Source organism: Streptococcus pasteurianus (genome assembly GCF_004843545.1).
GTDB lineage: Bacteria > Bacillota > Bacilli > Lactobacillales > Streptococcaceae > Streptococcus > Streptococcus pasteurianus.
Genome location: NZ_CP039457.1, coordinates 1,269,903 through 1,327,573, shown reverse-complemented (window position 1 = coordinate 1,327,573; position 57,671 = coordinate 1,269,903). Strand labels below are relative to the sequence as shown.

General features: G+C 37.4%; 57 protein-coding genes, 2 tRNA genes and 2 other annotated features (1 of these 61 only partly in view). Of the genes, 55 read left to right on the top strand and 4 right to left on the bottom strand.

Features of this window, described 5'->3' with window-relative positions:
- From E8M05_RS07005 to E8M05_RS06975, 7 genes are all read left to right on the top strand, one after another.
- Positions 1-369, top strand: partial view of a glycosyltransferase family 2 protein gene (locus E8M05_RS07005; RefSeq protein ID WP_003065433.1) — the final stretch only. 558 nt of this gene lie to the left of the window's left edge; only the last 369 of its 927 coding nucleotides appear in the window; the start codon falls outside the window, past its left edge; the stop codon is at positions 367-369.
- 57 nt (positions 370-426) lie between these two features.
- Positions 427-2,016, top strand: a complete 1,590-nt coding sequence (locus E8M05_RS07000; protein ID WP_003065432.1) for a beta-carotene 15,15'-monooxygenase — start codon at positions 427-429, stop codon at positions 2,014-2,016.
- A gap of 82 nt (positions 2,017-2,098) precedes the next feature.
- The gene (locus tag E8M05_RS06995; protein ID WP_003065431.1) at positions 2,099-3,439 is read left to right on the top strand and encodes a GBS Bsp-like repeat-containing protein; all 1,341 of its coding nucleotides are present in this window, start codon (positions 2,099-2,101) and stop codon (positions 3,437-3,439) included.
- Between the two features lie 115 nt (positions 3,440-3,554).
- Entirely contained in the window at positions 3,555-6,533 is a 2,979-nt protein-coding gene (locus E8M05_RS06990) for a GBS Bsp-like repeat-containing protein (protein ID WP_003065430.1), read from the top strand.
- A 12-nt stretch (positions 6,534-6,545) separates the two neighbouring features.
- Entirely contained in the window at positions 6,546-7,127 is a 582-nt protein-coding gene (locus E8M05_RS06985; RefSeq protein ID WP_003065429.1) for a DUF6287 domain-containing protein, read from the top strand.
- 161 nt (positions 7,128-7,288) lie between these two features.
- Positions 7,289-8,506, top strand: coding sequence for a peptidase T (gene pepT / locus E8M05_RS06980; RefSeq protein ID WP_003065428.1), 1,218 nt, complete (start codon positions 7,289-7,291; stop codon positions 8,504-8,506).
- A 53-nt stretch (positions 8,507-8,559) separates the two neighbouring features.
- Entirely contained in the window at positions 8,560-9,051 is a 492-nt protein-coding gene (locus E8M05_RS06975; protein ID WP_003065427.1) for an EbsA family protein, read from the top strand.
- On the opposite strand, the gene E8M05_RS06970 is transcribed toward E8M05_RS06975, so the two are convergent.
- Complete coding sequence (locus tag E8M05_RS06970) at positions 9,038-9,235, bottom strand: ferredoxin (protein WP_003065426.1); 198 nt, start codon at positions 9,233-9,235, stop codon at positions 9,038-9,040. The genes E8M05_RS06975 and E8M05_RS06970 overlap by 14 nt on opposite strands.
- Before the next feature lie 44 nt (positions 9,236-9,279).
- Here E8M05_RS06970 and E8M05_RS06965 point away from each other — a divergent pair, with 44 nt between their 5' ends.
- The 5 genes from E8M05_RS06965 (at position 9,280) to rplT (ending at position 11,803) form a co-directional block, all read left to right on the top strand.
- The gene (locus E8M05_RS06965; protein WP_003065425.1) at positions 9,280-9,762 is read left to right on the top strand and encodes an SAG1386/EF1546 family surface-associated protein; all 483 of its coding nucleotides are present in this window, start codon (positions 9,280-9,282) and stop codon (positions 9,760-9,762) included.
- 15 nt (positions 9,763-9,777) lie between these two features.
- Positions 9,778-10,458 (top strand): (d)CMP kinase, encoded by a 681-nt coding sequence (gene cmk / locus E8M05_RS06960; RefSeq protein ID WP_003065424.1) that lies wholly within the window; start codon positions 9,778-9,780, stop codon positions 10,456-10,458.
- A gap of 23 nt (positions 10,459-10,481) precedes the next feature.
- Positions 10,482-10,609, top strand: a sequence feature (ribosomal protein L20 leader region).
- Between the two features lie 14 nt (positions 10,610-10,623).
- Positions 10,624-11,154 carry a translation initiation factor IF-3 gene (infC, locus tag E8M05_RS06955; RefSeq protein ID WP_003065423.1) on the top strand — a complete coding sequence of 177 codons (531 nt, stop codon included), beginning with the start codon at positions 10,624-10,626 and terminating at the stop codon, positions 11,152-11,154.
- Positions 11,155-11,191: 37 nt separating this feature from the next.
- Positions 11,192-11,392, top strand: a complete 201-nt coding sequence (gene rpmI / locus E8M05_RS06950) for a 50S ribosomal protein L35 (protein ID WP_003065422.1) — start codon at positions 11,192-11,194, stop codon at positions 11,390-11,392.
- Between the two features lie 51 nt (positions 11,393-11,443).
- Positions 11,444-11,803, top strand: coding sequence for a 50S ribosomal protein L20 (gene rplT / locus E8M05_RS06945; protein ID WP_000124839.1), 360 nt, complete (start codon positions 11,444-11,446; stop codon positions 11,801-11,803).
- Positions 11,804-12,171: 368 nt separating this feature from the next.
- On the opposite strand, the gene E8M05_RS06935 is transcribed toward rplT, so the two are convergent.
- Complete coding sequence (locus tag E8M05_RS06935; protein ID WP_041973134.1) at positions 12,172-14,316, bottom strand: LTA synthase family protein; 2,145 nt, start codon at positions 14,314-14,316, stop codon at positions 12,172-12,174.
- 134 nt (positions 14,317-14,450) lie between these two features.
- Here E8M05_RS06935 and E8M05_RS06930 point away from each other — a divergent pair, with 134 nt between their 5' ends.
- The 8 genes from E8M05_RS06930 to E8M05_RS06895 all read left to right on the top strand — a co-directional run bounded on the left by E8M05_RS06930 (position 14,451) and on the right by E8M05_RS06895 (position 21,957).
- Positions 14,451-15,614, top strand: coding sequence for a class I SAM-dependent rRNA methyltransferase (locus E8M05_RS06930; RefSeq protein ID WP_003065403.1), 1,164 nt, complete (start codon positions 14,451-14,453; stop codon positions 15,612-15,614).
- Entirely contained in the window at positions 15,611-16,288 is a 678-nt protein-coding gene (gene aroD, locus E8M05_RS06925; protein WP_003065401.1) for a type I 3-dehydroquinate dehydratase, read from the top strand. The genes E8M05_RS06930 and aroD overlap by 4 nt, the downstream gene beginning before the upstream one ends.
- A complete protein-coding gene (locus tag E8M05_RS06920) occupies positions 16,278-17,147 on the top strand; it encodes a shikimate dehydrogenase (protein ID WP_003065398.1) in 870 nt (289 codons plus the stop codon). Before aroD ends, E8M05_RS06920 begins: the two co-directional genes overlap by 11 nt.
- 22 nt (positions 17,148-17,169) lie before the next feature.
- Positions 17,170-18,237: a 3-dehydroquinate synthase gene (gene aroB / locus E8M05_RS06915; protein ID WP_003065397.1), complete on the top strand. Its 1,068-nt coding sequence runs from the start codon at positions 17,170-17,172 to the stop codon at positions 18,235-18,237.
- A 1-nt stretch (position 18,238) separates the two neighbouring features.
- Complete coding sequence (gene aroC / locus E8M05_RS06910) at positions 18,239-19,405, top strand: chorismate synthase (RefSeq protein WP_003065395.1); 1,167 nt, start codon at positions 18,239-18,241, stop codon at positions 19,403-19,405.
- Positions 19,406-19,485: 80 nt separating this feature from the next.
- Entirely contained in the window at positions 19,486-20,592 is a 1,107-nt protein-coding gene (locus tag E8M05_RS06905; RefSeq protein WP_003065393.1) for a prephenate dehydrogenase, read from the top strand.
- 11 nt (positions 20,593-20,603) lie between these two features.
- Positions 20,604-20,942 carry a YlbF/YmcA family competence regulator gene (locus E8M05_RS06900; RefSeq protein WP_003065391.1) on the top strand — a complete coding sequence of 113 codons (339 nt, stop codon included), beginning with the start codon at positions 20,604-20,606 and terminating at the stop codon, positions 20,940-20,942.
- Positions 20,943-21,039: 97 nt separating this feature from the next.
- Positions 21,040-21,957 carry an L-lactate dehydrogenase gene (locus E8M05_RS06895; RefSeq protein ID WP_003065389.1) on the top strand — a complete coding sequence of 306 codons (918 nt, stop codon included), beginning with the start codon at positions 21,040-21,042 and terminating at the stop codon, positions 21,955-21,957.
- 37 nt (positions 21,958-21,994) lie between these two features.
- Here E8M05_RS06895 and E8M05_RS06890 read toward each other — a convergent pair whose 3' ends face one another.
- Positions 21,995-23,239 (bottom strand): bifunctional folylpolyglutamate synthase/dihydrofolate synthase, encoded by a 1,245-nt coding sequence (locus tag E8M05_RS06890; RefSeq protein ID WP_003065388.1) that lies wholly within the window; start codon positions 23,237-23,239, stop codon positions 21,995-21,997.
- Between the two features lie 132 nt (positions 23,240-23,371).
- Entirely contained in the window at positions 23,372-23,839 is a 468-nt protein-coding gene (locus tag E8M05_RS06885) for a DUF6556 family protein (protein WP_003065386.1), read from the bottom strand.
- Between the two features lie 196 nt (positions 23,840-24,035).
- Between E8M05_RS06885 and E8M05_RS06880 the strand changes: the two genes are divergently transcribed.
- The 35 genes from E8M05_RS06880 to E8M05_RS06710 all read left to right on the top strand — a co-directional run bounded on the left by E8M05_RS06880 (position 24,036) and on the right by E8M05_RS06710 (position 57,516).
- The gene (locus tag E8M05_RS06880) at positions 24,036-25,181 is read left to right on the top strand and encodes a cysteine desulfurase family protein (RefSeq protein WP_041973141.1); all 1,146 of its coding nucleotides are present in this window, start codon (positions 24,036-24,038) and stop codon (positions 25,179-25,181) included.
- Positions 25,182-25,218: 37 nt separating this feature from the next.
- Positions 25,219-26,433, top strand: coding sequence for a tRNA uracil 4-sulfurtransferase ThiI (gene thiI / locus E8M05_RS06875; protein WP_041973144.1), 1,215 nt, complete (start codon positions 25,219-25,221; stop codon positions 26,431-26,433).
- Between the two features lie 92 nt (positions 26,434-26,525).
- Positions 26,526-27,740: a CapA family protein gene (locus E8M05_RS06870; RefSeq protein WP_003065378.1), complete on the top strand. Its 1,215-nt coding sequence runs from the start codon at positions 26,526-26,528 to the stop codon at positions 27,738-27,740.
- Complete coding sequence (locus tag E8M05_RS06865; protein WP_003065374.1) at positions 27,731-28,276, top strand: GNAT family N-acetyltransferase; 546 nt, start codon at positions 27,731-27,733, stop codon at positions 28,274-28,276. Before E8M05_RS06870 ends, E8M05_RS06865 begins: the two co-directional genes overlap by 10 nt.
- Before the next feature lie 84 nt (positions 28,277-28,360).
- Positions 28,361-28,436, top strand: a sequence feature (ribosomal protein L21 leader region).
- A 34-nt stretch (positions 28,437-28,470) separates the two neighbouring features.
- Positions 28,471-28,785 carry a 50S ribosomal protein L21 gene (rplU, locus tag E8M05_RS06860; protein WP_003065371.1) on the top strand — a complete coding sequence of 105 codons (315 nt, stop codon included), beginning with the start codon at positions 28,471-28,473 and terminating at the stop codon, positions 28,783-28,785.
- A 12-nt stretch (positions 28,786-28,797) separates the two neighbouring features.
- A complete protein-coding gene (locus tag E8M05_RS06855) occupies positions 28,798-29,133 on the top strand; it encodes a ribosomal-processing cysteine protease Prp (protein WP_003065368.1) in 336 nt (111 codons plus the stop codon).
- Between the two features lie 21 nt (positions 29,134-29,154).
- Positions 29,155-29,448: a 50S ribosomal protein L27 gene (gene rpmA, locus E8M05_RS06850; RefSeq protein WP_003065365.1), complete on the top strand. Its 294-nt coding sequence runs from the start codon at positions 29,155-29,157 to the stop codon at positions 29,446-29,448.
- A gap of 220 nt (positions 29,449-29,668) precedes the next feature.
- The gene (locus E8M05_RS06845; protein WP_041973148.1) at positions 29,669-30,586 is read left to right on the top strand and encodes a LysR family transcriptional regulator; all 918 of its coding nucleotides are present in this window, start codon (positions 29,669-29,671) and stop codon (positions 30,584-30,586) included.
- Positions 30,583-31,056: a signal peptidase II gene (gene lspA / locus E8M05_RS06840; RefSeq protein WP_003065359.1), complete on the top strand. Its 474-nt coding sequence runs from the start codon at positions 30,583-30,585 to the stop codon at positions 31,054-31,056. The genes E8M05_RS06845 and lspA overlap by 4 nt, the downstream gene beginning before the upstream one ends.
- Entirely contained in the window at positions 31,040-31,936 is an 897-nt protein-coding gene (locus tag E8M05_RS06835) for an RluA family pseudouridine synthase (RefSeq protein ID WP_003065357.1), read from the top strand. The genes lspA and E8M05_RS06835 overlap by 17 nt, the downstream gene beginning before the upstream one ends.
- A gap of 254 nt (positions 31,937-32,190) precedes the next feature.
- On the top strand, positions 32,191-32,712 hold the full coding sequence (gene pyrR / locus E8M05_RS06830; protein ID WP_003065355.1) for a bifunctional pyr operon transcriptional regulator/uracil phosphoribosyltransferase PyrR: 522 nt from the start codon (positions 32,191-32,193) through the stop codon (positions 32,710-32,712).
- 31 nt (positions 32,713-32,743) lie between these two features.
- Positions 32,744-34,006 (top strand): uracil-xanthine permease family protein, encoded by a 1,263-nt coding sequence (locus tag E8M05_RS06825; RefSeq protein WP_003065353.1) that lies wholly within the window; start codon positions 32,744-32,746, stop codon positions 34,004-34,006.
- A 4-nt stretch (positions 34,007-34,010) separates the two neighbouring features.
- Entirely contained in the window at positions 34,011-34,937 is a 927-nt protein-coding gene (locus tag E8M05_RS06820) for an aspartate carbamoyltransferase catalytic subunit (protein WP_003065351.1), read from the top strand.
- A gap of 80 nt (positions 34,938-35,017) precedes the next feature.
- Positions 35,018-36,106: a carbamoyl phosphate synthase small subunit gene (locus E8M05_RS06815; RefSeq protein WP_003065349.1), complete on the top strand. Its 1,089-nt coding sequence runs from the start codon at positions 35,018-35,020 to the stop codon at positions 36,104-36,106.
- Positions 36,107-36,274: 168 nt separating this feature from the next.
- Positions 36,275-39,454 carry a carbamoyl-phosphate synthase large subunit gene (gene carB, locus E8M05_RS06810; RefSeq protein WP_003065347.1) on the top strand — a complete coding sequence of 1,060 codons (3,180 nt, stop codon included), beginning with the start codon at positions 36,275-36,277 and terminating at the stop codon, positions 39,452-39,454.
- Positions 39,455-39,701: 247 nt separating this feature from the next.
- Positions 39,702-40,931 (top strand): efflux RND transporter periplasmic adaptor subunit, encoded by a 1,230-nt coding sequence (locus tag E8M05_RS06805; RefSeq protein ID WP_003065344.1) that lies wholly within the window; start codon positions 39,702-39,704, stop codon positions 40,929-40,931.
- Positions 40,931-41,641, top strand: coding sequence for an ABC transporter ATP-binding protein (locus E8M05_RS06800; RefSeq protein WP_003065341.1), 711 nt, complete (start codon positions 40,931-40,933; stop codon positions 41,639-41,641). The genes E8M05_RS06805 and E8M05_RS06800 overlap by 1 nt, the downstream gene beginning before the upstream one ends.
- A gap of 11 nt (positions 41,642-41,652) precedes the next feature.
- Positions 41,653-42,885, top strand: coding sequence for an ABC transporter permease (locus tag E8M05_RS06795; protein WP_003065338.1), 1,233 nt, complete (start codon positions 41,653-41,655; stop codon positions 42,883-42,885).
- Between the two features lie 84 nt (positions 42,886-42,969).
- Positions 42,970-43,560, top strand: coding sequence for a TVP38/TMEM64 family protein (locus E8M05_RS06790; protein ID WP_003065335.1), 591 nt, complete (start codon positions 42,970-42,972; stop codon positions 43,558-43,560).
- A gap of 18 nt (positions 43,561-43,578) precedes the next feature.
- Positions 43,579-44,328, top strand: coding sequence for a class I SAM-dependent methyltransferase (locus E8M05_RS06785; protein ID WP_003065331.1), 750 nt, complete (start codon positions 43,579-43,581; stop codon positions 44,326-44,328).
- Between the two features lie 176 nt (positions 44,329-44,504).
- Positions 44,505-44,912 (top strand): hypothetical protein, encoded by a 408-nt coding sequence (locus E8M05_RS06780; protein WP_003065328.1) that lies wholly within the window; start codon positions 44,505-44,507, stop codon positions 44,910-44,912.
- A 28-nt stretch (positions 44,913-44,940) separates the two neighbouring features.
- Positions 44,941-45,198, top strand: coding sequence for a hypothetical protein (locus E8M05_RS06775; protein ID WP_003065325.1), 258 nt, complete (start codon positions 44,941-44,943; stop codon positions 45,196-45,198).
- A gap of 266 nt (positions 45,199-45,464) precedes the next feature.
- A complete protein-coding gene (gene rpsP / locus E8M05_RS06770) occupies positions 45,465-45,737 on the top strand; it encodes a 30S ribosomal protein S16 (protein WP_003065322.1) in 273 nt (90 codons plus the stop codon).
- A gap of 24 nt (positions 45,738-45,761) precedes the next feature.
- On the top strand, positions 45,762-46,010 hold the full coding sequence (locus E8M05_RS06765; RefSeq protein ID WP_003065320.1) for a KH domain-containing protein: 249 nt from the start codon (positions 45,762-45,764) through the stop codon (positions 46,008-46,010).
- 234 nt (positions 46,011-46,244) lie between these two features.
- Positions 46,245-46,316 (top strand) — tRNA-Gln (locus E8M05_RS06760).
- A 30-nt stretch (positions 46,317-46,346) separates the two neighbouring features.
- Positions 46,347-46,418 (top strand) — tRNA-Glu (locus tag E8M05_RS06755).
- Positions 46,419-46,499: 81 nt separating this feature from the next.
- Positions 46,500-47,018 (top strand): ribosome maturation factor RimM, encoded by a 519-nt coding sequence (gene rimM / locus E8M05_RS06750; protein ID WP_012962097.1) that lies wholly within the window; start codon positions 46,500-46,502, stop codon positions 47,016-47,018.
- Positions 47,008-47,745: a tRNA (guanosine(37)-N1)-methyltransferase TrmD gene (trmD, locus tag E8M05_RS06745; protein WP_003065312.1), complete on the top strand. Its 738-nt coding sequence runs from the start codon at positions 47,008-47,010 to the stop codon at positions 47,743-47,745. Before rimM ends, trmD begins: the two co-directional genes overlap by 11 nt.
- Positions 47,746-47,796: 51 nt before the next feature.
- Positions 47,797-48,309 carry a GrpB family protein gene (locus tag E8M05_RS06740; RefSeq protein WP_003065310.1) on the top strand — a complete coding sequence of 171 codons (513 nt, stop codon included), beginning with the start codon at positions 47,797-47,799 and terminating at the stop codon, positions 48,307-48,309.
- Positions 48,310-49,320, top strand: a complete 1,011-nt coding sequence (locus E8M05_RS06735; protein WP_136596454.1) for an NAD(P)/FAD-dependent oxidoreductase — start codon at positions 48,310-48,312, stop codon at positions 49,318-49,320. It abuts the gene before it with no gap.
- A gap of 250 nt (positions 49,321-49,570) precedes the next feature.
- Complete coding sequence (locus E8M05_RS06730) at positions 49,571-50,320, top strand: DeoR/GlpR family DNA-binding transcription regulator (protein WP_003065305.1); 750 nt, start codon at positions 49,571-49,573, stop codon at positions 50,318-50,320.
- Positions 50,317-51,228, top strand: a complete 912-nt coding sequence (gene pfkB / locus E8M05_RS06725) for a 1-phosphofructokinase (protein ID WP_003065304.1) — start codon at positions 50,317-50,319, stop codon at positions 51,226-51,228. Before E8M05_RS06730 ends, pfkB begins: the two co-directional genes overlap by 4 nt.
- A complete protein-coding gene (locus tag E8M05_RS06720; protein ID WP_003065302.1) occupies positions 51,225-53,195 on the top strand; it encodes a PTS fructose transporter subunit IIABC in 1,971 nt (656 codons plus the stop codon). Before pfkB ends, E8M05_RS06720 begins: the two co-directional genes overlap by 4 nt.
- Positions 53,196-53,411: 216 nt before the next feature.
- A complete protein-coding gene (gene metE / locus E8M05_RS06715; RefSeq protein ID WP_003065299.1) occupies positions 53,412-55,646 on the top strand; it encodes a 5-methyltetrahydropteroyltriglutamate--homocysteine S-methyltransferase in 2,235 nt (744 codons plus the stop codon).
- A 13-nt stretch (positions 55,647-55,659) separates the two neighbouring features.
- Positions 55,660-57,516 (top strand): bifunctional homocysteine S-methyltransferase/methylenetetrahydrofolate reductase, encoded by a 1,857-nt coding sequence (locus E8M05_RS06710; protein WP_136596453.1) that lies wholly within the window; start codon positions 55,660-55,662, stop codon positions 57,514-57,516.
- Positions 57,517-57,671 lie beyond the last annotated feature (155 nt).

The window sequence follows — 57,671 nt, the reverse complement described above, 5'->3', positions numbered from 1 at the left end:
GTTGGTTACAATGTGACTTACATTGCTTATGAAAATCGTGAGCGTGTCGCTGGTGAAACGTCATGGAACTTTTGGAGTTTATTAAAATACTCAATGGAAGGGTTCATCAACTTTTCTGAAGCGCCATTGAATCTTTCTTTGTGGGCTGGTGCAGTATCATTTTTAGCATCAATTTTAGGAATTTTATTTATTATTGTTCGAAAATTGACTATCGGTGGTAGCGTCACTGGTTGGGCTAGTCTAGTTTGTATCATCTTGTTCATTGGTGGTATTCAACTGCTTGCTCTCGGAATCATTGGAAAATACATTTCCAAAATTTTCCTTGAAACCAAAAAACGCCCAGCTTACATTGTAAAAGAAAAAGGGTAAACTATCTTGACTATTTTAAGAGATAGCAATTATTTATAAAGGGGTTTTAGGAAATTTATGTTAAAGAAATGCCATGATGTAATCATCAATTTACTTCATGCTTGGTCACTGCTTTTATTTACGATGATTACTTTAATTAGTTTATTTTATCGAACTTTTATCCCAAGATATTCAGAATTGGCTGAAATAAAGCAAAATCGTTTGTTTCTTCTAATTCTTTTTCTTGCTCTTGGGATATTTTATTTTGTAATAGCCAATCTAAGAAAGAGTAGTGCAAAAAGGATCTTTTTTCTAGGAGTACTTGCATACACTATTTTTGCTATTTATTTATTTCTTTCGGTATCGGGAATTTTAAGAAATGACGCTGTAGCGGTATATGATGCTGCTCGTGGTTTAAATAATGGTGATTTTAGTTATTTGGAAATAAATTCTTATTTGTATCGATTCCCCCATCAATTAGGTTTAGTGACCTATGAAAGAATTATTTTATTACTTACAGGTGCAAAAAATGCTAAGATTTTCTTTCTTTTGAATTATATTATGATTATTGCTATTAACTATTTAAACTGGAGAGTAACGAAAAAACTCTTTGATAATGAAGAAATTTCAAAAATATCAATTGTGATATCATTTATATTTTTACCACAGTTTTTTTCAATACTTTTTGTGTATGGATTAGTACCTGGGCTATTTTTTTCCATGATAGCAATATATTGTTTAATCGCTTATTTTGAGAAAAGACAATTAAGATTCTTGGTTAGCTTAATCATCGCACTCACTTGCGCAACGGTTATTAGAAATAATTATATTATTTTGGTTGTTACGATAAGCATTATTTTAATTCTGGATGCAATTAATCATAAAGCTTTCCCCTCTTTTTTAGGAATAATCGTTTTATTTACAATGCTTTCTGCAGCTAATACCAGTATCGATAGTCACTATAAAAATTTATCAAACGGAAGTGATATTTCTGGCACACCACATATCGCTTGGATTGCAATGGGATTAGATGATAATCCAAAATCTCCTCGCTTACCAGGCTGGTACGATGAATCAATAGATAATGTGTATGTAGAAAACAAAGGAGACTTTGAAAAAATTAAAATTTTAAGTCAATATAAGGTTAAAGAACGCTTGGCTTATTTAACTGGTCACCCTAAGTATGCATGGGATTTCTTTGCAACAAAAGTTCTTTCAACTTGGACAGAAGGTTTATTTCAAAGTATCTGGTCAGGTCCAGCTCCAGCTCTTAACCAAGGAGTGAGGACTTTTCTTTGGAAAAGTGTATATAATGGAAAGTTTTTCTATAAATTCTTTTCACTTTTTAGTACTGCAATACTGTTTTTGATTTATTTTGGAAGTTTAGTATTTCTATTTTATTTAGTTGGTTCACAAAAAGTGGTAAATTCCCTCATTTTTTATCCGTATATTTATTTTTCAGGAGGCTTTCTTTTTCATATCGTTTGGGAAACTAAAAGTCAATACGCTTACCCTTATATTGTATTACTATTTCCCGTCGCTGCATTTGGTCTATTTAAATTTCCACAACTGAAGAAAACAGTTCTTTGGAAGAGAATAGTTCAAAAACTAAGATTAGTTTTATTTTCTTTAAGTGATACTATTGAGAATGCGAAATTAAATAAATAATTCTATATTTTTCACCGATTTTATAGCTGTTTTTCCGAATTATATAGTGTAAACACATTATACAAAGAAGGAGAACAGCTTTTTGAGTAAACTTAAAACAGCTTTATTGTCAACAGTTGTACTAGGTGCGACTTGTCTTTCACATCCCGTTTTTGCTGATCAGCAAGGGAATGCCATTGTTTCTAAAACTAATTTTGATTCTGCAAGTAAAACATTTGAAGTTACAGCGCAGCAGTCAGATAACGGAAAAGCAATCAAAGGGATTAGTGTTGCTATTTGGTCTGAAGAAAATGGTCAAGATGATTTGAAGTGGTACACAAATTCAAATGTATCAGGGGGGAAAGTCAAAGTTCAATTTAATTTAGCAAATCATGGTAATCGTGCAGGAAATTACATCACGCATATTTATACAAATTACACGGACGGTAGTTGTTCAGGAGTTGCTTTGGAGAATACTAAGATTAACCCGAAAGCACCGCAAATTTCCGTAAAAAATGGTGCTATCCAAATGACAACAGATATTTATGCACCATCAAATGGTCAGATTAAATATGCAGTTTGGTCTGAGGAGAATGATCAAGATGATTTAAGATGGTATGAAGATAGTGGTAAAGGAATTACGCAAGCAGATTTGAAAAATCATAACGGATATGGAAGATATTTTGTTCATACTTATTTATCTCAAGGTGGGAAAATGATTGGAATTAATGGTCAAGACATTGTCATTAATAAACAAGAAGTTTCGTATCAGATTAACAAAGTTAACGATACAACTTACGATGTATTAGTAACTAATGTGCCAGAATACATTACTTCTATCGCTGTACCTGCTTGGTCTAACGCAAATGGTCAAGATGATATAAAATGGTACACTACTACTAAAGTAGATAATGGGACATATAAGGCGCAAATCAATTTAGCAAATCATGGTTATGCATCAGGAGACTATAGTGTCCATATCTATGGTCAAAATGCGATTACTAATAACTTTGAAGGATTGAAAGGAACTTCAGGTTTTAGAGCAGACAATGTTCCAAATCAGAATGCTACCCCAACCCCTCGTATCACGACTTACATCAATGAAACGAATACTTACCCTGTTGGTCAGTGTACTTGGGCGGTGAAATCATTAGCACCATGGATTCCGAATTGGCTTGGAAATGCTGGTGGCTGGGCTACAAATGCCAGAGCTAAGGGATTTAGGACTGGTTCAACGCCACGTGTGGGGGCGATTGCAGTTTGGCCCAATGATGGAGACGGTTACGGTCACGTAGCTTATGTGACAGATGTAGCTAGTAATACACGTATTCAAGTTAAAGAATCTAATTACGCTGGAAATCAATACATAGCGAATTTCCGTGGTTGGTTTAATCCACTTGATTCATTTTGGGGTGGAAGTGTAACCTACATTTATCCAGATTAATCATAAGGCGGCGATTTTGAAGTCGCTATTTGTTATATTGCATTTATATGCGCTTGAATGCCATAAAGATTCATGTTACAATGGTGAAAAGGAAGTAAAAAAGAGGAGGAAGCATTTGAAAAAGAATGTCCTGCGAAGTTGTCTTTTATCGCCAGTGATTATCGGAGCTTTTCTAAGCTCAGGTTTAGTTTTGGCAGATGAAAATACAACGATTTCTACAACAGCTGAGAATATTCAAGCGGAGCAAGTTTCATCAACGACAGAAAACAATTTTGCAGATACATCTGTATCCGAAGTAGAACAAGCAACGGAATCGTTATTTGAACAGTCGCTTGTAGAAGATAGCGGTAACGAAACAACGGTTTCTGAAAATAATTCTTCAATAGATTCAGCAACTACAGACACAACAGATGCGACAGTAGTAGCTAATGAGTCAGGGTTGTCTGATATGTCAGATAACCCTAGTGCTAATAAAAAAGCAGAAGAAGTCAGTGAGGATTCTCAAACAGCAGAAGTGGTAGAAACAAGCACTACAATCACTAGTGCTGTGGATGAAGAAGCTACGGAAGATGACAATGAGACTGAAACTTTGACTGTGAATACTGATACTGTTTCTGAAGTCAATACAGCAAGTCTTGCGACGTCATTGGTGCAATCAACAGCAAAGAAAGTGACTTCAACCCAGACTCAAAAATCATTAGTAGAGGCTTCTGTTTCTGGAAATACGCTTTCCATTCAATATAATGGAATTATCACAGCAGGAGAATCTCTAAAATTTGCGGTTTGGTCTGACAATAATGACCAAGATGATTTGGTTTGGTATGATGCAGATGCTTCTGGTGCGGCTTATATCGATTTATCAAATCATAAAGATTACGGTATTTACAATATTCACACCTATTCTTTCAAAAATGGTCAAACTACTGGTTTGAATGCTATGACTGTAACGGTGGCACGGCCAGAAGTCACAACAAATATTACACAAACGAGCAATGGCAATTTCACCATTACAATTAACAATGTGCCTGATAGCATCACTAGTATTTTAGTGCCTGTTTGGTCTGATAAAAATGGCCAAGATGATATAAAATGGTATTCTGCTACACAAACTGGGATAGGAACTTACCAAGCTACGATTTCAGTTGCCAATCATAATAGTAACAATGGTCATTATAGCGCCCATATTTATGGACAAAGCAGTATCACAGGTGGCTTAATTGGTTTGGCAGTAACGTCTGGTTTTGATAATGTAGATACTCGTCCTAATGCCACAGTTTCAGTTGTTAATTATTCTGAGAATAAAACAACATTTGATGTCGTTGTCACTGGTAGCTCTGCAACAAAAACAATCACATCAGTTGCTATCGCTGTCTGGTCAGAGGATAAAGGGCAGGACGACCTTATCTGGTACACACCAATGATTACCAATAATTCTGCGCGTGTAACGATTGATATTGCTAATCATTCTAACACATCAGATATTTACAATGTTCACGTTTATACTGACTACGCTGACGGTACACGTGTGGGGCAAGTTTTGGGAGCTTATCAAATTACAAAACCAACGCCTAAAAACGATGTGACGGCAACCCTGACAAGTGATGGTATTGCTTTAACATTGGATTCTAATACCGTAACGGATTATAGCAAGGTTAAATTTGCGGTTTGGTCAGATGACGAAGGTCAAGATGATTTGGTTTGGTACGATGCAAGTTCTTCTGGAACAGCTTTAGCATCATATGAAAATCATTCAGGATATGGAACTTATCATATTCACACGTATTCATTTGAAACAGGTAAAGCCGTTGGTTTGAATGCGACAGATATTATTATTGAAAAGCCAAATGTTCAAACAACTATTACTAAAGTTGATGACAATACCTACAAAGTCACGGTGACAAATGTGCCAATTTATATCAAATCAGTATCTTTACCAGTTTGGAGTACGGTAAACGGACAAGATGATATTGATTGGTTAACTGCAACTAAAGAAGATTCATCAACTTATACTGGTACCATTTCATTGAAAGATCATCATTATGATTCAGGTGACTACAATGTTCACGTTTATGGGCAAAGCAAACTCGGCAATCATTTTATCGGCTTAGCTGTAACCAAAGGTTTTACAGTCACAGAAACAAGTGCAACAGCACCAACAATAACTGTTTCAAATTATGCTAAAGATAGTGGAGTATTGACTGTTACAGTCTCTGAGACAAGCACAAGTAAGCAATTGAAATTCATTCGTGTAGCGGCTTGGTCAGAAAGTGATCAATCTAACCTTTACTGGTACACAACATCAGATATTACTAATGGCACAGCAAGCTTAACAGTAGATGAAAAGTATCATGATTACATCAAAGGTGATTATACGGTGCATGTCTATGTTGATTTTAGTGATGGGACAACATCAGGTTATAATCTAGGTAGCTATACTTTTAATGCAGACCAACCTGTTCAGCAAGAGTCGTCCTATTTCATTGACATCAGTAGTCATAATGGCGTTATTTCAGTTAGTGAATTCCTATCATTGAAGAGTCAAGGAATTACAGGTGTGGTTGTTAAATTGACAGAAGGAACAAGTTATACCAATCCATATGCAAGTTCTCAAATTAGCAACGCACAAGCAGCTGGTTTGAAAGTTTCAGCTTATCATTATTCACATTATGAAACGGCTGCGGAAGCTAAAGCCGAAGCGCAATACTTTGTTTCGGTTGCAAAATCATTAGGGCTTTCAAGTTCAACAGTTATGGTTAATGATATGGAAGCTTCAGAAATGCTAAATGGAGATATTAATGCTAACACGCAAGCTTGGAAAGAAGAAATGACTCGCCTTGGTTATGGTGACTTGGTTTACTATACAATGGCAAGTTGGTTGGATATCAAGGGCGGAAAAGTTAGCACATCAACATTTGGCATGTCTAATTTCTGGGTAGCTCACTATGTTTATGGATACACCTATTTAGATCAAGAAACGGCTAAATCCCTTGCTTATTATTCATCAGCAGCGGCATGGCAATATACAAGTGTATCACCTAAATTATCACATGCTTTAGATGAAAACATTGATTATACTGGTCGCTTCACATGGTAAAGGAGGTTACCAATGAAAAAGAAATTGAGATGTTACCTAACCTTACTTTTGTCTTTAGGATTGCTAGCGGCGTGTTCTACGCATTCGCAAAATAGTACCAATCAGAGTTCTTCGTCAACTACCGTAAGTAGTAGTGTTAAGAAATCGACAAGTTCAAGTGAGACAAGTACATCATTAACTGTTTCATCTGAATCAGAAGAAGCATCATCAACGGAAAGTTCATCATCAACAGAAGTTACGTTAGCCCCAATTAATACAGGTGCTATTTTGAAAGCAGACTATTCAACAATGGCTGGAACGTGGCAGAATGCTTCTGGGGAAACTTTGACGTTTAATGATGCAGGATTGGCAACAGAAGGGTTAACGGCTGATTTTCTGGATATTGATCAAAATGGAATCTTACTCTTAGATGTTCAAACAGGGTCAAAAACAAATGTGACACTTTACATTGTACCTGCTAATACTAGCTTTTCTAGTGATTATTTGAACGGACAAAGTGATAATTCTGAGGTATCAAAAGACCGTATAATTTCTTCTGCCGATATTAGTTCTGGAGATATCGCTAACAAAGCTTATTATCATGTATCAGAATAAAAGTCTTAAATTTTAAAACGAACTCGTTTATTAATTTTATGACTCGTTAAAAAACAGTCCACTGGACTGAACTCGTTCATTAATTTCAAGACTCATGAAAAAACAGTCCACTGGACTGCTTTTTTATGCTATAATGGTAATGAAAAAAATAGAGGTGAATAATGTCTTACGAAAATTTATTAAATCGTTTTTTAAGCTACGTGAAAGTGAATACGCGTAGTAATCCTGATAGTACTACAACACCTTCAACTCAGACTCAAGTTGACTTTGCATTAAACGTTTTGAAGCCTGAGATGGAGGCAGTTGGTTTGCAAGATGTGCACTATTTGACAAATGGCTATCTTGTTGGTACTCTACCAGCTAACGATGCAACAAAAACACGTAAAATTGGTTTTATCGCACACATGGATACAGCTGATTTCAACGCTGAAGGTATCAAACCACAAGTTATTGAAAATTATGCAGGTGGCGCTATTGAACTTGGTCAATCTGGTTATGCCCTCAATCCAGAAGAATTTCCTAATTTAAATAACTACCTTGGTCAAACCTTGGTAACAACTGACGGAACAACCCTTCTTGGTTCTGATGATAAATCAGGTATTGCTGAAATCATGACAGCCGTTGAATACTTGGTAGCTCATCCTGAAATCAAACATGGTGAGATTCGTGTTGGTTTTGGTCCTGACGAAGAAATCGGTGTCGGTGCTGATAAATTCGATGTTGATGATTTCAACGTTGACTTTGCTTACACGGTCGATGGTGGACCACTTGGCGAAATTCAATACGAAACATTTAGTGCAGCTGCTTTGGAAGTTGATTTCATGGGACGTAACGTTCACCCAGGAACAGCTAAAAATCAAATGATTAACGCTTTGCAACTAGCGATTGATTTCCATAATCAACTACCAGAAAATGAACGTCCTGAAAATACAGAAGGCTATGAAGGATTCTTCCATTTACATGGTACGGAAGGTACTGTGGAAAAAGCGCACAGCTCATATATTATCCGTGATTTTGAAGACGACTCATTTGAAAATCGTAAAAAATTGGTTCAAGAAATTGCTGATAAGATGAATGCTGAATTAGGTAAAGAAAGTGTCATTGTCAATCTTCATGACCAATACTACAATATGAAGAAAATCATTGAAAAAGACATGACACCAGTTGAACTTGCTAAGGAAGTCATGGAAGATTTGGAAATCAAGCCAGTTATCGAGCCAATTCGTGGCGGAACAGATGGTTCAAAAATCTCATTTATGGGAATTCCTACACCAAATCTATTTGCAGGTGGTGAAAATATGCATGGCCGCTTTGAATTTGTCAGTCTTCAAACAATGGAAAAAGCTGTGGATGTTATTGTCGGCATTGTCCAAAAATAACCTTAAGCTTTACATAAGTATTGTTTGTTAGAATCGACTAATGGAGGACTGTTATGATTAAAATCTTTGGAAAGATGCGATACCATTGGCAACCTGAGTTATCTTGGTCAATTATCTATTGGTCAATTGCCGTAGCGCCAATGTTTATCGGCTTATCATTACTGTTTGAGCGGACAAAAATACCAAGTCAATTTTTTATCTTATTTGCTATCTTTATTGTGCTGGTTGGTCTTGGTTTTCATCGGTATTTCGTTATCGAAGACAATGGAAGATTACGGATTGTTTCTTTGAATCCTTTTAGAAAATCAAGCGTAGCGATTGCGCAGATTAAAAAGATTGAAGTCAACAAATCTGGGATTATCATAAAAATCAAAAATCAGCCAGATCGTATTTTTTATATGAGAAAATGGCCTAAGAAATATTTTTTAGATGCTTTGGCAGTTCATCCTGACTTTTTTGGCGAAGTAGAATTGATAGACAATTTTATCAAGCTAGATTACTTCGAAGTTTACAAGGCTAACGAAAAAGCTCCTACAAAATCGTAAGAGCCTTTGTTGGGCAGGACCTGATAGCAGTGAGGGCGTCTTGATCTGAGTTAGGAACAACTTTTTCTAAGTCCTCAGAATCAGAGAATTTGACGATACCGTCATCATGGTAATCAAAAAGTTTAGAATATGTCTGGCATAGGCCACAAGCAATACATTTTTGGGGAATTATTGATACTTTCATAGTATTATTGTAATATGAATTGATTTATTTAACAAGGGGACATTATGGCAAAACAACCGTGGGAAGAAAAAGTAGTTGATGACAACGAAATTAAAATTAGCCGTAAAACAAAAGGCTCTGCTATTAGTACGCCTTTGTTGACAGCGTTGCTTAGTATTTTCTTTGTCATTGTCGTTGCGATTTTGTTTGTTGTTTTTTACACTTCAAATCGTGGTAGTGATAAAGCATCAGAGACGTCGAATTTTTATGGTGCATCATCATCTAGTGTTGTTTCTTCATCGTCAGAGGCGTCATCATCAGAGACAACGACTGATGCGTCATCAACAGAAGCAAGTTCAGAGGATACAACCGACTCTTCAAGCTCTACTGGTAGTGGAGATACTATTACTGTTCTATCAGGAGAAGGTGCAGCTTCTATTGCAGCACGTGCAGGCATTTCAGTTGAAACACTCTATGAGCTTAACCCTGACCACATGACATCGGGTTATTGGTATGCTAACCCAGGAGATGAAGTTTACATTAATTAGGAAGAAAAGGAAATCATGAAATCAATTAGAATTGCGATTGATGGTCCTGCTTCAAGTGGAAAGAGTACTGTAGCCAAGATTATTGCTAAAAATCTTGGCTATACTTATCTTGATACTGGAGCAATGTATCGTTCAGCAACTTATCTAGCTTTGCAAAATGGATTAACAGAAAACAACGTCCAAGAAATTTTAGAAGCTTTGTCTAAGCACCCTATTTCTTTTGGACGTGCCGAAGATGGTAGTCAAACTGTTTTTGTTGGTGACAAAGATGTGACACTTGCTATTCGCCAAAATGATGTGACAAACAACGTTTCTTGGGTGGCAGCTATACCAGAAGTTCGCGAAGAACTGGTTGATCAACAACGTCGCATTGCTAAAAATGGCGCTATCATCATGGATGGTCGTGACATTGGAACGGTTGTTTTACCAGATGCAGAATTGAAAATTTTCTTGATTGCGTCGGTAGAAGAACGAGCAGAACGTCGTTTTAAAGAAAACCAAGAAAAAGGTATTGAAACGGATTTTGAAACATTGAAGCGTGAAATTGCAGAACGTGATTACAAAGATAGTCATCGTAAAGTTTCACCGTTGAAAGCTGCTGATGATGCCATTACTTTTGATACAACTGGTGTTGATATCGACGGTGTTGTCAAATTTATTCAAGAAAAAGCAGAAAAAATCATTGACATGAATTAGTCTATGTGATAGAATAGAAACAATGAGAAAAGCAGAAGTGGGAACTTCTCGCCTTGCGACTAAGGTTGTCTGGCCCAACATGTCAAAGATTCTTTCGGGAATACTATGTATGTACGGGCTTGATTTGTCAAGTCCGTTTTTGTTTTTCTCTAAAAAAATAAAGAGGTGAAAATCATAGCTAAGAAAGATCTATTCATTAACGATGAAATCCGCGTTCGCGAAGTTCGTCTCGTTGGTCTTGATGGTGAACAACTAGGAATTAAACCATTATCAGAAGCACAAGCTATTGCTGATGATGCTAATGTTGACTTGGTTTTAATTCAGCCACAAGCTACGCCACCTGTTGCAAAAATTATGGACTATGGAAAGTTCAAATTTGAGTATCAAAAGAAACGTAAGGAACAACGTAAAAAACAAAGCGTTGTGACTGTTAAAGAAGTTCGTCTTAGCCCAGTTATCGATAAAGGTGACTTTGAGACTAAACTTCGTAACGGCCGTAAATTCCTTGAAAAAGGAAACAAAGTGAAAGTCTCAATTCGCTTTAGAGGTCGTATGATTACTCACAAGGAAATTGGAGCAAAGGTATTGGCGGAATTTGCAGAAAGAACGCAAGATATTGCTATTATTGAGCAACGAGCTAAGATGGATGGACGTCAAATGTTCATGCAACTTGCTCCAATTCCTGACAAAAAATAATTGTCAATTTTAAATATTTTAAGAGGAGAATTCTAAAATGCCAAAACAAAAAACTCACCGCGCATCAGCTAAACGTTTCAAACGTACAGGTTCTGGTGGATTAAAACGCTTCCGTGCGTTTACTTCACACCGTTTCCACGGTAAAACTAAAAAACAACGTCGTCATCTTCGCAAAGCCGCTATGGTGCACTCAGGAGATTTCAAACGTATTAAAGCAATGCTTTCAGGTCTTAAATAAGAATAAAGCATTTACTCAATATTATTAAGAATTATTTGGAGGAGAATATAAATGGCTCGTGTTAAAGGTGGCGTTGTATCACGCAAACGTCGTAAACGTGTATTGAAACTTGCTAAAGGTTACTATGGTGCAAAACATATCTTGTTCCGTACTGCAAAAGAACAAGTAATGAACTCTTACTACTATGCATACCGTGACCGTCGTCAGAAAAAACGTGATTTCCGTAAACTTTGGATCACACGTATCAATGCGGCAGCTCGTATGAATGGTTTGTCATATTCACAATTGATGCACGGTTTGAAATTAGCTGAAATCGAAGTTAACCGTAAAATGCTTGCTGATTTAGCAGTTAACGATGCAGCAGCTTTCACAGCTCTTGCAGATGCAGCTAAAGCTAAACTTGGTAAATAAGAATTAAAACAAACGTAAGTTCTACTTACAATCAATTAAGAGTGCTAAGCTTACAGCTTAGTGCTTTTTTTATTCAATAGAATAAAACATGTGAACTATTTATATCGTTACCTAGTGCGCTATGATTTAGACGTTAAGAATTTTGAAATAGCGTGTTCGGGATTACCGTCGAAAAACGGTGATAAGATATTGTTTGCAAGACAGGATTTATTATTTACTTGTGAGTTCGATTTTGGGTCTGCTAGAGGAGAGTTAGGAGAAGTTAGAAGGTAACTTCGACTTTGGAGATAATGATAATATAGGAGTACAAGAAAAATCCCAATCACTAAATGTAATAGTGATTGGGATTTTTCTTGTACTAATTACGGTTAAGAGTCGTCATCACTTGAGCTTGATGAGCTACTGTGCAGTTGCATATAGCTTGGAGCTTTAAAGAGGTCAACGGTAGATTGGTTACCATTTTCGCTATATAAGCTTGTCGATTCATCACCTAGTTTTTTCTCTATCGATTTCAGGCTCTTCAAGGAGTTGGAGTAGGAAATCGACGAACTATCAACGGTTTCTAAACCAGTATCTGTGTCAAAGCGGAGTAAATCTCCCGTCTGGACTTCGTCACTAACGGAAAGCTGTTTAGCAACGGCATTGCGGATTTCTTTTGTTGCCGCAGTAGTGCTTTCATCTGGATTGGTGATTTCTTCACCAGTCGCTGTGTAGTAGAGATGTCCACTATAGCTTGTGTATGTAGGTGTGATATAATATCCAGCTGTTCTGAGAGCAACAGTTTGATCGTTATCCTCAGAAAGCAAATCTTGTCCAAGTTGAACATAGTTGCTAGTATCGACACCAAGCAAGTGAAGAAGTGTAGGTAAGGCATCAACCTCACCACCATAGGTGTCACTAATAAAGCCGTCTGTGTACCCTGGAATGTGAATCATAAATGGAACACGTTGGAGCATAGCATTATCGTACTCTGTCCAAGTTTCTGAATCTTTACCAAGTAGAGGAGCTAGGCTAGTATTTCTTGAATTTGAAATACCGTAGTGATCCCCATAAAGCACGATAATAGAATTGTCATATAAACCAGATTCTTTTAAGTAATTGAAGAAAGCCTCAATGGCAGAATCAAGGTAATTAGCTGTAGCGAAGTAACCATTAATGGTCTCATCATCAGTTTGAGCTAGTGGGAAACCTTCTTCATCAGATTCTCCGGCTAAGCTAGTGTAAGGATAGTGGTTACTTACTGTGATAAATTTCGTATAGAATGGTTGTTGAAGGTGTTCTAAATACTTAATAGAATCAGCAAACATGTATTTATCATTCAAACCATATTGGAATGAATTTTCATCAGTTTGCTCTTGGAAATATGATGAATCAAAGAAGTAGTCATATCCCCACTGTTTATAAGTATTGTTACGATTCCAGAACGAACCGACATTACCATGGAATACAGCGCTAGTATATCCGCCTGTTTGAGCAAGAATAGAAGGAGCAGCAAACGCTGTATTATCTCCACCATAGTTAACCATATATGATCCACTGCTAAGTCCGAAAAGCGATGTTTCCATTAATGTTTCGGCATCGGAAGTCTTACCAGCCTTAACTTGGTTAAAGAAGTTTGAAAAAGAAATAGTTGAGTTTGAGTGATATAGCGAATTAAGGAATGGTGTTACTTCATAAGATTGTCCATCAACTTCCAGTTTGTAGTCAATCAAGAATTGTTGGAAACTTTCCAAATGAATAACGATAACATTTTTCCCTTGAGCAATACCATAATACTTAGAGTTTGGTGCTGCATAATGTTCTGAGACGTATTCTTTAACCTCGGTCAAATCGTCAGCAGTTGCTTCACTACGTTCTTTTTCAGCTTGATAAGTTTGGTTAGCACTATAGACGGTGAAAGATGGTAAACCAAGCGCTCTAACGACATAGACATTTGAGAAACCACGAGTTAGCAACTCAGGTCTATCAATTTCCGCCATAAAAAGGTTGATAGAGAAAAGCAGAGCCGATAATGCTGTAAATGCAAAACTAGCACGTTTGTTGAAAGGACGTTTATCTGTTTTTATTTTTTTTGTAGCAAATAAAATAATTAAGATAATATAATCAAGGACATAGACAATATCCCAAACTCGCAGTAGATTTAAGGCAGAATCCCCTAAACCAGCAGAAACCTTACTACTTGCAAGCATTGCACTAACAGTAATAAAATCAGAAAACTCACGGAAATAAATGGCGTTAGCGATAAGTAGAATATTTAAAATAGTGTAAATAATCCAACTAACGGCATAAAAAACACGTGTCCTTTTAATATAAAGGCTTAATCCAAGTAAAAGCAAACCAATCGGAATGGGGTTAATTATTGAAAGGAAAACTTGATATAAATTTCCCAAATCAAGACTAAAATCAACATGGTAAGCCCACATGGTTTTTAGCCAATACATAAACAAAAGCGTCAAAATGAATCCCAAGCGTGTGTTTAGCACGTGTGAGATAACTTGTTTCAATTTCTTCACTGTAGGAACTTCCTTTATTTTTTTTCCTAAAGATAAAATCTCAGTTTCAATTATATCATAAAAACTTTTTTGTTATGTGTGAGAAATATAAAATTTAGTAGGAAAAATTCTGAATTTTTGATATAATAGGCTTCATGAACAAACTATACGTGGATTCTTTCGTTGAAAAGAAAATTAAGCGTGGCATTCAACTTTTGGATGGAAGAGATTTTCATCAACTTGATTTTGATAATCAGTCGGTTGCTGTTTACAATCATTCTCATCAATTTCTAGGAACGGCTTACTTGTCTCGACAAAATAAGGGAATCGGTTGGTTTTTAGGTCCAAGAAAAATTGAATTGACAGAATCTTATTTTGTGGACTTGTTTACAAAAGCTAAAAAACAACGCCAAAACTTTGAAAATTCAGATTTAACAACAGCTTATCGATTATTTAATCAAGATGGAGATAATTTTGGTGGTGTGACGATAGATCGTTATGCTGATTTTGTCGTATTTTCTTGGTATAATATGTTTATTTATCAGCATCGCGATGTTATTATAAATGCCTTCCAAAAAGTTTATCCAGCTATCAAAGGCGGTTATGAGAAAATTCGTTTTAAAGGACTTGATTACGAATCAGCTCATATTTATGGTCAAGAGGCACCAGCGTCATTTACCATTTTAGAAAATGGTGTCAAATACAGTGTTTTTATGAATGACGGGTTGATGACAGGAATTTTTCTAGACCAACATGACGTTCGTGATGCTTTGATTAATGAACTTGGACTTGGAAAACGTGTCCTTAATATGTTTTCATATACCGCGGCATTTTCAGTAGCAGCAGCAATGGGTGGCGCTACTGAAACAACATCTGTTGACCTTGCAAAACGCTCACGTGAATTGTCACAAGCGCATTTTGAAGCGAATGGTCTTGATTTGAGTAATCACCATTTTGTGGTAATGGATGTTTTTGAGTATTTCAAATACGCAAAACGTAAACAATTGACTTTTGATTTGATTGTTATTGACCCACCAAGTTTTGCACGGAATAAAAAGCAAACATTTTCTGTCGCTAAAGACTACCACCGTTTGATTAGTCAAGCTTTGGAAGTTATGTCAGAAAATGGCACTATTATTGCTTCAACTAATGCAGCTAACTTGACGGTCGCACAATTTAAAAAGCAGTTAGAAAAAGGCTTTGCTTCTGTTAAACATGACTATGTCCGTTTGCAACAATTGCCAAGTGATTTCACGGTTAACAAAGCAGATGTCAACAGTAATTATTTGAAAGTATTTACAATAAAGGTTAAAAAATGAAAATAGTAGTACCTATAATGCCTAAAAATTTAGAAGAGGCACAGTCGATTGATATTTCGAAATTCGACGAAGTCGATATTATTGAGTGGCGAGCAGATTTCTTAGATAAGGATGACATTATGACTGTTGCGCCAGCTATTTTTGAAAAATTTTCAGGTCGAGAAATTATTTTTACCATTCGTACGGATAAGGAAGGTGGCAACATTAACTTATCTGACGATGACTATGTTGAGCTTTTGAAAAATATTAATGCTATTTACCACCCAGATTACGTTGATTTTGAATATTTTTCTCATAAAGAAGCTTTTCAACAAATGTTAGACTTCCCAAATCTTGTTTTGTCATATCATAATTTTGATGAAACCCCTGAGAATTTGATGGAGTCATTTTCTGAACTAACGGCCCTTGCTCCACGTGTGGTTAAAGTTGCTGTTATGCCACAGAGTAAACAAGATGTGTTGGATTTGATGAATTACACACGTGGTTTCAAAACATTAAATCCAGAACAAGAATACGCAACGATGTCTATGGGAAAACTTGGACGCGTTTCACGTTTTGCTGTTGATGTTTTTGGCGCTTCGTGGTCATTCGCTAGTTTGGATCAAGCAAGTGCGCCTGGACAGGTTGCTCTTGCAGATATGAAACATATTAGGGAGGTACTTGATGCAGATTAATGGATACACGCGCTTAGCTGCGGTTGTTGCAACACCGATTAAACATTCTATTTCACCATTTATTCATAACTATGCTTTTGATAAAACCGGTGTTAATGGTGTTTATGTCGCTTGGGATATTCCTGAAGAAGATTTGGCAATTACGTTAGAAAATGTAAAACGCTATGATATGTTTGGCGTGAACATTTCAATGCCTTACAAACAAAAAGTGATTCCTTACATGGATGAATTGACTGATTCTGCCCAATTGATTGGGGCTGTTAATACGGTTATCAATCGTGATGGCAAATTAATTGGTCACAATACAGATGGTATTGGTTTCTTCAGAAGTCTAGCGACATTTGCTGATTTTGATGTTAAAGATAAAACGATGACGATTCTTGGTGGCGGAGGAGCTGCCACAGCACTCATTGCGCAAGCTAGTCTTAATGGTGCTAGTCATATTAACATTTTTAACCAAACTCAGTTTTTAGAGGCGACACGTGAGAAAGCGCAAGAATTTTCCGATAAAACGGGTGTATCTATCGCTGTTTATCCAGTTGAAGATTTAAAAACAATTCAAGAAAAAGTCTTAGATTCACAACTTTTCGTCAATGCTACAAGCGTAGGTATGGACGGAAAATCAATGATTATTACAGAAAATTTTGAATTTCCAGCAGGTTTGTTGGTTGCTGATACGATTTATCAACCATTTGAAACACCATTTTTGAAATTAGTTCGTAGCAAAGGCTTAACAGCTTTTAATGGTTTAGGAATGCTTTTATTCCAAGCTGCTGAAGCTTTCGAAACCTGGACTGGTGAAACAATGCCTACAGCTGAAATCTGGTCAGCGCTTGAAGAAAAATATAACACGAAATAAGAACAACTGATAGGTGATGCGAATGAAATTGAATGTTAATCTCCCACAGACACCTTATGATATTGTGATTGAAAAAGGTATCTTATCAAAAGCTGGTGATTGGGTCAAAAAACTTTGGAAACCACAAAAAATCGCTATTATTACTGATAATCATGTTGGCAGTTTATATGCTGAAAAGATTAAGCGAAGCATTGAAAATGCTGGTTTTGAAGTGATTGTCTTTGGCTTTTTGGAAGGTGAAGCTTCTAAAAATTTAAAAACAGTTAACAAAGTTTATGAATTTCTTGTTAAAAATGGTATGACACGCAGTGACGGTATTGTTGCGCTTGGTGGTGGTGTCGTAGGAGATTTAGCAGGTTTTGTAGCCTCTACTTATATGCGTGGCATTCATTTCTTACAAATTCCGACGAGTTTAACAGCTCAAGTTGATTCATCTATTGGTGGTAAAACAGGGGTTAATACGCCATTTGCCAAAAATATGGTGGGGACATTTACCCAACCAGATGGTGTTTTAATTGATCCTGAAACTTTACAAAGTCTTGGCAAACGTGAACTCATTGAAGGTATGGGGGAAGTTATCAAATATGGTTTGATTGATGATGTTGAACTTTGGAAAGAATTATCTGCTATGGATGGCTCCCCTGAAAGCATTTTAGAGCATGCTGAGAGTATTATTTACCGTTCGTGCAATGTTAAACGTAAGGTTGTTGTTGAAGATGAACTTGATAATGGTGTTCGCCTTTATCTTAACTTTGGCCATACCATTGGTCATGCGGTTGAAGCGACTGCGGGCTATGGAAAAGTCATGCACGGTGAAGCTGTTGCCATTGGAATGGTACAAATTTCTCGTGTTGCTGAGAAAAAAGGCTTGATGCCTCAAGGTATTACGGAAGAAATTTTTGACATGTGCCAAAAATTTGGTTTACCTACAGATTACGAACCATGGCATGTTGACGAACTTTATAGTGCTTTAGTACATGATAAGAAAGCTCGCGGTAAAATGATTAAGACAGTTATTGTACCAGAGCTTGGTGGCGCAGCAATCAATCAGATTCCACTTGAAGAGATGAAAGAGTATTTGGAGAAGTAAGATGAGATATTTGACAGCTGGTGAATCCCATGGACCACGTTTGACAGCAATTATTGAAGGAATTCCTGCCGGGCTTCCTTTGACTGCTGAGGATATTAATGTTGACTTAAAGCGACGTCAAGGTGGTTATGGGCGTGGTGGACGTATGAAAATCGAATCAGATAAGGTTGAAATCACATCTGGTGTACGTCATGGAAAAACAACTGGTGCTCCAATTACCCTTCATGTCATCAATAAAGACCATGAAAAATGGCTTGATATTATGGCGGTTGAGGATATTGATGATAGCTTAAAAACAAAACGTAAAATTACTCATCCGCGTCCAGGGCATGCTGACCTTGTTGGTGGGATGAAATACCGTTTTGAAGATTTGCGTAATTCTCTTGAACGCTCATCTGCACGTGAAACAACAATGCGTGTAGCCGTTGGAGCGGTGGCAAAACGTATTTTAGCAGAGCTTGATATCGAAATTGCTAATCACGTTGTTGTTTTTGGTGGCAAAGAGATTGATGTTCCAGAGGGACTGACTGTTTCACAAATTAAAGAATTGGCTAGTCAATCAGAAGTTTCAATTGTCAATCAAGAGCGTGAACAAGAAATCAAAGATTATATTGACCAAATCAAAAAAGATGGTGATACTATTGGCGGTGTTGTTGAAACTGTTGTTGGTGGCGTTCCAGTTGGTCTTGGTTCTTATGTTCAATGGGACAAGAAACTTGATGCAAAAATTGCAGGTGCGGTCGTTTCAATCAATGCTTTCAAGGGAGTTGAATTTGGTTTAGGATTTAAAGATGGTTACCTCAAAGGAAGCCAAGTCATGGATGAAATTCTTTGGACCGAAGAAGATGGCTACACTCGTCGTACCAATAATCTTGGTGGTTTTGAAGGTGGTATGACTAATGGACAACCAATTGTTGTTCGAGGAGTCATGAAACCTATTCCAACACTTTATAAACCTTTGATGTCAGTTGATATTAAAACACATGAGCCATATAAAGCAACGGTTGAACGTTCAGACCCAACAGCTCTTCCAGCAGCAGGTGTCGTTATGGAAGCAGTTGTTGCAACTGTTGTGACAGATGAAATTCTTGAAAAATTCTCTTCTGATAATCTTGAAGAATTAAAAGAAGCTGTTGCTCGTCATCGTGATTATGTCAAACATTTTTAAAAATATAACATTTTGACAATAGGAGGGCATTGGCTCTCCAATATTGCTATAAAGATTAGCAAATCAGAAATGGAGTAACTATGGAAAATAAAGTGATTTATATTGCAGGTTTAGGTTTAATTGGCGGTTCCCTTGCCTTGGGAATCAGACGTGACCACCCTGATTATAAAATTCTTGGTTATAATCGCTCTGATAAATCACGCAACGTTGCCCTTGAACGTGGAATTGTGGATGAAGCGACTGCTGATTTTAAAGAATTTGCGCCCTTAGCCGATGTCATTGTATTAGCTGTGCCGATTAAGCAAACTATTGAATTTATTAAGGTTTTAGCTGATATGGATTTGAAAGACAATGTCATTATTACAGATGCAGGTTCTACAAAACGTGAAATTGTCGAAGCTGGTGAAAAATACCTTGCTGGACAAAGCGTTCGTTTTGTTGGCTCTCATCCTATGGCAGGTTCTCATAAATCTGGTGCCATTGCTGCTGAAGTCAATTTATTTGAAAATGCTTATTATATTTTCACGCCGTCAAGGCTGACAGATGCCAGCACAATTGCTGACATGAAAGTTATTTTGTCAGGGCTTCATGCGCGCTACATTGAAATTGATGCTGCTGAGCACGACCGTGTTACAAGTCAAATTTCGCATTTTCCACATATTTTGGCAGCTAGTTTAATGGAACAAGCTGGGGATTATGCTTCGGAACATGAGATGACTAACCACTTTGCGGCTGGAGGTTTTCGTGATATGACACGTATTGCGGAAAGCGAACCAGGTATGTGGACTAGTATTTTACTAACCAATAAGGCTGCGGTTTTAGAACGTATTGATGATTTTAAAAACAGACTTGATGGCGTTGCGGAGCTTATTTCGCAAAATGACGCCGATGCTATTTGGAATTATTTTAACCATGCCAAAGAAACCCGCAAGGAAATGAACATTCACAAACGTGGTGGTGTCGAAAGCGGTTTTGATATTTTTGTTGATGTTCCTGATGAAGAAGATGTTATCTTGGAAATCTTGGAACTACTTCGTGGAACATCTTTGGTTAACATCCACATTAACGAAGAAAACCGTGAGGATATTAACGGCATTTTGCAAATTTCTCTTAAGAATATCAAAGATTTTGAACACGCTAAGAAAGTTATCAGTGAAAATACTGATTATAAAGTTTATGTTAATTAAGGAGAATTACTATGGCAAATATTTATGATTTAGCAAATGAATTAGAACGTGGCATCCGTGCCCTTCCAGAGTATAAAAAAGCTGAAGAAAGTCGTGCAGCGATTGAAGCAGATACGGCAGCTAAAGAACTTTTCAAAGAATTTACAGATTTCCAACAAGGGCTTTATGCTAAATTGCAATCTGGACAAATGCCTACTGGTGATGAACAGGCTAAAATGCAAGAATTAGGAGCTAAAATTGAAACTAATCCAGTTCTGAAAGCTTACCTCGATGCGCAACAAGCTTTGTCAGTTTATGTATCTGACATTGAAAAAATTGTCTTTGGACCTTTGCAAGACCTTTTGAAATAATGATATTTTACAACCTGACATTCTTTGTTAGGTTGTTTTCGTATTTTCTGAATCAAAGGTCTATAATGAGTGATAACTTTATAAGGGGGAATCTTGTATGTCACGTAAGGTCGGAATTATTGGAATGGGGCATGTTGGGTCAACAGTTGCTCATGGTTTGATTGCTCAAGGTGCATTTGATGATTATGTTTTGATAGATATTAACGAAAAGAAAGTTACGGCGGATGCTGTTGATTTTACAGATGCGGCAGCTAATCTCAATCAGCATGCTAATATCGTTGTTAATGATTATCAAGCGTTGGCAGATGCAGATGTTGTGATTTCAGCTTTGGGGAATATTGCTTTGCAGGACAATCCAGATGCGGATCGTTTTGCAGAATTGCCTTTTACAGCAAAACAAGTACCACTTGTTGCTAAAAAATTAAAAGAAGTTGGTTTTAAAGGTATTATTATCGCGATTTCTAATCCTGTTGATGTTGTGACTAGCCTTTATCAACATTATTCAGGGCTTCCTAAGGAACGCGTCATTGGTACGGGAACGTTGCTTGATACAGCACGTATGAAACGTGCAGTTTCAGAACGTTTCGGTGTAGATGCTCGTAGTGTTTATGGCTATAATTTAGGTGAGCATGGGAATTCTCAATTTACAGCATGGAGCCAAGTGCGTGTGAAGGGGCAACCTATTTCAACATTTACAGATGCTAAGACTTTGGACGAAATTGCTCATGAAGCGATGATTGGTGGGCATACTGTTTTCTACGGTAAAAAATACACTAGCTATGGCATTGCAAGTGCGGCAATCCGTTTAGCTTTGGCTATTGTGTCAGATAGCCACGAAGAATTACCAGTGTCAAATTATTATGAACCGCTTGATACTTATCTTAGCTATCCTGCCATTGTTGGACGTGAAGGAATTATCGAGCAAATAAAATTGACATTACCAGCAGAAGAAGAAGCAAAACTTGAAAAGTCTGCCAACTTTATTAAACGTAAATTTTCAGAAAGTCTAAATTAAAGAAAAAAAGAAATCCCATCTGGAAAATCAGGTGGGATTAGTGATTTAACAAGTGATTCCGAACTTCAGAAATGAAATAAAGTGACCCTGTCACAACAAATAAGTCTTCTGGATTGTCATCTACTCTTGAAAGCCAGTCTTTGTAATCAGCAACTTTTGGGTATTGTTCTGGGTAGTCTGACAATGCCTGCGCCTGATAGAAATCAAATGTTGTGACGGTTAAGTCATAGGTGGACAATTCTTCCAGCATTTGTGTTAAAGGCTTGCGATTTAGCCCTGCAAATAAAATGTGACTGTTTTGTTGAGCAAAGTCATTCTTTAGTAAGTCAACTAATTTGGCGATAGAATCTTCGTTATGAGCACCATCTAGCATTAGATTTGGCTTGATGAGTTCACAACGTCCTGCCCAAACAGTCTCTTCCAGACCAGTTTTGATTGTAATTGGTGTAATAGCTGGCAATTGTTTTTGAAGAATCAATGCAGTCATAGCTGCCAAAGAGGCGTTAGTTTTTTGGTGTTTACCAAGCATTTTAAGCTGAATATCTGGAATAATAGTCTGATGATAAATCATATCAAAAGCTCTGCCATTTTCCATAAACGAAAAATCTTTTCCTAACTCATAAATGCTGGACATTGTCTCTTCGGCTTTCTGATAAAAAACGCGGCGAACGGGCTCTGCCATTTTTCCAAAAATAAAGGGAACGTTTGTTTTTAAGACACCTGCTTTGTGCTGAGCAATCTCAGCTAGGGAATTGCCGAGTGTTTCTCGGTGGTCGATGCTGATTGAGGGGCAAATGACAGCTTTGGCTGTGAAAACATTGGTTGAATCGTAAGTGCCACCAATACCAGCTTCGATGACCGCAATATCGATAGGATTAATGACTGCAAAATAATAAAACATGAGAGCAGTGACTAATTCAAATTCGGTCACTTTACCGACCTTGTCTTGAAATTTTGCGCTATCAACAAGTGGTTTAATAGCTTGAACTGTTTTTACCAAATCCTGGTCAGGGATTTCAATGCTATCAATAGCAATGCGCTCATTAAAACGAGTGATAAATGGCGATGTGAAAGTACCAGTCTTGTAACCAGAAGCAGTTAAAATATGTTGTAAAAAGCTTGTTGTTGAACCTTTGCCATTAGTTCCGACGACGTGAATCGCAGGAAATTTATCTTGCGGATTGTCGAGCAATGCTAGTAAATACTGCATCCGCTCAAGGCTCGGACGACGTCCGTTAGCTTTATGAGAATGAATCCAGTTTAACGTTTCAATATAATTCATAACTTTTTGATTAAATTCGTAAAAAAGAGGTGAGAACTTAGTGTACTCACCTCTTTTGAGTGTGATTGAGACGGTTGAAAATCAATAGAAGGAGCAAATAATCGCTGAAAACGATATTAGCACTAGTAACGATTACTCAGTTGTTTCGGTGTTGCTACCTGTAGTGGTATCGTCAGAAGTTGTATCTGAACTTGATGGTGTTGTTGAACTTTGGCTTGTAGCAGAGCTTGAACTATAAGTGGTATCTGAACTTGAACTGTAAGTATTGTTGTTACTGTTGTTAGAACCACTATTATAGTTATTATTAGCAGAAGCAGAACTTGAATAAGTTGTCGAAGCGGAAGTATCTGTTTTACTATCGCTGTCACTTTCTTTGATGATAACAGTTGTTGTCGTTGTTGATTTATCTGTTGTCTTTGAGTTTGACCCCTTTAAGGCATTGCTAATGGTAATACTTGCCACAATGATACTAAGAATAGAACCAATAAGAGCAACTGTTTTTTGAAGGGCAGAAAAACCTGTCTTAATGTGTTTTGTTGGGGCAGCTGACTTATCGTTTTTTGATGATGATTTTTGACGTCTTGAGTATTTTTGAGACATGATTAACTCCTTTTTCGCATATGACTCTATTATAAAATATTCTTTTTAAATGTCCAGCGTTAGAATTTTTTTGTTTCAAAAATTATTGTACGTCAAATTCTTAAAGTTAACCTTAAAAAAACTTAAAATTAAAACTTTCACACTCATAAAAGTCTGTGCTATAATGATAGTATTGATTTTTGTGAAGGAAGAAAAAATGATATATTTTGATAATTCAGCTACAACAATTCCCTATCCTGAAGTGTTACGCACTTATCAGGAAGTTGCTAGCAAGATATTTGGAAATCCCTCAAGTTTGCATAATTTAGGAACAAAGGCTAGTCGTATTTTAGAAGCTAGTCGCAAGCAAATTGCGGATTTATTAGGGGTTAAGAGTACTGAAATTATTTTTACGTCTGGTGGTACAGAAAGTGATAACTGGGTACTTAAAGGTGTTGCCTTTGAAAAAGAACGTTATGGCAAACACATCATCGTTTCAGATATTGAACACCCAGCGGTTAAAGAGTCGGCAAAATGGCTAAGCGAACACGGTTTTGATGTTTCATATGCACCTGTTAATGACCAAGGCTTTGTGGATATCAAAGCATTAGCTGCGCTTTTGCGACCAGATACAACTTTGGTATCAATCATGGCAGTAAATAATGAGATTGGCTCTATCCAACCGATTAAAGAAATTTCTGAATTATTAGCTGATAAGCAAGGCATTTCATTCCATGTGGATGCTGTTCAAGCTATTGGAAAAATTCCATCGGCGGATTATTTAACTGACCGTGTTGATTTTGCAAGCTTTTCAGGGCATAAATTCCACAGCGTTCGTGGGGTTGGTTTCATTTATAAAAAAGAAGGAAAAAAATTAACCCCATTATTAGCTGGTGGTGGTCAGGAAGGTGACCTTCGTTCTACAACTGAAAATGTAGCAGGAATTGCGGCTACGGCTAAAGCACTTCGCTTGGTGACTGATAAAGAAGCTTATGCTCTTCCGAAAATTGCCAAGATGAAAGAAGTTATCTATGACGAGCTAGCTAAGCATAAAGATATTGTTATTTTCTCAGGTAAAGATGATACATTTGCTCCAAATATTTTAACCTTTGGAATTAAAGGGGTTCGTGGTGAAGTTGTGGTTCATGCTTTCGAAGAACACGAAATTTACATTTCAACCACATCAGCTTGTTCATCAAAAGCTGGAAAACCTGCTGGAACATTGATTGCTATGGGCGTTCCAACGAAATTAGCACAATCAGCTGTCCGAATCAGTCTTGATGATGATAATGACATGGGACAAGTTGAGCAATTTCTAACGATTTTCAAACAAGTTTACGAAAAAACCAAAAAAGTAAGATAATAAGAAAGGATAAAGAGAGTTTTCTCTTTAATAAACTATGCAGTATTCAGAAATTATGGTTCGTTACGGCGAACTATCAACCAAAGGAAAGAACCGTATGCGTTTCATCAATAAATTGAAACATAACATGAAACACGTTCTTTCAATTTATCCAGATGTGCGTGTTGTTGCTGACCGTGACCGTGCTCACATTTATTTAAATGGCACAGATTACGTATCAGTTGCTGAATCATTGAAACAAATTTTTGGGATTCAAGGCTTCTCGCCATCATACAAAGTTGAGAAAAATCTTGAAACTATTAAGAAAGCAGTTCAAGATGTGATGAAAGATGTTTATCACGAAGGACTAACTTTTAAAATTACAAGTAAACGTAGCGACCATAACTTTGAAATGGATAGTCGCGAATTGAACCAATACCTTGGTTCTGCTGTATTTGAGGTTTTACCAGATATCCAAGCTCAAATGAAAGGTCCAGATGTCAACTTGAAAGTGGAAATTCGTGAAGAAGCAGCTTACCTTTCCTATGAAAATATCAAAGGTGCTGGTGGTCTCCCTGTCGGAACAGCAGGACGAGGAATGTTGATGCTTTCTGGCGGAATTGATTCACCAGTTGCAGGTTACCTTGCTCTTAAACGTGGGGTTGATATTGAGGCAGTTCACTTTGCTAGCCCACCTTATACAAGCCCAGGTGCTCTTAAAAAAGCCCAAGATTTGACACGTAAGTTGACTAAATTTGGTGGTAATATTGATTTCATCGAAGTGCCATTTACAGAAATTCAAGAAGAAATTAAAGAAAAAGCACCTGAAGCTTACTTGATGACTTTGACACGTCGTTTCATGATGCGTATTACTGACCTTATCCGTGAAGAACGTAATGGTTTAGTGATTATTAATGGTGAAAGTCTTGGACAAGTTGCCAGTCAAACACTTGAAAGCATGCGTGCCATTAATGCGGTAACCGCAACCCCAATTATTCGTCCAGTTGTCACAATGGATAAATTAGAAATCATTGATATTGCTCAAAAAATCGATACTTTCGACATTTCAATTCAACCATTTGAGGACTGCTGTACTATTTTTGCACCTGACCGCCCAAAAACAAATCCAAAAATCAAAAATGTTGAACAATACGAAAAACGTATGGACGTTGAAGGACTTGTTGAGCGTGCGGTTGCAGGCATTAAAGTAACAACAATCACTCCACAAGCAGACCACGATGAGGTTGATGACTTGATTGATGATTTATTATAGGAGACAAAAAGCTACCGTTGGTGGCTTTTTAGGTAAATTCTGACTCCTTTGCTAGAAAATGCTATAATAGTGTTTGGAGGTAAGATTAAGTGATGTTTGATAGGATTATTTATAAAAAAACAACGCTTGCTTGTTTGAGTTTTTTGGTGATTTCCTTGCTTGGTTCGGGTGTGTATAGTCTAGCTTTTGAAAAATCGAGCTCTAATACGACACAAACGACAGAAAAACAAGCACAAAACAAAAGCAATACGACGAAAACAGCGCGTGTCATGGCAAATGGTGATATTCTCATCCACAATGGGCTTTATGGAAGTGCTGAACAAGCTGACGGAAGCTATGATTTCACGCCGTTTTTTGAGTACGTCAAGGACTGGATTTCAAGTGCTGACTTGGCTATCGGTGATTACGAAGGAACGATTAGCCCTGATTACCCTTTGGGTGGTTATCCGCTTTTTAATGCACCAAGTGAAATCGCTGACGCTATGAAAGACACGGGGTATGATGTTGTTGATTTAGCGCATAATCACATTTTGGATTCTGGGCTTTCAGGTGCTATCAATACGGTTGAAACCTTTGAAAATTTTGGCTTGTCAACTATCGGTGTTTACAAAGAAAATCGTGATACGGAAGACATTCTCATTAAAAATATCAACGGCATCAAAATTGCGATTTTGGGTTATTCTTATGGCTATAATGGCATGGAAGCGAATGTGGCAGATGAAGATTACGAAAAACATATGTCAGATTTAGATGAAGATAAAATGAAATCAGAAATTCAAGAAGCTGAAAAGAAAGCTGATGTCACAATTGTCATGCCACAAATGGGAACAGAATACGCTCTTGAACCAACAGACGAACAAGTAACGCTTTATCATAAAATGATTGACTGGGGAGCAGATGTTGTGTTTGGTGGACATCCTCACGTTGCTGAGCCGTCTGAAACGCTTGAAAAAGACGGCGATAAAAAATTTATCATCTATTCAATGGGGAATTTTATCTCTAACCAGCGTTTAGAAACGGTTGATAATATCTGGACAGAACGTGGTCTCTTAATGGACGTCACTTTTGAAAAGAAAAATAATAAAACAACAATCAAGACCGTTGCCGCTCATCCGACAATGGTTTGGGTTTGGAGTAAGGGTGTGACGGGCTCAGAAGGCTTTGTGCTTTCCGATTATCGAACGCTTGTTTTGGAAGATTTTATTGAAGGTGGAAAGTATCGTGATATTCTTGATTCAACTATGCAAGAAAAAGTGGATACTGCCTACCAAGAAATGAATGAATTGGTGAATTTACAATGGGATTAAGTCGTCAAAAAGTTAACCTATTTTCAAAGAGTTATGAAGATGTTAAAAAATTATACCTAACTGCCTTTCCAGCAGTAGAACGGTTACCCTATTTGCCGTTAGTTTTGAATGCTTATCGGCGTTTAGCGAATTTTTATGCCTACTATGATAAGGATGACTTTGTTGGTTTAGTGTATTTGTTGGAGAATGAAGAAGTTATCTATCTGTTCTTTCTTGCGGTTAATCCAAATATTCGTTCACGTGGCTATGGCTCTGCCATTTTACAAGACATTAGAAATTTAGCAGGAAAACGTCCGATTATTCTTGCCATGGAACCATTAGATAAAACTGCTGAAAATTATCATCAACGTGTTAAACGAGTTGTTTTTTATGAAAAGAATGGCTTTAATATCACGGATTATTATTATCATGAAGGAACAGAAGTGTATCAAGTCATGGCAACAGATGCCTCACTTAACATTCAAGTAGTGGAAAAATTAACGAAAAAAGCGGTGCTAGGCTTAATTGCTATTTCATTTGAGAAAAAATCAGAATGAAAACGTAATATTGCTAAAAAAGCATAGCATATTCCTTGATTTAATCACTTTATCATGTTAAAATATGAACGTTGACTAAATGCACATCCTGTGCAACCGCACGAAAATCGTTCATAAGTAACTTTCGAAGTTCACGATTTAGGCGAGTCTTCACAAGCGGAAAATCCGCAACAAAAATTTATAGGAGGTGCACGATGAGCACATATGCAATCATCAAAACTGGTGGAAAACAAGTTAAAGTTGAAGTAGGTCAAGCTATCTATGTTGAAAAACTTGATGTTGAAGCTGGTTCAGAAGTAACATTTAACGAAGTTGTTCTTGTTGGTGGTGACAAAACTGTTGTTGGTACACCAGTTGTTGAAGGAGCTACTGTTGTTGGTACTGTTGAAAAACAAGGTAAACAAAAGAAAGTTGTTACTTTCAAATACAAACCTAAAAAAGGTAGCCACCGTAAACAAGGTCACCGTCAGCCTTACACAAAAGTTGTTATCAACGCTATCAACGCTTAATTTGGCAATATTATGATTCAAGCAACTTTTATTCGCCACAAGGGTAACTTAGAAAGTGTTGAACTGATTGGTCACGCTGGTAGTGGTGAGTATGGCTTTGATATCGTATGTGCAGCTGTCTCAACTTTATCAATTAACTTGGTTAATTCGTTAGAAGCTTTGGCAGATTGCAACGCTGATTTAGCTATCAATGAGATTGATGGTGGTTATATGAAGATTGATATCTCTCATGTAACTGAAAAGACAGATGAGAAAGTTCAACTTTTATTTGAAAGCTTTCTTTTAGGAATGACAAATTTGGCAGAAAACTCTCAAGAGTTTGTGTCAGTTCAAGTCATTGCAAACTAATTTGAAAAGAGGACACAACATATGTTAAAAATGAATCTTGCTAACTTGCAACTTTTCGCCCACAAAAAAGGTGGAGGTTCTACATCAAATGGTCGTGATTCACAAGCTAAACGTCTAGGTGCTAAAGCAGCTGACGGACAAACTGTTTCAGGTGGATCAATCCTTTACCGTCAACGCGGTACTCACATTTATCCAGGTGTAAACGTAGGTCGCGGTGGAGACGATACACTCTTCGCTAAAGTTGAAGGTGTTGTACGTTTCGAACGTAAAGGTCGCGATAAAAAACAAGTCTCTGTTTACCCTATCGCAAAATAATAGCGTAAATAGATTACTTGAAAGCTTTGTCAATCATGGCAAGGCTTTTTTGATTACCTGCCCCCCTTGGAAGAGAGCGTTTCCTTGCCAAATTTTGAAACCAGTCTAAAAAGCTATTACAAGTTTGTTAACCATTTTGCAAAAAGAATTAGGAAAACAGGCAATAGTCTAGTTTTTTTGTTATAATAAAGTTGATTGATTTTTAGAAAGAATGATTGAAATGAACATACAACAATTGCGTTATGTCGTGGCGATTGCCAATAGTGGTACATTTCGTGAGGCGGCTTCTAAACTTTTTGTAAGCCAACCCAGTTTATCAGTAGCAATTAGAGATTTGGAAGACGAACTTGGCTTTCAAATCTTTACTCGAACAACAACTGGAGCGGTTTTGACAAGTCATGGGATGACTTTTTATGAGAAAGCTCTTGAGGTTGTGAAAAGTTTTGATTCCTTTGAAAAACAGTTTTCACAAGCAGCAGCGGATTCAGATGAATTTTCAATTGCCAGTCAGCACTATGATTTTTTGCCACCGTTAATTACCGCTTTTTCACAAGCTCATCCAGAACATAAAGATTTTCGTATTTTTGAATCAACGACGATTCAAATTTTAGATGAAATTGCTCAAGGTGATAGTGAGATTGGGATTATCTATTTAAATAACCAAAATCGTAAAGGGCTTTTGCAGCGTATGGAAAAGCTTGGCTTGGAATTTGTTGAGTTAATTCCATTTCCAACCCATATTTATCTTGCTAAAGAACATCCTTTAGCGAAAAAAGATAGCTTGGTTATGGCTGATTTATTAGGATTTCCGACTGTGCGATTTACCCAAGAAAAAGATGAGTACCTTTACTATTCTGAAAATTTTGTGGATACAACGGATAGTTCTCGTATCTTCAATGTTACTGACCGTGCTACTTTGAATGGTATTTTGGAAAGAACAGATGCCTATGCAACAGGCTCTGGTTTCTTAGATAGTCGTAGCGTAAACGGAATTACTGTCATTCCACTTGAAGATGATTTGGATAATAAAATGGTTTACATCAAACGCCGTGATAAGAATTTATCAGCTTGTGCGCTTAAATTTATCGCTGTTATGAAAGATTATTTTGCTAAATTCAGCCCAAAGGTGACTAAATGAAGACATTAAGAAAAGTTTATTTTCCACTTGCTGCTGTGGTTTTGATTGTTTTAGACCAGTTAAGTAAGCTATGGATTGTTAATCACATCACTTTGGACACCATTCAAGAGTGTTTGCCAGGCATTTTTAGCTTAACTTACTTGCGTAATTATGGCGCTGCTTTTTCGATTTTACAAAATCAACAATGGCTATTTGCGGTTATTACGTTTGCGGTCGTTGGGGCTGCTTGCTATTATTTTGTTAAAAATATCAACGGTCAGTTTTGGTTTTTACTTGGTTTAATCCTCATTATCTCAGGCGGTTTAGGAAATTTTATTGACCGTGTGCGCCTTGGTTATGTTGTTGATATGATTCATTTAGATTTTATGAATTTTGCGGTGTTTAATATGGCGGATTCTTATTTAACAGTTGGGGTTGTGATACTATTCATTGCCCTTTGGAAAGAGGAGGAGAATGGAGTTAATCATTAAGGAAGCTGGTATTCGTTTAGATAAGGCGCTAGCAGATTTGACAGAATTGTCACGTAGCCAAGCTAACGATGAAATCAAAAAAGGAACAGTTTTGGTCAATGGCAAAGCTGTTAAAGCGAAATATGCTGTCAAAGTTGGTGATGTTGTCACTTACGAAGTGCCAAAAGAAGAAGTGCTAGAATATACAGCTGAAAATATTCCACTCGATATTATTTACGAAGATGCTGACGTTGCTGTGGTCAATAAACCACAAGGAATGGTGGTTCATCCGTCAGTTGGTCATACGTCTGGAACATTAGTGAATGCCTTGATGTACCACATTAAAGATTTATCTTCGATTAACGGTGTGATTCGACCAGGAATTGTGCATCGTATTGATAAAGACACTTCAGGTTTGTTGATGATTGCTAAAAATGATACAGCTCACAACGCACTTGCAGCAGAATTAAAAGATAAAAAATCACTTCGTAAATACGTTGCAATCGTCCATGGCACTATTCCAAACGACCGTGGTGTTATTGAAGCACCAATTGGACGTTCAGAAAAAGACCGTAAAAAACAAGCTGTGACAGCAAAAGGCAAACCCGCTTTAACTCACTTTAAGGTTTTGGAACGTTTTGGAAATTATACGTTGGTTGAGTTGACTTTGGAAACAGGGCGTACGCACCAAATTCGTGTGCATATGGCGTATATTGGTCATCCTGTTGCTGGTGATCCGCTTTATGGACCACGTAAGACATTAAAAGGCAATGGTCAGTTTTTACATGCACAAACACTTGGTTTTACTCATCCAACAACGGGTGAAACATTGACTTTCATGGCAGAAGCACCAGCTATTTTTAAAGAAACATTGGAAAATCTAAGGAATGGCAAAGCTTAATGATAAAGCAGGGGTTGGACAACCAATTTTTGCTTTTTTACCATAGAGTTGGTAAAAGATAATCGTAAATCTCTTGCCAAATAATCATAGTTTTGGTATCATATAGAGAGTAAATATTATCCTTTAATACTGTCCTGTGAGGCAGGCAAGGAGAGAACGGTAAAAGAAGTGTGCAACTGGCATAGTTGTACCTATATTTTGTGGAATCTCCTTGGTAACGAGGAGCTTTTTTGTATATTAGAGAGGTTTGTTTTATGAAAACAAAAGAAATTGTTGACGACGTAACAATGAAACGTGCGATTACACGTATCACTTATGAGATTATCGAGCGTAATAAAAATCTTGATAATATTGTTCTCGCAGGAATTAAGACGCGTGGTGTTTTTATCGCTCGTCGCATTCAAGATCGCTTGAAACAATTGGAAGGAATTGATATTCCAATTGGCGAACTTGATACCAAACCTTTCCGTGATGATATGAAAGTTGAAGAAGATACAACTGATATGCCAGTTGATATTACTGGAAAAGATGTGATTTTGGTTGATGATGTTCTTTATACAGGACGTACAATCCGTGCAGCAATTGATAACTTGGTAAGTCTTGGACGTCCAGCGCGTGTCAGTCTTGCTGTACTTGTTGACCGTGGTCACCGTGAACTCCCAATTCGTGCTGATTATGTTGGTAAAAATATTCCAACAAGTGCTGTGGAAGAAATTATTGTTGAAGTGATTGAAGTAGATGGAAAAGATTGCGTCAGCATTGTTGATCCGAGCTAAGCAGTTATAGAATTGAGGAGGAAGATAAAAAGTGGAAAACGTAAAATATGATGTGCACGATATGCCTAAACCAGGGATGTTGTTTGGACTATCCTTCCAGCATTTATTTGCCATGTTTGGCTCAACGGTTTTGGTTCCAATTTTAGTTGGTATCGATCCAGCAATCGCCCTTTTCTCAAGCGGTTTGGGGACATTGGCACATTTGACAGTAACTAAATATAAAATCCCAGCTTACATGGGTTCAAGCTTCGCTTACATTGCAACGATGCAAATGCTAATGAAAACCGATGGTATTGCGGCAGTAGCACAGGGGGCAATCGCAGGTGGTCTAGTTTACTTAATCGTTGCCTTGATTGTCAAATTTGCTGGAAATGCTTGGATTGATAAAGTTCTTCCACCAATTGTAGTTGGTCCAATCATTATTGTTATCGGACTTAGTCTTGCAACTACAGCTGTTAATGACGTCATGTTAAAAGATGGCGAATATAATTTCACATACTTGTTGATTGGTATGGTAACGCTTCTTGCTGTTATTCTATTTAACATGTATGGTAAGAAAATTATTGGTGTTATCCCAATTCTTCTTGGTTTGATTGTTGGTTATCTTTTCTCCTTGATTGTTGGCGCAGTAACAGGTCAAACGATTGTTGACTTATCAGACGTTGCTAAATCGGCCTGGTTCCAAGTTCCAAGTTTTGATATTCTTTTCGTGGATTATCATTTCAAACTTTATCCAAGCGCGATTTTGACAATGGCACCGATTGCTTTTGTCACTATGACTGAACATTTTGGTCATGTTATGGTGCTTAATAGTTTGACAGGACGTGATTTCTTTAAAGACCCAGGCCTTGATCGTACCCTTACAGGTGACGGTATTGCACAAATTATCGCTGGTGTCTTCGGTGCTCCCCCAGTAACATCTTACGGTGAAAACATTGGTGTTATGGCACTTAATAAGATTTATTCAGTTTATGTTATTGCTGGGGCAGCTGTGATTGCAGTAGTGATGAGTTTTATCGGAAAAATTTCAGCATTGCTTTCTTCAATCCCTACACCAGTTATCGGTGGAATTTCAATTGCTCTCTTTGGTGTTATCGCTTCAAGTGGTCTTAAAATCTTAGTTGAAAATAAAATTGATTTTGACAATAAGAAAAATCTTTTGATTGCAAGTGTTATCTTGGTATCTGGTATTGGTGGTTTGACATTGCAAGTTGCTGGTTTGCAAATTACAGGTGTCGCATTCTCAACACTTTTAGGTATCATTTTGTATCAAATTCTTCCAGAAAAGGATTAAGAAAATGGCAGTTACAGATGGCGTTGTTTCACTAAAACATTTAGTGACTATGGAAACATTATCAAACGAAGAAGTGCTTGGCTTGATTAGACGTGGTGTTGCGTTTAAAACAAATAAGGCGAATTTTAGTTTAGATAGGCAGTATTTTGCAGCAAATCTTTTCTTTGAACCGTCAACGCGTACGTATAAGTCTTTTGAAGTCGCTGAAAGGAAACTTGGATTGGATGTCATTGAATTTGACGCTAAAACAAGTTCAGTGAACAAAGGAGAGACTTTGTATGATACTATTTTGACGATGAGTTCTTTGGGAATTGACATTTGTGTGATTCGCCATTCAATGGAAGATTACTACAAAGAATTAATTGATAGTCGAACAATTCAAACAGCAATTGTGAATGGTGGTGACGGTTCAGGTCAACATCCAAGCCAATGTCTGTTGGATTTAATGACGATTCATGAAGAGTTTGGCGGCTTTGAAAATCTAAAAGTAGCTATCGTTGGTGATATTACCCATTCACGTGTGGCAAAATCAAACATGCAAATTTTAAAACGTCTCGGAGCAGAATTATATTTTGCTGGTCCAGAACAATGGTATTCAAGTGAATTTGATGTTTATGGAAAATACGTTGCAATCGATGATATTGTTGATAAGGCAGATGTCATGATGATGCTTCGTGTTCAACATGAACGCCATGATAGCGAACGTGGTTTTTCAAAAGAAACCTATCATAAGATATATGGTTTAACAGCTGAACGTTATGAAAAAATGAAAGATTCTGCGATTATCATGCACCCTGCCCCAGTCAATCGTGATGTGGAAATTGCAGATCAATTAGTAGAAGCGCCTAAATCACGAATTGCAACACAAATGCAAAATGGTGTTTTTGTACGAATGGCAATTCTAGAAGCTGTGCTGAACGGCAAAGCTTAATGAATAATAACATACTTTAGTTTGAATTGTCTGCTAAAAACGTTAAAGTGCTCCCGTGAGAGCAAACGAGAGGAATAAAAATGGCAAAAAGACTTTTAATTTTAGAAGATGGAACAATTTTTGAAGGAAAAGCTTTTGGAGCTGACCTTGATGTAACAGGTGAGATTGTTTTTAACACTGGTATGACGGGTTATCAAGAATCCATTACAGACCAATCCTATAATGGTCAAATATTGACTTTTACTTACCCTTTGGTTGGTAATTACGGTATCAATCGAGATGACTATGAATCAATCACACCCACTTGTAAAGGTGTTGTTGTTTCTGAAAATACACGTCGTGCAAATAATTGGCGTAATCAAATGACTTTAGACGAGTTTTTGAAATCTAAAAATATTCCAGGCATTTCAGGAATTGATACACGTGCTTTGACAAAAATTATCCGTAAACATGGAACAATGAAAGCAACACTTGCTAGTGATGGTGATTCTATTGAGCATTTGCAAGTGCAATTACAAGCCACGGTTTTACCAACAAATAATATTGAACAAGTTTCAACAAAAACGGCTTACCCAGCACCTGGTGTTGGTAAAAATATCATTTTGGTTGATTTCGGATTGAAACATTCTATCCTACGTGAATTTTCAAAACGTGATTGCAATGTGACCGTTGTTCCTTACAATATTACGGCTGAAGAAATTCTTCACTTAAATCCTGACGGTGTTATGTTGTCAAATGGTCCAGGTAATCCAGAAGATGTTCCAGAAGCTCTTGACATGATTCGTGGTGTTCAAGGTAAAATTCCAATCTTCGGTATCTGTATGGGACATCAATTGTTCAGCTTAGCTAATGGTGCGACAACTTACAAAATGAAATTTGGTCACCGTGGATTTAACCACGCTGTTCGTGAAATTGCAACGGGACGTATTGATTTTACAAGTCAGAACCATGGTTATGCCGTTGATCGTGACACTCTTCCTGATTGTCTTATGGTAACGCATGAAGAAATCAACGATAAATCTGTTGAAGGTGTTCGTCATCGTGACTTCCCAGCGTTTTCAGTGCAATTCCACCCAGATGCTGCGCCAGGTCCACATGATGCAAGTTATCTTTTTGATGACTTTCTTGAATTAATTGATGCTTTTCAAGCTGAAAAAGCTCGTAACTAATATTTAAATCTAATCCGTGAGTTAGATAATATAGAAAGGAGAAGATACATCGTTCAAGTTGGCTAATGAGCTGATTTGAACAAACCATACAAGCTGTGCCAAAAGATAATCTTTAGAAATAGATGTTATCGTGTTTTTTATTGCTTGTCTGGCTTTGTATCATAGATTATGCCAAAACGTACAGATATTAAAAAAATTATGGTGATTGGTTCTGGTCCGATTATTATTGGTCAGGCAGCTGAATTTGACTATGCAGGAACACAAGCTTGTCTTGCTCTTAAAGAAGAAGGGTACAGCGTTGTTCTTGTCAACTCAAACCCAGCGACAATCATGACAGATAAAGAAATCGCAGATCAGGTTTATATCGAACCGTTGACACTCGAATTTGTCACACGTATTATCCGTAAAGAGCGTCCAGATGCACTCCTTCCAACGTTGGGGGGACAAACTGGTCTTAATATGGCAATGGAGTTGTCAAGAGCTGGAATCCTTGATGAACTTGGTGTTGAGTTGCTAGGTACAAAACTATCAGCGATTGATCAGGCTGAGGACCGTGATCTTTTCAAACAATTAATGGAAGATCTCAATCAACCAATTCCAGAATCTGAAATTGTCAATACTGTTGACGAAGCGGTTGCCTTTGCAGAATCAATTGGTTACCCAGTTATCGTACGTCCTGCCTTTACTCTCGGTGGTACAGGTGGCGGTATGTGTGATAACGAAGAAGAACTTCGTGAAATCGCTGAAAATGGTTTGAAATTATCACCAGTAACGCAATGTTTGATTGAACGTTCTATTGCAGGATTCAAAGAAATCGAATACGAAGTTATGCGTGATGCTGCCGACAACGCCCTTGTGGTTTGTAATATGGAAAACTTCGACCCAGTTGGTATCCATACTGGGGATTCAATCGTATTTGCACCAACACAAACTCTTTCAGACATTGAAAACCAAATGTTGCGTGATGCAAGTTTGAGCATTATTCGTGCCCTTAAAATCGAGGGAGGATGTAACGTTCAGCTTGCTCTTGACCCAAATAGCTTCAAATATTATGTTATTGAAGTTAACCCACGTGTGTCACGTTCATCAGCTCTTGCCTCGAAAGCAACTGGTTATCCAATCGCAAAATTGGCTGCCAAAATTGCCGTTGGCTTGACGCTTGATGAAATGGTTAACCCAGTTACTGGAACAACTTATGCTATGTTTGAACCAACCCTTGACTATGTGGTTGCCAAAATTCCACGTTTCCCATTTGATAAATTTGAAAATGGTGAACGTCGTCTAGGGACACAAATGAAAGCGACTGGTGAAGTTATGGCTATCGGTCGTAATATCGAAGAATCGCTTTTGAAAGCTTGTCGTTCACTTGAAATCGGTGTTTACCACAATGAAATAGCTGACTTGGCAGAAGTTTCAGATGATGAATTGGTTAATAAGATTGTTCGTGCGCAAGATGACCGTTTGTTTTACCTTTCTGAAGCCATCCGCCGTGGATACACTATCGAAGAACTATCTAAACTAACAAAAATCGATCTTTTCTTCCTTGATAAATTGCTCCACATCTTTGAATTAGAACAAGAGTTAGCGAGTCATGTCGGAGATGTTGACGTTTTGAAAGAAGCTAAACGCAATGGTTTTGCTGACCGTAAAATTGCATCACTTTGGAACATGACTGCCGATGATGTGCGTGCCATTCGTACTGAAAATAAAATCATTCCAGTTTATAAAATGGTTGACACGTGTGCAGCTGAGTTTGAATCAGAAACACCATATTTCTACTCAACATATGAGTGGGAAAATGAATCAGTCAAATCAGACAAAGAATCAATCATTGTTCTTGGTTCAGGTCCAATTCGTATTGGGCAAGGGGTTGAATTTGACTATGCAACTGTTCACTCAGTTAAAGCTATTCAAGCAGCTGGATATGAAGCCATCATTATGAACTCAAATCCAGAAACGGTATCAACAGACTTCTCAATTTCTGATAAACTTTATTTCGAGCCATTAACATTCGAAGATGTTATGAATGTTATTGAACTCGAACAACCAAAAGGTGTTATCGTGCAATTTGGTGGTCAAACAGCTATCAATTTGGCAGAACCGTTGTCTAAAGCTGGTGTTGCTATCCTTGGTACACAAGTTTCTGACCTTGACCGTGCTGAAGATCGTGACCTCTTTGAGCAAGCTTTGAAAGAATTGGATATTCCACAACCACCGGGACAAACTGCGACAAATGAAGAAGAGGCGGTTGAAGCTGCACGTAAGATTGGCTTCCCAGTTCTTGTTCGTCCATCATATGTACTTGGCGGACGTGCTATGGAAATCGTAGAAAATGAAGAAAATCTTCGTTCTTACATGCGTACAGCTGTTAAAGCTAGTCCAGACCACCCAGTCCTTGTTGACTCATATATCGTTGGTCGTGAATGTGAAGTAGATGCGATTTCTGATGGTAAAGATGTCCTTATCCCAGGAATTATGGAACATATCGAACGTGCAGGGGTTCATTCGGGTGACTCAATGGCAGTTTACCCACCTCAAACATTATCTAAGAAAATCCAAGATACAATTGCTGATTACACAAAACGTTTGGCGATTGGATTGAACTGTTTCGGTATGATGAACATTCAATTTGTTATCAAAGATGAAACAGTTTATGTTATCGAAGTTAACCCTCGAGCTAGTCGTACAGTGCCATTCTTGTCTAAAGTGACTAACATTCCTATGGCGCAAGTTGCAACGAAATTGATTCTTGGACAAACTCTTGCTGACCTTGGATATGAGGATGGGCTTTACCCAGAATCTGATTATGTACATGTGAAAGCACCAGTTTTCTCATTCACAAAATTAGCTAAAGTTGATAGCCTCCTCGGTCCTGAAATGAAATCAACTGGTGAAGTTATGGGATCAGACCAAACGCTTGAAAAAGCTCTTTACAAAGCCTTTGAAGCTTCATACTTCCATTTGCCATCATTTGGTAATGTTGTTTTCACAGTTTCTGATGATGCAAAAGAAGAAGCACTTGGTTTGGCGAGACGTTTTGCTGATATCGGATACAGCATTTTTGCTACACAAGGTACAGCCAAATATTTTGCTGAGAATGGTTTGATGTCAACCATTGTCAACAAACTTGGTGAAGATGATGAGAACGATATTCCAGCCCTTGTTCGTACAGGAAAAGTTCAAGCTATCGTCAATACTGTTGGAACAAAACGTACGCTTGACGAAGATGGTGCAACAATTCGTAGCTCTGCTATTGAACACGGTATTCCTCTCTTCACTGCACTTGATACAGCAGATGCCATGATTCGTGTCCTGGAAAGTCGTGGATTCACAACACAAGCTATCTAATACAATACATTTAGTTATAGAAATAAGAAGCTGAGCTAACGCTCAGTTTCTTTTGTTTAGCCATAAATTTTTCTACCAAATAGCTTCAAAATTTCTACTTACAAAACTGTAAGTTTATTGAGAAACGTTTTTCTTATAATAAATACGAAAGATGTTTTTTACATTTTATTCTTGACAGTAAAATACTAAAAACGTATAATTGTCTTATCGCAACAATACAAATATACAAAAGAAAAAGAGGAAGATTATGCCTAGAAGAAGTAAAGCGAAAATGTCTAAAAAGACTAAAGGGATTATTGGAGCTGCGGCAGCTTGTTTTGTTGTTGCAGGTGCAGCTCTGCTTTGGTGGCAACAAACCAAAACATCAGAGTCAACCGTTGAAACAACCTACGATACCACAACTGTAACAGAAGGCACCATTTCATCATCAACTTTGTTGACTGGTACAGTTAAAGCTTTCCAAGAACAATACGTTTATTATGACAGCAGTAAAGGAACTGAAGCTAGACCAACGGTATCAGTAGGTGACCAAATTACTACTGGTCAACAATTGGTTCAATACGACACTACAACAGCCCAAGCGGCTTATGACACAGCTGTTCGTAATTTAAATAAAGTTGGACGTCAGATTAATTACCTTAAAACATATGGTAATCTACCGACAACATCGACAACGACAGATGAAGAAACTGGTGAAGAAAAAACTGTTACTACACCACCAACAGCCCAACAAAATGCTGAATACAACCAACAACTGCAAGATTTAAATGATTCTTATGCAGATGCACAAGCTGAGGTTAATAAAGCACAACAAGCTCTTAACGAAACAGTCGTTGTGAGTGATGTGTCTGGTACAGTTGTTGAAGTTAATAATGACATTGATCCATCATCTAAAAATAGTCAAACCCTTGTTCACGTAGCAACAGAAGGTCAATTACAAATCAAAGGGACATTGACTGAATATGATTTGGCTAATATCAAAACAGGACAAAATGTCAAAATCAAATCTAAAGTTTATCCAGACCAAGAATGGACTGGTACCATTTCATATGTTTCTAACTATCCAAATCAATCTGATGATTCAACCGGAACAGGCGGCTCAAGTTCATCTTCAGGGTCAGCTTCTTATGATTATAAAGTTGATTTGACTGGTGATATTTCTAATCTTCAACAAGGATTCACAGTATCTGTAGAAGTTGTTAACGAAAATAAAAATAAACTTGTGCCAGTTGATGCTGTTGTCAATGAAGGTGATAAAGACTACGTTTGGGTTTATGATAAGGACAGTCAAAAAGCAAGTAAAGTTGAGGTGGCACTTGGAAGTGCTGATGCCAAACAACAAGAAATCTTGAGTGGTTTAGAAGTTGGTCAAATCGTTATTTCTAACCCAGATAGCAGTTTGAAAGATGGAGAAAAAGTTTCTAATGTTACTTCTGATGATACAGCCACTACAGAAGAATCAGAGGTGAGCGAGTAGTGACAGAAGAAAGAAAAGTTTTAATTCAACTCAAAGATATTGTCAAGTCCTACCGTAATGGCGATCAGGAGTTGCAAGTTCTTAAAGGGATTGACTTGACAGTTTATGAAGGAGAGTTCCTAGCGATAATGGGACCTTCTGGTTCAGGGAAGTCAACCCTTATGAATATTATTGGTTTACTTGATAGACCAACTTCTGGCGATTACAGTTTAAATGGAACACAAGTCGAAGACTTGAAAGAAAAAGAATTGGCTAAAGTGAGAAATGAAGAAATTGGATTTGTTTTTCAACAGTTCTTCCTACTTTCAAAATTAAATGCTTTGCAAAATGTTGAGCTTCCACTTATTTATGCTGGGATTGGTGTTTCAAAACGCCACCAACTTGCTAAACAGTTTTTAGACAAAGTTGACCTAGGTGAGCGTATGAAGCATTTACCTTCTGAATTATCTGGTGGACAAAAACAACGTGTTGCCATTGCGCGTGCTTTGGTTAATAATCCTTCGATTATTTTGGCGGATGAACCAACAGGTGCCCTTGATTCGAAAACCAGTGAACAGATTATGCAGCTATTGACAGAACTTAATCGTGAAGGTAAAACCATTGTCATGGTTACTCACGAGCCAGAAATTGCAGATTTTGCGACACGTAAAATTGTTATTCGTGATGGTGAAATCACAAGAGATACGACAGATAGTGTTAGGATTGACTAAGGAGGAAGATTATGGAAAACTGGAAATTCGCCCTTAGTTCAATCATGGGGCACAAGATGCGCTCATTCTTAACAATGTTAGGAATTATTATCGGAGTTGCTTCGGTTGTTGTTATCATGGCGTTGGGGCAAGGAATGACCAAACAAATCACAGATATGTTTTCTGCTGATACACGTGACATTGAGATTTATTATGTTGCTAAGGATTCTGATAGTAAAGGTATTTTTGACGATGATATTGAAACAACATCATCAGACCAAGGTCCTAAAATTCAGGAAGAATGGTTGCAAAAAATCACTTCTGATGTCTCAGGGGTTCAAAACTATTACTTGACGAATGGTACGACTGCAACGGTTTCGCTTAATAAGAAAAAAGCCAAAAACGTTAACATTATAGGTGTTAATAAGACTTATTTTGAGGTTAAAAAATACAAGGTTGTAGCTGGAAGAAATTTCCGTTCAGATGATTATGAGCATTTTTCACGTATCATTATGCTTGATACGAAATTAGCTGTGAAATTATTTGGTACGAATGATAATGCCTTAAATAAGCAGGTTTCAGTCGGTTCTAAATCATACTTAGTTGTTGGTGTTTATAAAGATCCGAATTCTGGTTCAGCTCTCTACGGAATGAGTTCAGGTGGTAATGCTGTCATGACAAATACACAATTAGCTGCTGAGTTTAATGTTAACGAAATTGAGACAGCATATGTTCATGTTAATGATGCGACGCAAGCAACAACCGTTGGAACGGAAGCTGCCAAAATGATGACACAAGTATCAGGTGTGAAAACAGGTCACTTTACCATTTTTGATATGTCTAAACAGATTGCTGAAATTAATTCAGCTTATGGCATGATGACAACAGTTATTGGTGCGATTGCTGGTATCTCGTTGTTGGTTGGAGGTATTGGGGTTATGAACATCATGCTTGTATCTGTTACCGAACGTACACGTGAAATCGGTTTACGTAAAGCTTTGGGAGCAACACGTAGGAAAATTTTGACGCAATTTTTAATTGAATCAATGGTATTGACTCTCCTTGGTGGGCTGATCGGTTTAGGTTTGGCAGCTGGTTTGACAAGCATTCTTAATAGCAATATGGCTGATATGAAACCATCTATTTCATTTAACGTAGCAATAGGAAGCCTTCTTTTCTCCGCTTTGATTGGTATGGTCTTTGGTATTTTACCAGCAAACAAAGCAAGTAAACTTGATCCAATCGAAGCATTACGTTATGAATAATAATAGCATTAATACAAAAATTGCTTAGACATTTAAAGAGCTGTCACCAGCTCTTTTTTTGAGAATAATGGAAGGGGTGATGTTATGTATGACACTTTAAAAAGAGTGATCAAGTTTTTAGGAATTTTTTCTATTATGCTAACCCTTTTGTGTTTGGTTTATCTTTTTAAACATTTAGATATTTTGAATAACCCTCATGCTTTAGCGGATGCTTTACGAGGTCATCTCTTTTGGGGAAGTATTATTTTTCTTCTGTTGCAAATTATTCAGGTGATTATTCCGATTATTCCAGGTGGGGTGACAACGGTAGTTGGTTTTATGGCTTTTGGTCCAATACTGGGCTTTATTCTCAATTATGTTGGCATTGTTATTGGGAGCATTATTCTTTTTCTATTAACACGCCGCTATGGGAAGCCATTTATTTTGCTATTTATGGAGGAGAAATTATTTGCTCGTTATGAGCGAAAATTAACGTCATCAACTTACGAAAAAGTCTTTGCTTTAAATATGGCATCTCCCATTTCGCCTGCGGATATTTTAGTTATGGTAACAGGCCTGTCAAAGATGACATTTAGGCGTTTTCTCTATATCATTCTGCTTTGTAAACCTATTTCTATCGTGGCTTATAGCTATTTCTGGATTTACGGTGGTCATTTCATTAAATCTTTTTTGTAATTTTGCTATAATAAAAGCATGACTATTGCGATTACGACAAGTTTGCGGGAAAATGTTGCTCTGCGTCAGCGAGCGCAAGCTATTGGCGAAAAACTTCATTTACCTGTTATTGAACGACGAAAACAATCAGTGACAAAGCTTTTACAGTCTAGAGAAGCGCTTCTTTTGGTTTATGAAAATGAGCTGCGCTTGGTCAATCAAGATGGTAGTGAGTTTGCTTTTCATCCTGATACTGCTATGTTGCGTATCAAGAGTGGGCATGACGCTTTATTGGCGTTATTGGGTGATGACAAGTTACAAATTCTTGATACAACGATGGGGCTTGCTAGCGATAGCATTGTTATGGCTTCAGCAGGCGATAATGTAACAGCGATAGAAAGCAATCCTCTTATCCACTTTATCGTTTCGGATGGCTTGACAACTTATTCATCAGAAAATCAACGATTAACAGCTGCTATGCGTTCCATTAAAACTTATTGTGCTGACAATATTACTTATATGAAATCGCTGTCTGATAAGTCATTTGATGTAGTTTATTGCGACCCAATGTTTTCTGATAGGATTTCAGAATCTAAAAACTTAGATGGTTTACGACAATTTGCCAATCCTAGCCCCTTATCTGATAGGTTTTTGATAGAAGCAAAGCGCGTGGCAAGAAAGAGAATTATTATAAAAGCCCATTTTAGGGATGATGTTTTTGAAAAATTTGGCTTTAAAAGGATTGTCAGACCCAATCAAAAATTTCATTATGGCATTATTGAGCTGTGACACGATAGTCAATAATGGAAGAGAGATTTGAGAGAGCTTGAAAGAATTGTTTCAGCTCTTTTTGTTTTAAAAATAATATTTTCAGATAATTATTATGCTTTTATACAATTTGATGCTATTTTAAATAAAAATATATTTACGTGAGTTACAATATAGATTTTTAGAAAGAGAATAAAATGAAAAGAAAAGTTGTTGCTTCGCTAATGTCATTAGCATGTCTTGTAATTGATGTTTTGGAAATAAATCAACTCAAAAATAAAAACGTGGTTGCTGACGATGTTGAAGTCAAGTCCTGCGAGACATCAAGTGATAATACGACCATAAATCGTTTAATCACGGTTTGGAAAGGAAAATCGCGAGAAGCGTTTGATAACTATTCTGCAGATTATTCGGACGAGCAGCGTATTGTTGCCGATGAAGAAGGTGGTATTTTGGCTTATGTTGATGGTTACGGTGATGAGGAAGAACTACAAATTAGTTATATTCAGTACGAAGACGGAAGTGTTCATGAGCTTGATTTAGAAGGCCCAGAATCAACGACAGTTGGCGAAGCTCGTCAGGTCTTATATCAATATTTAAAATAAACTAAGGAGAAGCTATGAAAAAAGAATCATGTTACCAATTGTTGGTGCTTTAGTGATTGTATCCGTTGGCACAGCTAAAACAATTGTGTCTGATGAATTGACAGCGTTACTTCCTAAAACTGTTGCCGAACCGATTACTTTACAGCTTGCTGAGGAGGAATATCAAAAAGATAATAGTTTTGTGGAGTTTTTGGATACTTATTGTTCAGATACTGATTTTGTCATTGGTTATCCTGATGAAGTGGGCGGAGGATTTTTGTTTAAAGACAAAAGTGAGTTCAGCTGATGAGCTATTGGTTGGATAACTTTTGGACGATGATGGCAATATTGTCTATCGAGATAATCAAGCAGTAACCGTTGCGGAAATAAAAGAAGCTATTTTGCAATCTCAACAATAATGCGCTCCTGCTTATTTTTAACCTTTCAAAAAAATTTAAAAGGTGTCAAGAAAAAAACTTGACACCTTATCTTTTTATGATATAATAAGTTAAGTTAGTTAGTAGCAGAGCTATTAACCAAAACAAAAAAATATAGAAAAGAGACTTTATACTAATGGCAGTAAAAATCCGTTTAACTCGTATGGGTTCTAAGAAAAAACCTTTCTACCGTATCAACGTAGCTGATTCACGTGCTCCACGTGATGGTCGTTTCATCGAAACAGTTGGTACTTACAACCCACTTGTTGAAGAAAACCAAGTAACTTTGAAAGAAGATCGTGTTCTTGAATGGTTGTCAAAAGGTGCACAACCTTCTGATACAGTTCGTAATATCCTTTCACGTGAAGGTGTTATGAAAAAATTCCACGAATCAAAATTCTCAAAATAATAGAGTACACTAAGAAGAAAGCCTATGGATACCATTGAAAATCTTATTATCGCTATTGTGAAGCCTTTGATTTCACAACCAGATAATCTTACCATTAAAATTGAAGATACACCTGAGTTTTTAGAATATCATCTTGATTTGGATGCACAGGACATTGGTCGTGTTATCGGTAAAAAGGGTCGTACCATTACAGCGATAAGGTCGATTGTCTATTCGGTACCAACTCAAGGTAAAAAAGTGAGACTCGTTATTGATGAAAAGGGAGAAGAGTAGTGATTTACTACTCTTTTTCTTGTTTTTTGGGGGGAGAAGTGTCATATTTATTGGAACTTGTTATTAGAAAATCTGAGATTGCAAATCATCATTATACATTTTGAATGCTGACTAATGCGATTTAAACGTTAGCTTTAGTACTTTCAAAACGTTGGTAATCAAAATTTTTTCAAAAAAATTTAAAAAATGTATTGACAGAGAGTCAAATCTACGATAGAATATATCTTGTTGTTTTGGGGTATAGCCAAGCGGTAAGGCAAGGGACTTTGACTCCCTCATGCGTTGGTTCGAATCCAGCTACCCCAGTAAACCTCATTGGTTTTATACATTGATTTTGGTCCGTTGGTCAAGGGGTTAAGACACCGCCTTTTCACGGCGGTAACACGGGTTCGAATCCCGTACGGACTATCTTGACCAGTTGCAGAGCGCAGCTGGTTTTTTCATTGCTATCATGGTACAATGGTAAAGACTAAGTTAAGTGGAGTAAACATGAATTATTTTAATGTTGGAAAAATTGTCAACACACAAGGTCTCCAAGGTGAGATGCGCGTGTTGTCTGTGACGGATTTTACAGAAGAACGCTTTAAAAAGGGTTCAAAATTAGCGATTTTTGATGATAAAGACCGTTTTATTATTGAAGTTGAGATTGCTAGTCACCGTAAACAAAAGAATTTTGATATTGTTAAATTTAAAGGCATGTATCATATTAATGATATCGAAAAATACAAAGGTTGTACTTTAAAAGTTGCTGAGGAAAATTTATCTGACCTTGATGATGGTGAATTTTACTATCATGAAATCATTGGACTTGATGTTTATGAAAATGATGTTTTGATTGGTCAAGTTAAGGAGATTTTGCAACCTGGTGCTAATGATGTCTGGGTAGTGAAACGTAAAGGAAAACGTGATTTGTTACTTCCATACATTCCACCAGTTGTGCTTAACGTGGATGTTGCTGGCAATCGTATTGATGTTGACGTTTTGGAAGGACTTGACGATGAAGATTGATATTCTAACGCTCTTTCCAGAAATGTTTTCACCGCTTGAGCATTCGATTGTTGGTAAAGCTACTGAAAAAGGTCTGTTGGAAATCAACTATCATAATTTCCGTGAGAATGCAGAGAAGGCTCGTCATGTTGATGATGAACCATATGGTGGCGGTCAAGGAATGCTTTTGCGAGCACAGCCGATTTTTGATACCATTGATAAGATTGACGCTAAAAAGCCACGTGTGATTCTCTTGGACCCAGCAGGGCGTAAATTCGATCAAAGCTACGCTGAAGAATTAGCACAAGAAGATGAACTAATTTTCATTTGTGGGCATTATGAGGGCTATGATGAACGCATTAAAACCTTGGTTACCGATGAGATTTCTTTGGGCGATTTTGTTTTGACTGGTGGAGAATTGGCTGCGATGACGATTGTTGATGCGACGGTTCGTTTGATTCCTAATGTCCTAGGAAAAGAAGCTAGTCATCAAGATGATTCTTTTTCATCAGGGCTTTTGGAATTCCCACAATATACGCGCCCATATGATTTTCGTGGTATGAAAGTTCCAGATGTGTTAATGAGTGGGCATCATGAGAATATCCGAAAATGGCGTATTGAGCAAAGTTTGCGTAAGACGTTAGAACGTCGTCCAGATTTATTGGAAAATTATGTTTTTAGCAAGGAAGAAGAAACTATTTTTCGAAAGATTCTCGCAGAGAAAGACGCGAAAGCTAAAAATATGTGATATAATAGGAGGCATGCGGACTGTATGTCTCTTTATTTTTGAGGAGGTTTCATGCGGACAGAAGAGGTGATTGTTCTTTCCTATCAAGAGAGTTGGAAAGATAATTTTGAAAAAATTGCGCAAGAGTTACGTGCTGTTCTTGGCGAGTTAGCTACTAGAATTGAGCATGTTGGAAGCACAGCCGTTGAAGGATTAGCAGCAAAGCCAATCATTGATATTGATGTTGTGATTGCTCAAGAGACGGCTTTATCTATGGTCATTGAAAAATTAGCAAGTATTGGATATGTTCATGAGGGAAATCTAGGGATTGAAGGCAGGGAAGCTTTTGCTTATTCTGGTAAAGAGCATTTGCAATGTCATCATCTTTATGTTTGTCCTGAAAATTCACTTGAGTTGAAACGGCATCTTGCTTTTCGTGATTATTTGCGCAGTCATCCTGGTGCAGTTGCGATTTATGGAGCAACAAAAATGAAAGCAGCGCAGCTATTTCCCAAAAATATCGAAAGTTACATGGCTTATAAAACATCAGTCATCGAAAAAATTTATAAGGAGTTGGAAAAATAAATGTCAGAAAATCGTGAAATATATGATATTACCGTTATTGGTGGTGGTCCTGCAGGGCTTTTTGCTGCTTTTTATGCAGGTATGCGTGGTGTTTCAGTGAAAATTATTGAAAGTTTGTCAGAACTTGGTGGGCAACCAGCTATCCTTTATCCTGAAAAAGCCATTTATGATGTGGCTGGTTTCCCTGAAATCACAGCAGCAGAGTTAACTGAAAATCTTATCAAACAATTAGAACGCTTTGAAGACCAAACAACGATTTGTCTTAAAGAAGAAGTTAAAACTTTTGAGAAAGAGGGCGATGTTTTCACTATTGAGACCAATAAAGGTCAACATTTTTCACGTGCGATTGTTATTGCTTGTGGTAATGGTGCATTTGCTCCCCGTACGCTTGGTTTAGAAGGGGAAGAAGAATACGCTGACAACAACCTTTTCTACAATGTTCATAAATTAGACCAATTTGCTGGCAAAGACGTTGTTATCTGTGGTGGTGGTGATTCTGCCGTTGACTGGGCAAATCATTTGGATGGCTTGGTTAAAAGCGTGACAATCGTTCACCGTCGTGATGCTTTCCGTGCTCACGAACATAGCGTTGAAGTGCTTAAACAATCAAATGTGAAAATCATGGCACCGTACGTACCAGTTGCTTTGGACGGTGATGTTCAATTTGCTAACAGTTTAACGATTCAAAAGGTTAAATCAGATGAAACTGTTGAATTGCCATTAGATGCTTTGATTGTTAGCTTTGGTTTTTCAACATCAAATAAAAACCTTAAAAATTGGAACGTTGATTATAAACGTTCAAGCATTACGGTTTCGCCATTGTTTGAGACAAGTCAAGAAGGTGTTTATGCGATTGGTGATGCCGCTGACTATGAAGGTAAAGTTGCTTTGATCGCCTCTGGTTTTGGTGAAGCTCCAACTGCGATTAATCAAGCGATTAAATACATTTACCCTGACCGTGATAACCGTGTGGTGCACTCAACATCATTGATTAAAGACAAGGAAAAATAAAACAAAATTCTTATTACGGGTGTGAACTGCACACCAAAAGTTAGATAGATAATTATTGAAAGGATTTAGTTCTGTATTGCACAGGCCTGAGTCCTTTTAGTTTGTGCCAAATTTGCCGATAGTCATTATTTTCCTGCTTTTGAAAGTACTCCAACTAACTAGTGAAAAAATGATAGAATTTGATAGAAAATGCTTGACAATGGCAGAAAAAATAGTATAATTTTATCTGGAAACGATTTCAGTGGAGGTGATGAACATTCTTAAGTCTAAACGAAAACAATTAATTATGGAAAAATTGTCTCATGATAAATTTGTTAATCTTGAGGACTTAGTTAGCATGCTAGATACCTCGGAGTCCACTGTTCGTCGCGATTTGGATGAATTGGAGAGTGAGCGTAAGCTCCACCGAGTCCATGGTGGCGCAGAACTCCCTCCCTCACTTCAAGAAGAATTTACCAATCAACAAAAATCTATCAAAAACATTCAAGAAAAAATGTTAGTCGCTCAGAAAGCCGCTGATTTGATTGCTGATAATGAAGTTATTTTCATTGATGCAGGGACGACAAATGAGTTGCTACTCAACTATCTCTCCCAAGATAATTTAACGGTAGTTACCAATTCCATTCACCATGCTGCCAAATTGGTTGATAAAAACATTCAAACGATTATTATTGGCGGCCATGTCAAAAAAGCAACGGATGCTAGTATTGGAACGGTTGCGTATGAGCAAATCAAACAATTAAATTTTGATAAGGCTTTTTTAGGAATAAATGGTGTCGATGAGCAATTCTTAACAACACCTGATGTTGAAGAAGCGGTCATCAAGAAAACGGTTATTGAAAATGCCAGAAAAACATTTATTGTTACAGATTCATCAAAGATTGGTCACATTTCTTTTGCTAAGGTTGGTAAGGTTGAAAATGTCATTATCATTACCAATCAATCTAGTGGAGCACTGATGAAAAAAATAAAAGAAAAAACGAGGGTAATTGAAGTATGATTTACACAGTCACTCTTAATCCATCTATCGACTTTATTGTTCGCTTGGATAGTTTAGCACTTGGAAGTGTTAACCGCATGACTAGCGATGATAAATTCGCTGGTGGTAAAGGGATTAATGTTAGCCGTATCTTGAAACGTCTGGATATTGAAAATACAGCCACAGGATTTATCGGTGGATTTACAGGGCGTTTTGTGAAAGATGGCTTGGTAGATGAAGGTATTGCAACAAAATTTGTTGAAGTTTCTGAGGACACACGTATTAATGTCAAGGTTAAAGCGGGTGAAGAAACAGAAATTAATGGTGCAGGTCCACACATCTCAACAGAAAAACTTGAGGAATTAGAAGCTATTCTTGCTAGTCTTTCAAGTGAAGATACTGTTGTTTTTGCAGGTTCAGCACCAAGTAGCCTTGGAAACCAAGTCTATAACACATTGATTCCGATTGCTAAAAAAGCCGGTGCAGAAGTTGTTTGTGATTTTGAAGGACAAACACTTTTAGATTCCTTAAACTATCAACCACTTTTGGTGAAACCAAATAATCATGAATTAGCTGATATTTTTGGTGTTGAATTAAACGGTCTTGCTGATATTGAAAAATACGCCCGTGAAATTCTCGCTAAAGGTGCTAAAAACGTTATTATTTCAATGGCTGGCGATGGTGCATTGTTGGTAACACCAGAAGCAGCATACTTTGCAAAACCAATTAAAGGTATTGTCAAAAATTCTGTTGGTGCAGGTGATTCTATGGTTGCAGGATTTACAGGCGAATATGTCAAATCTGGCGACCCAATCGAAGCTCTTAAATGGGGTGTTGCATGTGGAACAGCAACAACATTCTCAGATGACTTGGCAACTGCCGAATTCATAAAAGAAACTTATCAAAAAGTAGAGGTAGAAAAAATATGAAAATTCAAGACTTGCTCAGAAAAGATGTCATGATTCTTGATTTGAAAGCAACTTCAAAAGAAGCGGCGATCGATGAAATGATCACAAGCCTTGTTGAACACGGTGTGGTAACTGATTTTGATACTTTTAAACAAGGTATCATGAACCGTGAAGCGCAAACATCTACTGGTTTAGGTGATGGTATTGCCATGCCTCACAGTAAAAATGCAGCTGTTAAAGAAGCGACTGTTTTGTTTGCTAAATCTGCTGCAGGTGTTGATTATGAAGCATTGGACGGTCAACCAACTTACCTATTCTTCATGATTGCAGCACCAGATGGCGCAAACGATACTCACTTGGCTGCTCTTGCTGAATTATCAAAATATCTTTTGAAAGATGGCTTTGCTGATCAATTACGTCAAGTGACATCAGCTGACGAAGTGATTGCAACATTTAACGCAGCAGAAGAAGATAACAAAGTAAAAGAAGAAGCGAAAGTTGCTCCAGTTTCAGATGATAAACCACTTATCGTAGCTGTTACGGCTTGTACAACTGGTATTGCGCACACTTACATGGCAGAAGAAGCCCTCATCAAACAAGGTGACGAAATGGGTGTCACGGTTCGTGTTGAAACAAATGGTGCTTCAGGTGTCGGTAATCGTTTGACTGCTGATGAAATTGCGCGTGCAAAAGGTGTTATTATTGCAGCTGATAAAGCCGTTGAAATGGCACGTTTTGATGGAAAAGCATTAGTATCACGTCCAGTTGCCGATGGTATTAAAAAATCTGAAGAATTAATCAATATCATTCTTGATGGTAAAGCAGAAACTTACACAGCTTCAGCTGGTGAAGCTTCGTCTTCAAGTGATACTAGTGAAAAATTAAGCCTTGGTGCTGCATTCTACAAACACTTGATGAGTGGTGTTTCTCAAATGTTGCCATTCGTTATTGGTGGTGGTATCTTAATTGCTATTTCATTCTTGATTGACCAATTTATAGGGGTTCCCAAAGATCAGCTGAGTCATCTTGGTAACTATCATGAAGTAGCTGCAGTTTTTAATCAGCTTGGTAATGCAGCTTTTGGCTTTATGATTCCGGTGTTTGCTGCTTACATTGCCTATTCAATTGCTGAAAAACCTGGTTTGGTAGCTGGGTTTACAGCTGGTGCTATTGCAACCTCTGGTCTTGCTTTTGGTCGTATCTCATTCTATAGTTTAGAAAGTGCAGCAAACCTTGCTGATAAACAAATTGCTTCAGGTTTCCTTGGTGCTCTTGTTGGTGGTTTCTTAGCTGGTGGTGTTATTCTTGTTCTTAAGAAAGCTCTTGCCTTCTTGCCAAAATCACTTGAAGGTATCAAATCAATCCTCCTTTACCCACTTCTTGGTGTGTTGGTAACTGGATTCTTGATGCTCTTCATCAACATTCCTATGGCTGCTATTAATAGTGCACTTTATGATTTCCTTGATAGTTTGTCTGGTAGCTCTGCTATTATCCTTGGACTTATCCTTGGTGGTATGATGGCAATCGATATGGGTGGACCTTTCAATAAAGCCGCTTATGTCTTTGGTACAAGTAGTCTTACTGCAGCAGCTCTTTCAAATGGTGGTTCAGTTGTTATGGCGGCTGTTATGGCCGGTGGTATGGTTCCTCCTCTTGCAGTCTTTGTTGCAACACGTTTGTTTAAAGATAAATTTACAGCTGAAGAACGCGATGCTGGTTTAACAAATATTGTTATGGGACTATCGTTCATCACAGAAGGTGCAATTCCATTTGGTGCTGCTGACCCTGCTCGTGCTATTCCAAGCTTTATGGTTGGTTCAGCTGTAACAGGTGCTTTAGTAGGTGCATTTGGCATTAAATTGATGGCTCCTCATGGTGGTATCTTCGTCTTTGCATTAACAAGCAACTGGATTCTTTACCTTGTTGCTATTGTTATCGGTGCTATTATTTCAGGATTACTATTTGGTGCCCTTAGAAAAGCTAAATAATAAATTTTATTAATCTAACATTGAACTCCTTCGGGAGTTCTTTTTGTTATAGTTAAAAACTATAATAAATTCTAAATGTATAGTTAAAAACTATATCAGTCCATAAAAAGATAGAATGGTGAAAAGTGTTGAAAAAAGGATTATTATCCTTTACAATCTTAATTATAAAAATTTAGCAGGTATAGTTTAAAACTAATATTGTTATAGGAGGTAACTATGGTAAAGGTTTCGAATTTGGGTTATCCGCGTTTAGGTGAAAATCGCGAGTGGAAAAAATTAATTGAATTTTATTGGGCAGGGGATATTTTACAAGAAGAGTTACGAGCTCAAGCTAAAGATTTACGTCTTGAATTTTTGAAAAAACAAGCTGATGCAGGGCTTGATTTTATTCCTGTAGGTGATTTCTCACTTTATGACCATATCTTGGATTTGTCAGTACAATTTGGTGTGATTCCAAAACGTTTTGCTAAAGAAGAAATCAACCTTGATTTGTATTTTTCAATTGCGCGTGGTAATAAAGACAACGTTGCTTCATCAATGAAAAAATGGTTCAACACAAACTATCACTATATTGTTCCTGAATGGTCTGGTGTTAAACCACAATTGACAAATACACGTTTGCTTGACTTGTATTTGGAAGCAAAAGAAGTGGTTGGCGATAAAGCTAAACCAGTTATTACCGGACCAATTACTTATGTGGCTCTTTCATCTGAAGTTGGTGATTTCACAGTTGCAGTGAAAAAATTATTGCCACTTTATAAACAAGTCTTTGTAGAATTGGTTGAAGCAGGGGCAACTTATATTCAAGTTGATGAGCCAATCTTTGTGACAGATGAAGGGGCTGACCTTTTAGAAGCAGCAAAAGATGTTTATGCTTATTTTGCCAAAGAAGTGCCAGAAGCTAAATTGATTTTCCAAACTTATTTTGAAGCCTTGATTGATGCCAAAGATTTGTCAGAGTTACCAGTAGCAGCTTTTGGTCTTGATTTTGTTCAGGGGTTTAATGAAAACCTGGAAGCTATTGAAGCAGGTTATTTTGCGAATAAGGAAGTTTTTGCAGGTGTAGTTGATGGACGTAATATCTGGGCAACAGATTTTGTTAAGACATCAGCATTGCTCGAAAAAATTCAAGCCAATGTAAAAACACTTGTTGTTCAACCTTCTTGTTCACTTCTTCATGTGCCAGTAACGACTAAAAACGAAACAGAACTCGAACCAGTTCTTAAAAATGGTTTGGCATTTGCGGATGAAAAATTGCAAGAACTCAAATTGTTGAGCCAACGTTTAGACGGTGAAGAATCTGATGCTTACAAACAACACGTTGTTGATTTTGATGCTTTGCAAGCAGCTGATTTCCGTAATGTAACATTGGAAAATTTGGATGATGTTGCTACTGAACGTGTTGACTATAAAGTTCGTCGTCAAGTGCAACAAGAAAAACTTGGTTTGCCAATTCTTCCAACGACAACAATCGGTTCATTCCCACAATCACCAGAAGTTCGTCGTACACGCTTGGCTTGGAAACGTGGCAATATTTCTGATGTGGAATATGAAGATTTCATTAAATCAGAAATCGCACGTTGGATTCAAATTCAAGAGGATTTGGACATTGATGTGCTTGTACACGGTGAATTTGAACGTGTGGACATGGTTGAATTCTTCGGTCAAAAACTAGCTGGTTTCACAACAACAAAACTTGGTTGGGTTCAATCATATGGTTCTCGTGCTGTTAAACCACCAATCATTTATGGAGATGTTAAACACATTCAACCGTTGACTGTGCAAGAAACCGTTTATGCTCAAAGTTTGACTGACCGTCCAGTGAAAGGAATGTTGACTGGTCCAATCACTATCACAAACTGGTCTTTTGAACGTTCTGACATTTCACGTGCTGATTTGTTTAACCAAATTGGTCTTGCTATCAAAGATGAAATTAAATTGCTTGAAGATGCAGGTATTGCCATTATTCAAGTGGATGAAGCAGCGCTTCGTGAAGGTTTGCCGCTTCGTAAGAGCAAACAACAAGCTTATCTTGATGATGCTGTTCATGCTTTCCACGTAGCAACATCATCAGTGAAAGAAGAAACACAAATTCATACGCACATGTGTTACTCTAAGTTCAATGAAATCATTGATTCTATTCGTGCTTTGGATGCAGACGTTATTTCTATCGAGACAAGCCGTAGCCATGGTGACGTTATTGAATCATTTGAAACAGCTGTTTACCCACTTGGAATTGGTCTTGGTGTCTATGATATCCACTCTCCACGTGTACCAACTAAGGAAGAAGTTATTGCTAACATTGAACGTCCGTTGCGTCAATTATCACTTGAACAGTTCTGGGTAAACCCTGACTGTGGTCTTAAAACACGTCGCGAACCAGAAACAGTAGCGGCACTTGAAGTTTTGGTGGCTGCAGCCAAGGAAGTCCGAGCTAAATACGGAAAATAAGAAAGGTTATGCTATGTCACGATTATTAGAACGTTTAAAAACAGATATTCTGGTAGCCGACGGTGCTATGGGAACTCTTCTTTACGCCAATGGTCTTGACAATTGCTACGAAGCTTATAATCTTACACATCCAGATAAAATTTCAGCCATTCATCATGCTTATCTTGAGGCAGGGGCAGACACTATCCAAACCAATACCTATGCTGCTAAACGTCATCGTCTGAAAGGCTATGCTTATGATGACCAAGTTAAGGAAATCAATCAGGCTGGTGTTAAAATTGCTAGGGAAGCTGCAGGTGATGATGCTTTTGTTCTTGGAACTGTTGGGGCTCTTCGTGGACTTAAACAATGTAATTTAACTCTTGATGAAATTATTGAGGAGACTTTGGAACAAGTCGGGTATTTGATTGAAACGAATCAAATTGATGGTTTGCTTTTTGAAACTTATTATGATGAAGAAGAAATTATCGAAGTTTTAAAAGCTGTTAGACCAATAACTGATTTGCCAATTATCACTAATATTGCTCTCCATGAAGCTGGAATTACAGAAAATGGTCGTCCTTTAGTTGAAATTCTGGGAAAATTAGTCATGTTAGGTGCTGATGTGGTTGGCTTGAATTGCCACCTCGGTCCCTATCATATGATTAAGTCACTGAAACAAGTTCCGCTTTTTGCTCAGTCTTATTTGTCTGTTTATCCAAATGCTAGTTTGTTGTCTTTTGTTGATGACAATGGCAGCGGTCAGTATGGCTTTAGTCAAAATGCTGATTATTTCGGAAAAAGTGCAGAACTTCTTGTGGCAGAAGGTGCGCGTTTGATAGGTGGTTGTTGTGGAACAACGCCTGACCATATCAGAGCGGTAAAACGTGCTGTTAAAGGATTAAAACCTGTTGAACGAAAATTTGTGACACCAATGGTTGAAGAAGTAGAACTTATCAAAGCAGCTAAACAATCAGAGACATTGGTAGATAGGGTCAAAAGAGAAGTTACAATTATTGCGGAGTTAGACCCACCAAAGACGCTTGACATTGCGAAATTTACGGAGGGGGTAAAAGCCTTAGACAAAGCAGGAATTTCAGCCATTACCTTAGCAGATAATTCGCTAGCTAAGACGCGAATTTGTAATGTTAGTATCGCGGCTCTATTGAAAAATGAGATTTCGACACCGTTTCTTTTGCATTTATCTTGCCGTGACCATAATATGATTGGTTTGCAATCGCGACTTTTGGGAATGGACGTTTTAGGATTTAATCATGTCCTTGCCATTACGGGAGACCCGTCAAAAATCGGTGATTTTCCTGGTGCTACAAGTGTTTATGATGCCACAAGCTTTAAATTGTTAGCACTCATAAAACAGCTCAATAAAGGTCAAGGATACAGTGGAGCCAGTATCAAGAAAGAGGCCAATTTTACAGCAGCTGCGGCTTTTAACCCAAACGTCAAAAATCTATCACGCTGTGGTCGTTTAATCGAAAGAAAAGTAGCGGCAGGAGCAGATTATTTCATCACACAACCTGTTTTTAACACAGAGATTATTGATGGATTAGCCGATTTAACACGAGATTATGAAGCGCCATTTTTTGTAGGTATCATGCCGATTACAAGCTATAATAATGCTATTTTTCTTCATAATGAAGTTCCTGGTATCCAACTATCAGATGAGTTTTTAGCAAAATTAGAAGCTGTTAAAGGTGATAAAGAAACCTGCCAAAAATTGGCTTTGGAAGAAAGTAAACAATTAATTGACCGCGCTTTGGAGCATTTTAAGGGGATTTATCTCATCACACCATTTATGCGCTATGACTTGACAGTTGAGTTGATTGATTACATTCACCAAAAAGTTGAGTTAAAAAATCAAAGAATATCTTAAAAATTGAGAATGGGAAAGCTGGGACGAAAGTGCCCAGCTTTTTTAGCTGCGAGATATGGTGATTGGCCTTTTAAAATCTGAAGATGAGAGCAAAAGTGGAGAAAAATATTTTTTGAGTTGTTTTGGCTAGAAGCGTTATAGCAGTAAATTTTCAT

Coding starts and splice junctions, on each gene's coding strand:
- E8M05_RS07000 (WP_003065432.1), top strand. CDS start 427: ATGTTAAAGAAATGCCATGATGTAATCATCAATTTACTTCATGCTTGG.
- E8M05_RS06985 (WP_003065429.1), top strand. CDS start 6,546: ATGAAAAAGAAATTGAGATGTTACCTAACCTTACTTTTGTCTTTAGGA.
- pepT (WP_003065428.1), top strand. CDS start 7,289: ATGTCTTACGAAAATTTATTAAATCGTTTTTTAAGCTACGTGAAAGTG.
- E8M05_RS06975 (WP_003065427.1), top strand. CDS start 8,560: ATGATTAAAATCTTTGGAAAGATGCGATACCATTGGCAACCTGAGTTA.
- E8M05_RS06970 (WP_003065426.1), bottom strand. CDS start 9,235: ATGAAAGTATCAATAATTCCCCAAAAATGTATTGCTTGTGGCCTATGC.
- E8M05_RS06965 (WP_003065425.1), top strand. CDS start 9,280: ATGGCAAAACAACCGTGGGAAGAAAAAGTAGTTGATGACAACGAAATT.
- cmk (WP_003065424.1), top strand. CDS start 9,778: ATGAAATCAATTAGAATTGCGATTGATGGTCCTGCTTCAAGTGGAAAG.
- rpmI (WP_003065422.1), top strand. CDS start 11,192: ATGCCAAAACAAAAAACTCACCGCGCATCAGCTAAACGTTTCAAACGT.
- rplT (WP_000124839.1), top strand. CDS start 11,444: ATGGCTCGTGTTAAAGGTGGCGTTGTATCACGCAAACGTCGTAAACGT.
- E8M05_RS06930 (WP_003065403.1), top strand. CDS start 14,451: ATGAACAAACTATACGTGGATTCTTTCGTTGAAAAGAAAATTAAGCGT.
- aroD (WP_003065401.1), top strand. CDS start 15,611: ATGAAAATAGTAGTACCTATAATGCCTAAAAATTTAGAAGAGGCACAG.
- E8M05_RS06920 (WP_003065398.1), top strand. CDS start 16,278: ATGCAGATTAATGGATACACGCGCTTAGCTGCGGTTGTTGCAACACCG.
- aroB (WP_003065397.1), top strand. CDS start 17,170: ATGAAATTGAATGTTAATCTCCCACAGACACCTTATGATATTGTGATT.
- aroC (WP_003065395.1), top strand. CDS start 18,239: ATGAGATATTTGACAGCTGGTGAATCCCATGGACCACGTTTGACAGCA.
- E8M05_RS06905 (WP_003065393.1), top strand. CDS start 19,486: ATGGAAAATAAAGTGATTTATATTGCAGGTTTAGGTTTAATTGGCGGT.
- E8M05_RS06900 (WP_003065391.1), top strand. CDS start 20,604: ATGGCAAATATTTATGATTTAGCAAATGAATTAGAACGTGGCATCCGT.
- E8M05_RS06895 (WP_003065389.1), top strand. CDS start 21,040: ATGTCACGTAAGGTCGGAATTATTGGAATGGGGCATGTTGGGTCAACA.
- E8M05_RS06890 (WP_003065388.1), bottom strand. CDS start 23,239: ATGAATTATATTGAAACGTTAAACTGGATTCATTCTCATAAAGCTAAC.
- E8M05_RS06885 (WP_003065386.1), bottom strand. CDS start 23,839: ATGTCTCAAAAATACTCAAGACGTCAAAAATCATCATCAAAAAACGAT.
- E8M05_RS06880 (WP_041973141.1), top strand. CDS start 24,036: ATGATATATTTTGATAATTCAGCTACAACAATTCCCTATCCTGAAGTG.
- thiI (WP_041973144.1), top strand. CDS start 25,219: ATGCAGTATTCAGAAATTATGGTTCGTTACGGCGAACTATCAACCAAA.
- E8M05_RS06870 (WP_003065378.1), top strand. CDS start 26,526: ATGTTTGATAGGATTATTTATAAAAAAACAACGCTTGCTTGTTTGAGT.
- E8M05_RS06865 (WP_003065374.1), top strand. CDS start 27,731: ATGGGATTAAGTCGTCAAAAAGTTAACCTATTTTCAAAGAGTTATGAA.
- rplU (WP_003065371.1), top strand. CDS start 28,471: ATGAGCACATATGCAATCATCAAAACTGGTGGAAAACAAGTTAAAGTT.
- E8M05_RS06855 (WP_003065368.1), top strand. CDS start 28,798: ATGATTCAAGCAACTTTTATTCGCCACAAGGGTAACTTAGAAAGTGTT.
- rpmA (WP_003065365.1), top strand. CDS start 29,155: ATGTTAAAAATGAATCTTGCTAACTTGCAACTTTTCGCCCACAAAAAA.
- E8M05_RS06845 (WP_041973148.1), top strand. CDS start 29,669: ATGAACATACAACAATTGCGTTATGTCGTGGCGATTGCCAATAGTGGT.
- lspA (WP_003065359.1), top strand. CDS start 30,583: ATGAAGACATTAAGAAAAGTTTATTTTCCACTTGCTGCTGTGGTTTTG.
- E8M05_RS06835 (WP_003065357.1), top strand. CDS start 31,040: ATGGAGTTAATCATTAAGGAAGCTGGTATTCGTTTAGATAAGGCGCTA.
- pyrR (WP_003065355.1), top strand. CDS start 32,191: ATGAAAACAAAAGAAATTGTTGACGACGTAACAATGAAACGTGCGATT.
- E8M05_RS06820 (WP_003065351.1), top strand. CDS start 34,011: ATGGCAGTTACAGATGGCGTTGTTTCACTAAAACATTTAGTGACTATG.
- E8M05_RS06815 (WP_003065349.1), top strand. CDS start 35,018: ATGGCAAAAAGACTTTTAATTTTAGAAGATGGAACAATTTTTGAAGGA.
- carB (WP_003065347.1), top strand. CDS start 36,275: ATGCCAAAACGTACAGATATTAAAAAAATTATGGTGATTGGTTCTGGT.
- E8M05_RS06805 (WP_003065344.1), top strand. CDS start 39,702: ATGCCTAGAAGAAGTAAAGCGAAAATGTCTAAAAAGACTAAAGGGATT.
- E8M05_RS06795 (WP_003065338.1), top strand. CDS start 41,653: ATGGAAAACTGGAAATTCGCCCTTAGTTCAATCATGGGGCACAAGATG.
- E8M05_RS06790 (WP_003065335.1), top strand. CDS start 42,970: ATGTATGACACTTTAAAAAGAGTGATCAAGTTTTTAGGAATTTTTTCT.
- E8M05_RS06785 (WP_003065331.1), top strand. CDS start 43,579: ATGACTATTGCGATTACGACAAGTTTGCGGGAAAATGTTGCTCTGCGT.
- E8M05_RS06780 (WP_003065328.1), top strand. CDS start 44,505: ATGAAAAGAAAAGTTGTTGCTTCGCTAATGTCATTAGCATGTCTTGTA.
- E8M05_RS06775 (WP_003065325.1), top strand. CDS start 44,941: ATGTTACCAATTGTTGGTGCTTTAGTGATTGTATCCGTTGGCACAGCT.
- rpsP (WP_003065322.1), top strand. CDS start 45,465: ATGGCAGTAAAAATCCGTTTAACTCGTATGGGTTCTAAGAAAAAACCT.
- E8M05_RS06765 (WP_003065320.1), top strand. CDS start 45,762: ATGGATACCATTGAAAATCTTATTATCGCTATTGTGAAGCCTTTGATT.
- rimM (WP_012962097.1), top strand. CDS start 46,500: ATGAATTATTTTAATGTTGGAAAAATTGTCAACACACAAGGTCTCCAA.
- trmD (WP_003065312.1), top strand. CDS start 47,008: ATGAAGATTGATATTCTAACGCTCTTTCCAGAAATGTTTTCACCGCTT.
- E8M05_RS06740 (WP_003065310.1), top strand. CDS start 47,797: ATGCGGACAGAAGAGGTGATTGTTCTTTCCTATCAAGAGAGTTGGAAA.
- E8M05_RS06735 (WP_136596454.1), top strand. CDS start 48,310: ATGTCAGAAAATCGTGAAATATATGATATTACCGTTATTGGTGGTGGT.
- E8M05_RS06730 (WP_003065305.1), top strand. CDS start 49,571: ATGAACATTCTTAAGTCTAAACGAAAACAATTAATTATGGAAAAATTG.
- pfkB (WP_003065304.1), top strand. CDS start 50,317: ATGATTTACACAGTCACTCTTAATCCATCTATCGACTTTATTGTTCGC.
- E8M05_RS06720 (WP_003065302.1), top strand. CDS start 51,225: ATGAAAATTCAAGACTTGCTCAGAAAAGATGTCATGATTCTTGATTTG.
- metE (WP_003065299.1), top strand. CDS start 53,412: ATGGTAAAGGTTTCGAATTTGGGTTATCCGCGTTTAGGTGAAAATCGC.
- E8M05_RS06710 (WP_136596453.1), top strand. CDS start 55,660: ATGTCACGATTATTAGAACGTTTAAAAACAGATATTCTGGTAGCCGAC.